Below are 57,671 nucleotides of genomic sequence, written 5' to 3'. Positions count from 1 at the left end.
TGACTCCGGCGTTCATGAAATTGAACTTCGAGTTGACGGGGGTGCTTGTGCTAACAATTTAATGATGCAATTCCAATCTGATATTTTCGGATTTAATGTAATTAGACCTAAAACATTGGAAACAACCGCTCTAGGTGCTGCTTATTTGGCTGGATTAGCTGTTGGTTATTGGAAAAGCATTGATGAACTTCAAGCTCAACGATCCGTAGACCGTGTATTTACACCTGAAATGGATAAAGATAAAGCCGAACATTATTTAAAAGGTTGGAAAAGAGCGGTAAGCAGAGTACTTAATTGGGTTGATGATGAAGACAAATAAAGTTTTCACACAAAGGCTTTCATTTACTATAAAATTATAAAAGCAATTAAAAGAAGTAATTAAATTAAATGCTTCTAAAAGTTCTTAGCGTTGGTTTTTGTGATTTTTTGTAAAACTAATTACAAATAGAAACAGTAACTAACAATATAGTTTCTATGGATTGATTAATCGTACCCATAGAATATAGATGGTTTTACTGATGCTAATTCTGAACCTAAATTTCAAATTTCTGGAGAATTCGGCATCTGTAAATCTATCTAAAAAATATATTATAAAATTTAGACAAGATAATTATCAGCTTTATAATAATCTCTAAAATATTTGTACTAAATATCCTATTTTTTTAATCTAATTGATACAAAAATTTAAATATATTTCCGAATAATTAGTAAGAAATTATTTATTCCGATAGAATATTTATATTTTTACATTCAAATTTCAATGCTGGTTTAAAATAAAAAAAAACTAAAATCCATTAATATGAAAAAAACTCTTATTTTACTTACAGTTCTTATTTCTTCTATTTCATTATATAGTCAAGAAATAGAAAGATTAGATTTCAATCTAAGTTTACGATCCAACCACTTTTGGAGAGGTATAACTGTTACAGACGGTGCTATGGCCGACGTTGACATTAATTATGCTTTAGACCATAAAAAATATCTCAAATTGGGAGTTTGGGGCGGTATAGGTCTCGGGGATACAAACGGACAACACTATCATGAAATTAATTATTATTTACACTATAGTACGGGAAAATGGGGTGTCGGTGTATGGGATGTATTCAATTCTACCGGAAGATTAAAAGATGCTAAGGATAATGACATTTGGAATTATGATCATAAAACATCCGGACATCGATTTGACTTCAGAGGATATTTTGTTTTCTGTGACAGCTTTCCTTTAAAACTAGATTATGGAACCTCTTTTTACGGGGCAGACAGAAATGAAAAAGGAGATCAAAGATGGTCTACCTATACCGGACTAAATTATCCTATTATAAAAGGGAAAGTGGTGGATCTAGATATATTCTGCGGTGCTGCTTTTGGTCTTGCAGGTAAATCTAACTTCTATGGTAATGAAAAACACGATTTCGACATTGTTAATGCCGGAATTACAGCTTCTAAAGATGTAACAGTTCTCGGATATAAATTACCTGTTTCTGCCACCGCCATGTGGAATCCTTCACGCAAAGAAGCAAGAGTCCAAATCGCCACTTCTTTATTCTAATAAATATTTTTAATTCAGATATAAAAAAAGTCGGTTTATAATAAATCGGCTTTTTTAGTTATTAAAATACTTTAAACCATTTTCGTATAAAAAATAATTTTATAAATTTACGATTTCAGTACAAGCTAAATATTTGGATTTTTTAATCAATTGAAGCAAAAAAGATTATTTCTATAAATGCAAACATCTATAAGAAGCAACTTAGTTCTATTATTTTTTCTCTTTTTTTCTCTACATCTTTTCTGTCAAATACACATTAGAATTGTAAATATTGAAACCAATCTACCTGTTGAAAAAGCTTTTATTTACAATGAATCAAATCGCCTGTTAGGGTTTACCAATGCAGAAGGAATGATTGCTTTAGATAGTAATATAAACAAAATAATCATTCGTGTTGATGGTTACTTGCCTAAAATAGAAATGATCGGCAAACTGGATAAAACTATTTATTTATTTAAAAAAATTAAAAAAAAGAATGATCCTAAGGCTGTATCTATACTAAAAAAAGTATGGGAAAACAGTAGTAAAAATAACGTTGATCATCTCAATGCGTATAAGTTTGATTCGTATGTAAAATTTACTTTAGACATGCCTTCTGATTCCGTTACTTATATTAATCATCCTAAAAGAAAACTGGATACTTTAAACAATAAATTAAAAGGATTTTTAGAAAAAAGCATGGTTTTCATTGGTGAAAGAACTATGCTTTATGAATATGATAAAAAATATGGTAAAAAAGCCATTGTAACAGCTTATAAAGCAGGAGGATTTAGTAATCCGCAATTTTTTAATTTTTCCATTGCAAAATCAATGGTCAATGATTATCCTGAAATGCTAAAGCCCAGGGAAACGCAGGGAACTATATCCCGATTGGTAGATAGTGTCTATATTAACAACAGAAAAACATATGTTATCTATACCTATTCTCATGGAAAAAGTGAAGCTCAATTTTACAAAAATCTAACTGTATTTGTAGATTCTGAATCGTATGCGCTCGTAAAATTAATTGGCAATAATTCGAAAATATCCAATATATACTACGAAATAACTTATGCTCCCTATGAAGGAATTTGGTATACAGAAGATGAATATATGAAGACGGAAATTTTAAGCAGTAATTTCATCAAAAAAATAAATAAACTACTGCCTAAGGGATTGCATTCTATAACTCGATTAACTACTACGGCAACCATAGATTCTCATGTAACTAATTTCACTAACGATGTTTCTTATACTGCTAATGACTTTAAAGGATATGAATATGTTATCTCAAAAGAAGTTTCCCACAATGCAGATGAAAAAATTTCAGCACTGCGAGATGATTCATTAACTCATCGTGAAGCTACAACTTATAATGAATTATATCGAATATCAAAAGAATACAAACTGGAACCTAAATTACGATTTTTAAGAAAACTTACTGAGGGGGATCTTGAACTGGGATTTTTTAATTTTGATGTATACAGTATATTCAGTCATAACCTGTATGAGTCTTTCCGTTATCAACTAGGAGGACATACTAACCATAAATTCAGTAAAAATACTCGTATTGGAGGGTATATAGCTAAAGGAACTCGAGATGAGGAAGTTAAAGGAGGAGCAGATGTAACATTTTTTGTTAATAAGCACCAAGGGGGAGAATTATCCATAAAAGCAGAAACCGATGTGCTGCCGGTGGGAAGAACCAAAAATAAATATTTAACTCCAAAAGATGAGCTTACGGCTAAAACCAATAATATTTACAACGGTGATTATTTTAGCTATAGGAAAGTAGAATTATCGTATCAACAAGATTTTTTAAAAAATATTGATATTACTTTTGCGGTTGATTTCCAAAGACAACGGGTGAATTTTCATTATAAATTTAAAGATTACGATGAAAGTACTTGGTTTAACTATGTAAATACGGCCATACGTTTACGATATGCTCCCAATGTAAAATATATCGAATCGAATAACGGAAAATATACATTACAAGATAAGCCTCCTTATTATTATTTTACTTACGCTAAATCTTGGAAATTATTTGAAAACAGTACAGGTATTCATCGTTTATACCTCTCGGCTTTATATACTTTTTTGTCCAAATTAGGTAAAACTGAAATTATCGGGAATATAGGAGCCACATTCGGAGATACTCCTATTATGAATTCTTTCGAGGGCAACGGGGTAGCGAAACACGGAAACAGTATTTGGGGTAGATTTGCTTTTAAAGGCTTTCAAAGTTTTGAAACTATGAGACCTTCCTCCTTTTTTTCAGATAGATTTATTTCTTTTCAATTTACCCACCATTTCCGTCCTTTACGCGTAAATGAATTTAAATCTCTACATTTTGCCGTATTATACAATGGTCTTATAGGATGGATGCCGAATAAAGACGTTCATTCGCTTTTTGAATTCGATGTTCCTAAAGATTATTACCAGGAAGTTGGTTTTGAAGCAAATAAGCTATTATTAGGTCTGGTAGGTGTTGGCGTATATGCTCGTTTAGGTGCTTATAAAGTTGGAAATTTAGATCAAAATATGTCTATCAAGTTAACTATGGAATTATAAATTTTCAAATAAATACATATTGATTTTACAAGCTCATACATTACTATAAATCAATATAATATTTTAATTATTTATATACTTCGGGATTAACGACGCAAGGTAATTTTTCTCCTTTTAAACCGGCAATAATATTTTTAGCACACAAAGCCGACATAGCATTTCGTGCTTCTATAGTTGCTGATCCGATATGAGGCGTAACCGCAACATTTTCCATACGTAATAAAGGGTTATCTGCTTTCATGGGTTCGGGATCTGTTACATCTATACCGGCTCCCCAGATTTGACCTTCTTGGATCGCCTGTATTAAATCTTTTTCATTAACCATGGGACCTCTGGCCGTATTTATTAAAATAGATGTTTTCTTCATTTTTTTAAATGCTGAGGCATTAAAAATACCTTTATTTTCATCTGTTAAAGGCGCATGTAAACTTATTACATCCGATTGTTCCAATAATTCTTCAAAAGAAACATAATGCGCTCCTAATTCTTTTTCGGCATCTTCTTGTTTATGCCGATTATTATAAAGTATATTCATCCCATATGCATTTTTACATTTTTGAGCCATTTTGATTCCTATACGTCCCATACCAAATATGCCTAAGGTCTTTCCATTTAATTCTTGCCCTAAATATTCTACTGATAAAAAACCGGGCTTCCAATTTCCTTCGATTATCCTTCGATAATTAAAAAAAGCTTTTCTGGAAACATTCAACAGTAACAAGAAAGCAATGTCTGCCGTTGCATTACTGAGAACATCCGGGGTATTTCCCACTGGTATGCCCAAACGTGTGGCTGCTTGGATATCGATATGATTATAACCAACTGAAAATGTGGAAATAACTTTCAAATTTGTAACTTCTTTAAAAAAACTTTCCGGCACAGGAGACATCACATTTATATATGCGTCGGATTGTTTACATTTATCTATTAATTCTGCAAGGGTAATAGGTTCCGAATTTGTCCACATTTCGACCTCATAACCTGCCTTTTTCAGCATGTCTACTCCTACTTCCGGTATTTTGCCGGATATAAATACTTTCATATATTTTAAATGTTAAAATAATAAAGTCCGGTACTATTAGCCGGACTTTATCTATGGGTTTATAATTTTAAGGATTGGTTGACCATAAAGATGCATTTGCCAACAAGGCTCGTTTATTTAACTTAAGAATATCAACCACTAATTCTGCAAAATCTTCCGGCTGTAAAACTTTTTCCGGATTTCCATCCGTAATTTTTAATAATTTTACAGACATGTCTGATGCAATGGTACTTGGTGTAAGAGTTGTAACTCTTATGTTGTGCTTCCTCATCTCATACATCAATGATTCCGACAAGGATATTAAACCGGCTTTTGAAACACTATAGGCTGAAGTGTTTGCGCCCCCTTTTAATCCAGCCGTGGATGAAACATTAATGATATCTCCTCCTTTTTTTTCAATCATTGCAGGCAAAACTGCTCTTGACATGAAATAAGGTCCGAAAAGATTGGTTTGTACAATATTTTGCCACTGATCAACAGGCATATCCAAAAAACTTTGAAATGCTGAAATTCCCGCATTGTTGATCAAAATATCAAAGGATCCGAAACTGTTTTGTAATTTTTCCATTTCCCTTTCAACTTCTTTTTGATTGGAAACATCAAAAATTGAATATGCAGCTTGTATTCCTTTTCCTTCTAATTCCTTTACAGTTTCCTTAACTGTTTTTTCATCTCTTCCTGTAATAGCTACATCTACTCCTTCAGCAGCCAGAGCTAAAGCCACTGCTTTTCCTAATCCTCTGTTTCCACCTGTAACTATTGCTTTTTTACCTGTCAGTTTTTCCATAATAATTCTTTATATGATTTTATAATTTTGCTAATTCCGAATCGATAAAATCCATTTGTTCTTTGCTGATTTTTACTTCAGCAGCTTTTGCATTTTGTTTTGCTTGTTCTGCATTTCTTGCTCCGGCCAAGGCTATGGTAATACCCGGTTGTTCAGCAGTCCATTTTAGTACTAACTGAGCCAGTGTTGCTCCTTGATCATCTGCAATATGTTTAATTTTAGCCAAGAAATCATCAATTCTTTTAATACTATCCGGTTGGTACATCTTCATATCCCTTCGGGCATCACCTTCTTCAAATTTATGATCCGGTTTAATTTTACCGGTTAATAATCCTCTTTCCATTGGACTATAAGCTAAGATAGACTTTTTATTTTTAATACAGTAAGGAACTATATCTTTTTCTATTTTACGATTTAACATGCTATAAGGAACCTGATCGGAAAGTATTTTGCATGCTTTATTTGCTGCTTCAATTTGTGAAGTGGAGCAATTACAAACGGATGCATGACGTACTTTACCTTGCTTGATTAATTTTGCAACTGCTTCAAACGTTTCTTCTATGGGTGTAACGGTTTCCGGCCAGTGCAGTTGATATAGATCTATATAATCGGTTCCTAAACGTTTTAAACTTTGTTCACATTCATAGATAACACTTTCCTTTCCAGCATATTTATATATATTGATATCTTTTCCTGAATTGTCTTTACTGTGCATGGCTAAATCTCCTTTAGCTAAATCCCAACGCATTCCAAATTTAGTTAAAATTTGAACTTTATCTCTAGGAATTCCTTTAATAGCTTCTCCTACTATAGATTCACTGGTTCCCTGTCCGTATATAGGAGCCGTATCGATAGATGTTATTCCTGCATCGTGAGCTGATTTGATTGCTTCAACGGCAACTTTTCTTTCTGTTCCTCCCCACATCCAACCTCCGGCAGCCCAAGCTCCAAAAGTTATTACCGATAAAGATAAATCTGAATCGCCTATTTTTCTATGTTCCATGTTTTTTAGGTTTTTGATTAATTTTAATTATTGTTGTTATTTTTATCTTTTTAATCTTATCTTTTATGAGATTTATTTAAAATTATTAATGAAAATATTATACCAACGCAAGATTTTATAAACAAAAATTTTACAATTATCCAGTTTTTGTAATTATTTTAAATATTCTATCTTTTTGAATTCTGTTTCTCACATTTTATTTCATATAAAAACCGTATTAAAATATTTTACCTACTATACAGAGAAAAATTTATCCATTCGTAACGTATTACAAGTTAACTATTTATTAATAAGTTATCTATTTTTTTTCTTAATAAAGCCCGATAAATAATAAATGAATATAAAATAATTTATTTTTTTTATACATTCTGCTTTTATGACATTCTCATATTAAAATACTTATTACTTGTTTATTTTATTTTATTTATTAAAATTGAAGTTTTTTTTTGATAATATGTTAAGAATTCAATGAGTGATTTATTAGAAAATTTCATTAATAATGTATAAAAAATGAGGGTCATTTGATTTATTTTAATATTATAATTATATTTACCCTCTAAAAAAAATACCTTTTATGTCAACATTACGTTTTTATGCTTTAAAAAGGCTTCCTTATTTACAGCCTAAACATATAGAAATTCCAAAAAAATTATCTGAACTATATTGTGAAAATGTCTTTTCAGAATCCACCATGCGTGAATATCTGACTAAAGAAGCTTATCAAAGCATTTTAGATGCGATAAAATATGGAAAGAAAATCACAAGAGAAATTGCAGATCAGGTTGCTGTTTCCATGAAAGAATGGGCTATGTCTAAAGGTGCTACCCATTATACTCATTGGTTTCAACCTTTAACGGGAGAGACAGCTGAAAAGCATGATTCTTTTTTTAATCCTATTGGAGAAGGTCGGGCCATTGAAAGATTCAGCGGTTCGTTATTAATTCAGCAAGAACCGGATGCTTCCAGCTTCCCTAATGGTGGAATACGTAATACATTCGAAGCAAGAGGTTATACCGCCTGGGATCCGACTTCACCTGCTTTCATTATTGATACAACCTTATGTATTCCTTCTATTTTTGTTTCTTATACCGGTGAGACTTTAGATTATAAAACTCCACTATTACGAGCATTACAATCGGTAGATGAAGCCGCTACTGAAGTGTGTCAAGCCTATTTTGATAAAAATGTTAGCAAAGTTTATTCTACTTTGGGTTGGGAACAAGAATATTTTTTAGTGGATTCTTCTCTTTTTCAAACCCGTCCGGATTTGGTTTTAACGGGAAGAACTCTTCTAGGTCACGCCCCTGCTAAAGGACAGCAACTCGAAGACCATTATTTCGGCTCTATTCCAACTCGCGTAAGAAATTTTATGAAAGAGTTGGAAATTGACTGTATGAGATTGGGTATACCTGTAACAACCAGACATAATGAAGTTGCTCCGAATCAATTTGAATTAGCTCCATTATTTGAAGAAGCTAACTTAGCGGTAGATCACAATTCATTATTAATGGATGTCATGAAAAAAGTAAGCCGCAGACACGGTTTAAGCATTTTATTTCATGAAAAGCCGTTTGATGGTGTTAACGGAAGCGGAAAACATAATAACTGGTCGCTTTCAACAGATACCGGAGAAAACTTATTGAGTCCCGGAAAGAATCCTAAGAAAAATCTCCAGTTCCTTACTTTTTTCATCAATACTATTAAGGCTGTTCATGACTATGGTGACTTATTACGTTCTTCGATTGCATCGGCAGGTAATGATCACAGGTTAGGTGCTAATGAAGCTCCTCCTGCTATTATTTCAATATTTATTGGATCTCAGTTAACCGCTGTTTTAGATGAATTGGAAAAAGTTACTAAAGGAAAACTTTCTCCGGATGAAAAGACTGATTTAAAATTAAATATTGTCGGAAAAATCCCTGAACTATTACTTGACAATACAGACCGTAACAGAACTTCTCCTTTTGCATTTACCGGAAATAAATTCGAATTCAGAGCTGTCGGATCTCAAGCTAATTGTGGTGAGCCTATGACCGTTTTAAACACTATAATGGCTTATCAATTACAAAAATTCAAAAAAGAGGTTGATGAATTGATTGCTAAAGGACTTAAAAAAGATGAAGCAATATTTAATATTCTTCGTGACTATATTACTGAATCAAGATCTATATTATTTGAAGGAGACGGTTATAGTGAAGATTGGGTTAAAGAAGCGGAAAAAAGAGGATTGGAAAATAAAAAAACTACTCCTGAGGCATTAAAATTTGAATTAAACAAAAAATATATTGAGCCATTTGAAAAGCTAAATATTTTATCTCATAAGGAAATTGAAGCCAGAAATGAAATCAAATTGGAAAAATATTCTAAAATGATCTCTATTGAAGCAAAGGTATTAGGAGATATGGCTCGTAATCACATTGTCCCTGTGGCTGTTGATTATCAAACTAAATTGATTGAAAATGCAAAAGGCTTAAAAGATATTTTTGGTGAAAATGAAATGAAGTCCATGTGTAAAGAGCAATTGGATCTTATTAAAAATATCTCTTCTCATATTACAGAAATTAAAAGCGGGGTTGATAAATTGTTTAAAGAAAGAGACAAGGCTATCGCTATTTCAGATCCTGCTAAACAAGCTGAAACTTTTTGTAATAAAGTTAAACCTTTATTTGATAAAATCAGAGAACATTCTGATGCGTTGGAAATGCTAATAGACAACGAAATGTGGCCATTAACAAAATATAGAGAATTACTTTTTACGTTAAGATAGGCGAAATTGATTTAATTTTCAATAGATATTTATTATAGAGAGGGTTGATGAATTATCAACCCTCTTTTTTTAATCTTTTTCTAAATATTTCTCTTATAAAATTGTAAATATAAACCTCTATTTAAAAAAACTTTTTTCCTTTATTTATAATGATTATAAATTTCATAATAGTCTTTAAAAGCGGTAAATATCATGTTTTATAAATCTATTAATATATAATTTTAGCGCTGTTAAATTTATAAAACTAGGCTTACTATATGGCAACACCGGATTTTAAGTATCAAGAAACTTTTGAACAAGGAAAAGATTTTACAGAATACTATTTATTAACTAAAGATTATATATCAACCTCTACATTTGAAGGAAAAGAAATTCTTAAAATTGAACCGGAAGGTTTAACTCTTCTGGCTCAACATGCATTTCATAATGTTGAATTTTTACTTCGTCCGGAACATCAAAAACAAGTAGCAAGTATACTATCAGATCCGAGCGCCAGTGAAAACGACAAGTTCGTAGCTCTTACTTTTTTACGAAATTCTGAAATCGCAGCTAAAGGAATTCTTCCTTTTTGTCAAGATACCGGAACAGCCATTATAATGGGAAAAAAGGGACAACAGGTATGGACCGGAGGAAATGATGAAGAAGCTTTATCTAAGGGAGTATATAATACTTTTACAACTGATAATCTGCGTTATTCTCAAAATGCTCCTTTAGACTTATATAAAGAGGTGAATACAGGAACCAATCTTCCCGCTCAAATAGATTTATATGCTGTAAACGGACAGGAATATAAATTTTTATTTGTTGCAAAGGGTGGAGGTTCAGCAAATAAAACTTATTTATATCAAGAGACTAAAGCATTATTAAATCCCGATAAATTATTTCCTTTTTTAGTAGAAAAAATGAAATCGTTGGGTACTGCTGCTTGTCCTCCTTATCATATTGCTTTTGTAATTGGAGGAACATCGGCTGAAACTAACTTGAAAACAGTTAAGCTTGCTTCAACTAAATATTATGATAACTTGGCAACATCAGGAAATGAAGGCGGACGTGCTTTTCGGGATCTTGAAATGGAAAAAAAACTATTGAATGCCGCTCGTGAATTAGGGTTAGGTGCACAATTCGGAGGTAAATTTTTTGCTCATGATATCAGGGTTATACGACTACCAAGACACGGAGCATCTTGTCCGGTTGGAATGGGTGTTTCTTGTTCTGCCGATCGAAATATTAAAGCAAAAATAAATAAAGACGGTATTTGGATTGAAAAATTGGAAGATAATCCTGCCCGATTAATTCCTGAACAATATCAAAAGGCAGGAGAAGCCGGAGGTGTTGCGATTGATTTAAATCGACCGATGAAAGAGATTCTTTCCGAATTGTCTCAATATCCTGTTTCTACTCGATTATCTTTAACCGGAACTATTATTGTAGGACGGGATATCGCTCATGCGAAACTGCAAGAAAAATTGGATAATGGAGAAGAGTTACCGCAATATATAAAAGATCATCCTATTTATTATGCCGGACCGGCTAAAACACCTGCCGGGTATGCTTCAGGATCTATGGGGCCTACTACTGCCGGAAGAATGGATTCTTATGTGGATTCTTTCCAATCCCATGGAGGCAGCTTAATTATGATTGCAAAAGGAAACAGAAGCCAACAGGTTACAGACGCTTGCCATAAATACGGCGGTTTTTATTTAGGAAGTATAGGGGGACCTGCTGCAATTCTTGCACAAACTAATATTAAACATTTAGAATGTTTGGAGTATCCCGAACTGGGAATGGAAGCTATTTGGAAAATAGAGGTTGAGAACTTTCCTGCTTTTATTCTCGTGGATGACAAGGGTAATGATTTTTTTCAACAGATAAAAAATACTTCGTGTAACTGCTAATTAATTTTATCTTTATATTTAAAAAGCAGCTTAATAATATAAGCTGCTTTTTATCTATATAGATATAAGATTAGTGTATGCTAATTGATTGTTTGATCTTCTATAAATGTGTTACTGTTTATCGATTTGTCCTGTTTGAATTTTTGAAATTCTTCTAAATCATATACCGGACATGCTCCTATGTGATTGGTTATAAACGCACCCAAAGCTATTGCTTCTTTCATAGCATCTAAATTTGAGAATCCTTGAGCTCGTTTAGCTAAAAATCCAGCCAGAAAAGAATCACCACTACCGACTGTATCTTTAATTTCAACTTGTATAGCTTCTGAATATATATATTGATATTGATCACAATATACTGCTCCCTTACTTCCTTTGGTTACAATTAGTCCATCTAAAGAGAATGTTTTACGAACATATTTAACGGCATCTTCTTCGGATGTATATTCTTTCCCCACCCATTCTAACAAAAGCCTTAATTCTGCCTTATTCATCTTTACTAAATCGGCTTTTTTCATAAAATCGATAATCGATTCTTGAGAAATATATGGGGGTCGTAGATTGATGTCAAAAACTTTATATGGCGCAACTTCAATTAATTTTGACAAAGTGTTTTTGGATAAATTATTTCTGCTTCCTAAACTTCCAAATACAAATCCTTGTGAATTCTTTACTAAATTTTCATATTCATCTTTCCACTCTATAAAGTCCCAAGCTACGGGTTCTACAATGGTATAATGAGCTTCGTTATTTTTATCTATTTCTGCTATTACAGTCCCTGTGTTGTATTTATCGCTTATCTGGCATTCTTCTGTCGGAATCGCTGCTTCTTGTACTTTGTTAAGCAATTCTCTGCCTAATTCATCATTTCCAACACAACTAATCATTCTTCCATCAACACCCATTTTATTAAGATGATATGCAACATTAAATGGAGCTCCTCCTATTTTCTTTCCTGATGGGAATATATCCCATAATATTTCTCCAAAACAAATGATGGGCTTCGTATTCATATTATTTTTCATTATATATCTTATTAAGAAGATTGTTTTATTATTAATTTGGAGTTGTACACTCTCGGTTTGAATTTTAAATTTTTATCTTCAATCATGCCGGTAATTATTTCTACAGCTTCTTTGGATATTTCATACAAAGGTTGTTTTATATGACTTACCGGTACTTTAAAAATGTCAAAGGCTTCTGATTCATCAAAAGTAATTAGTGCTAATTCGTCGGGTATTCTTATGTTTAACGTCATTAGTTTTTTAAGTCCTGCCAACGCTAATTTATTTGTTGCAAAAAATAAGGCATCAATGGGTTCTTCTTTTGAAAGTAATTCATCTATAGCATGGGAAACTTCTATATCTATTTCCGCTTCATTAATGTATTTTATATTTTCTGATTTAATAGTTAAACCTCTATCCAACACAGCTCTTTTATAACCATTTACTCTTTCATTTATATGAATTAATTCCGTTTGAAATGATAGTATGCCTATGTTCTTTTTTCCTTTTTTTATTAAATGTTCTGTGGCTTGATAGGATGCTCCGTAATTATTAGTAGTAATTACGGGTATTTCCATATTATTATTAAAATATCTGTCTATTAAAACTATCGGAGCATTGGTTTTAGCTAAATCCAATATATACTTTTCTGAGCCTTCTACCGGTAGAATTATAAAACCATCTACCTGTCTGGTAAGAAAAATATCTATTAATTGCTGCAATTTTTCTGCGTTTTCATCGGAACTTCCAATTAATATTACATATCCTTTGCTGCTTATCTCATCTTCAATAATCCTTGCTATTTGAGAAGCAAACGGGTTGGCAATATCTGCAACCAACAAGGCAATGGTATGAGTTTTTTTGGCTTTGAGACTTCGCGCTATGCTATTGGGTCGGTAATTCAGTTCTTTAGCTGCATTTTTTATTTTTTCTGCTGTTAGTTTACTTATTCTATCGGTATGACGACCGTTCAAAACATATGAAACCAACGCAGTCGAAACCCCTGCTTTTAAAGCAACATCTTTAATTGAAACTCTTTTCATAGTAATTGTATTTTATAGCTTAGTCAATAAGCCCTAATTCTTTTTCAATTTGTTCTAAAGATTTTCCTTTGGTTTCCGGAATCCAAAATTTAACAAAAATAAAGGCAATTACAGTAAATATTCCAAAAATTCCAAATAATGCACTGTCTCCTAAATTTGCTCGTATAATTGGTGCAAAATATACAGTTAAAAATGTACAACCCCAGCTAACAGCAGTTGAAAAAGACATTGCTAATCCTTTAATTCTATTAGGATAAATTTCGGATATAATTACCCACATTACCGGAGCAAAGGATGCAGCAAAAAAGGAGATATATCCTAATAAGGCTATTAAAACTCCCATACTATTTTTTTCAGGTTGTAAGAAAGCATATGTCAAATATCCTAAAGAAACAGCCATTCCAAAAGCTCCCCATAATAAAAGAGTTTTACGACCTTTAGAATCCACTAATTTCAAGGCAACTATAGTCATTAATACATTTACAATTCCCACGATCATGGATTGAAGTAAAGCTGTATCTCCACCTACTCCGGCAGAACGGAAAATATCCGGTGCAAATATTAATACAGCATTTATACCGGTAATCTGCTGGAATGCTGCTATAAGGGTTCCTATTGCAACTATTTTGCCAGTCTTTCCGTTAAATAATTCTTTACTGCTGGCTTTTTCTTTGTTCTTTTCAGCATTTATGGATTTTTCCATTTCAGGAAGTTCGTTTTTAACATAACTATCTCCTCCTATTTTATTAAGAATTTCTACGGCTTCGTCTTTTTTTCCCTTAGCTAAGAGCCAGCGCGGACTTTCCGGAAATGAGAATACTAAATATAGTAAAAAAATAATTCCGAACAGGGCTGGAACTCCCAACATAAACCTCCAACTTTCTTGACCTAAATTAATCAAGAAATAATCAAAAACATAGGCTAAAAAGATACCGATGGTTATTGCAAATTGATTGAATGATACCAACGTTCCTCTTTTATTGGCCGGAGAGATTTCTGAAATATACATGGGGCCTACTACTGAAGTAGCTCCTACAGCGAAACCGGAAAGAACCCTAAAAATAGTTAATCCTATAAAGCTGGTTGCAAAAGCACAACCTAAAGAAGAAATTATATATATAATTGCTGTAATGATCATAACATTTTTACGACCGTATTTTTCAGCTATACTACCGGTAAAAAAAGCTCCAATTAAACAACCAATCATTAAAAAACTGGCAACCGTACCTAATCCGCTATCGCTTAAACTGAAATCTTGCTTTATGAGATCATTGGCTCCGGCAATTCCTGCCATATTTAAACCAAATAATAGACCTCCGTTTACTGCAACGAAAGTAATCCAATATAGATATTTTGTATTCATATTACATTTATGTTTGTGGTTTCATGCAGTAAAATTATATCATTTAACCGATTAAATGATTTTATTTGAAATGAGTTATATCATATTAAAGAATGATAATATTTTTATAGGTGTGGAGATTGATAATACATAATTATACCTCTTATTTTTTCAAATGATTCAAAAATAATTTTATTAAATGTAAACGAAAATGAATTCTTAAATTTAAATATTGTTAGGTTGAAAAAATGATTCTTTAATTTTAAAAAGATATTTAGTTTAAAAAATATAAATCTTTTATCTTTCTGAATATATTGTTTAAACGTTTAAACATTTGCTATAGATTTAAATATGCTTTATAATTCTTATATGTTAAAAACATCATACAAACTTACTTAAGAAAGCTATATAATCTTAACCTAATAATTCTTTGTACTAATATCCTATATTAATATAGGGGTATATATCATTAAATTTAAACTAATTGTAATAGTTCGTTTTGCTTGGTTTGGATTTTGTAATTTTCTTAGGCGGATATTTCTTAAACAACAAATTAATTGATGAATTATAAAAGGAAGCTCTAGAAGCGGTAGAGGTATTAAAAGGTTTAGAATCTACAACTTTTGATGTCCAAACTAAATTCTTGGTTTTTGCATCATCAAAATCGATTTTAAACGAATAATCAACAATTTTATTATTATTATTATTATTTATGGGAATATCTACATTAGTACCTAATCCAAACCAACCACTTCCTCCTCCAATTCCTAAATTGACCGAACTGTTGGCAGGGTGTGTAAGTTGGGTATAAACTTCCACGGCTACATAAACATCGGGGTTATCAACATCTTTTATTAAACCTTTGGAAAGCAACACCGCATCCAGGTTTTTCATAAAATTTGTACTGTCTATTTTATTATTAAGTTTTACTTTATTATCTGCATAATAATTATAGGTTTTTACTGTAGAAAAATTATATCCTGAATCATAATCTACTGATAGATTATTGGTTTGACATGAAACCAATGTAATTAGTAAAATAAATAACAGCCAATGTGATTTCATATATTTATATAATTTACATTCAACATAAGTAACAAATTTACTAATATTTTAGTCATATTTTACTTGCCTATCTAAATTATGTACCTTTTATGTGATTGTTATCAGGTTTACGTTATTTTATCTCAAAACTCTACTTCCTTGTTATAATTTTACACCTGTTAATTAATACTTCTTTATGACTGATACTTCAATCGAAATAAAATTTGTAAGTGAAGTTATTTCTGATATTGCTATAAGCCTTATCATGAATGGTGCTAATACTTCGCGAACATTAAAAAATACGCAAAGAATAGCCGGGGCTCTTGGTTATGAAGCTGATTTATTTTTTTCGTTATCAGGCGTTGTACTTAGTGTGAGAGATAAGAAAACTCATGTTATGCATACTATAGTTCGTGCTATACCTCATATTGGAGTAAATTTTGAAATTGTTTCCGAGATCAGCATATTATCATGGAGAGTGATTCATGAACAAATGGATGTGAATGCCGTTAATGAACAATTTAATTCTATAAAGACAATTAATCATTACCCAAAACCCGCCATTTGGTTTTTTGTAGGTCTTGCCGGAGCTAGTTTATGCAGGATTCTTAATGGTAGTTGGATTGAGTTTTTTATAACTTTCCTTGCGACTGTTTTGGGAATCCTTTCCAGACAATTTTTAACTCAAAAAAAATTCAACATTTTTATAATTTTTACTATTGCTTCTTTTACTGCCGTATCTGTGGTGAATATTTTTAGATTAATCACCGGTCTTGATCTTAAAAGTGCTTTTGCTGCCAGTGTTTTATTTTTAATACCGGGTGTGCCTTTAATTAATTCTTTCATAGATATTTTAGAAGGATATGTTACACAAGGCATTGCCAGGGGAATACACGGATCAATGTTAATTTTTGTTATCGCTATGGGCCTATTTTTATCATTATTTTTATTTGGATATGGATTTAATTAATTTTTTTACCGTTTGTGAGAATGTAACTATTTGGGAAAAAGTATTTTGGTCTATGTGGGTATCCATAGGCTTTGCCGTTATATTTAGAACGCCTTACCGTTCGATGTGGGTGGTGGCTTTGTTAGGAGCTATGGGGTTTAGCTGCCGAGCTGTTTTATTACATTATTTTGAAAATCAAATTGTATTTTCAAGTTTTGCCGCTGCCAGCTTAGTAGGTATATCCGGCGTATATTTCGCTCATAGAGTACACACCCCTCCTATTGTATTTACGATTCCCGCTGTCATTAATATTATTCCCGGTAAAATGGGTTATGAGTTTATGATTTCTTTGATCGAGGTTATGACTTTAAAAGAAGGGGAACCTCTGCAATTTAATTATTTAGTAGAAATGCTTGAAAAAGCTACTCGTACAGGGTTTACTTTATTATCACTTGCATTTGGTGTTGTTTTTCCTTTGTTAATTTTTAAAACCAGATCAGTTAAACAAACTAATCTTAATCAATTATTATTTAATAAACTGGTTCATATTAAGAAGAAAAATGAATAAATGATATGTTAAGCAAATTGAAAGTCTTATGATATAATAAATTATTTAACTGATTATATTTGATTTATCTTCATATACTTTAATTGAGTTATAAACAAAGTGAAATTAAACATTTTAATTTTTTAATAAATAATTTTTCAATTCGTTTTTGTTAGTTTAATATTATTTAGTAAAAAACAATCATATAGTTTTATATGATTGTTTTTTATGAACTTTTATTTTATTTATTAATTACCTTTTTATATTTTGAAAAAATCATTTCAATTAATTTCAAAGGATTCATTATTAATTGAATAATTTTTAGCTTAGTTAAAAACAGACATATTAAAGTAATTGTTATAGTTGCTAATATATCTACTATAAGTGATATATGACTAAAATGTTTAGTAACTATCCCCCAATATACAGGATATACAATCATAATATGTAGTAAAAGGATACCCAAACTAGCGGAACCAAATTTATAGAATGTATCCGGAATGATATTAAAAAATGCTGCTGAACTAAATATGGCAAAAACAAGAAAAATAATCCTTTGAACTAATCCATCGGTAATGGTAGGAAATACACTATAGGAATATCCACCAAATGTTGTGAATGCATGATAGGTTGTACCATATAAACAAACCCAAATACCAAAAATTGTAAAAAATAATACGGAATATATTTTTTTAATATTTTTTATTCTAAACCATATATCCTGTGGAGCATAATATCCTACAAAAAAATGAGGTATAAAAACCAAGATTCTTAATGCAGAAACATAATCAGGATGTAAAATAGGATCTATCTTTATAAATCCAACCGATAACGAAATAGCAGTTGAAATTAGTAAGCTTGCCCATGCCGGTATATGAAACTTTTTTATTAGTATTATAAAATATCTCCAAAGTATTAATCCCGCAAGATACCAGAGCGGACCTATGGGTAATAGTATATATCGTACTATATTGAAATGTCCGGCAGCCATAGAGGGGATTGAATAAAAAAGCTGAAATAAATAATATACTAAAACAAAGCCTAAGAAGAATTTTTTAAACTTATCCCATGTTAAATTTTTTGAGAAATAACCTGAAATGATTATAAACAAGGGTATTGTAAAGGTTGAAGAAAAAATGTAAATCAAAAGTTTGATTTTAGATGTAAATAAATCATATTCACAAGTATGTGCTAATACAACAAAAAATATTAAAATGAACTTAGCGGAATCTAAAGATTTATTCCTTTCCATAAAAAAATAAAATTATTTAATAATAAACTATTTGTATAATAAATTTAATTTAAAATATAATGATCTGTTTATAAACATATAGATCCGACTGTTAATTATAAATTTAAATATTCTTAAAATTTATAAAAATCTCCAACTTCATATAGATAAATATTTACTTTATTTACCAGCATTTCCAAAGGTTAAAAGCTTCTATATTTTATAAAAATTGGTCAAATATACATATAAAATGTTAATGCAATTCATATAATATTTATGAGTGAAAAGTAATGATAAAAAACACTTAAACAAATAAAAATCTAAAAAATGTTTATTTTATATTAATAAAATATATATTTTTACATTAAATTTAAAACTAATCATACTATGAATTATATTTATTTTTATATAAGATCAACACCATTTGTTGTTTATTTTTTTTTATTTCTTTTTCCCTCAACTCCTATCTTTTCTCAAAAAATATAGTGGCAACAAAGTATTGGTGGAAAACAAGGTGATTATCTTTTTGACATAATATCAACGCCGGATCATGGTTTTTTATTAGCTGGTAGTTCTTTATCCAAATCATCTGATCTTACCGATTCTCATTTTAAAAATAAAAATTCCAGTTTAGATTACTTCCTCTGGAAAATGAACCGTTCCGGTATATTAGAATGGCAGAAAAAATTAGGGGGAGATCGCTCGGATTATTTATATAGTGTTAATCTAACTCGCGATGGAGGTTATATTTTAGGAGGCAGCTCTTATTCCTCATTTTTTAGAGATAAAAAAGATTCATGTCGTGGAGAAGACGATTATTGGATCATAAAATTAAACGCTTACGGTAATGAAGAATGGCAAAAAACATTAGGAGGGACAGGTTCTGATAAGCTTTTATCTATAGAACAGACATGGGATGGTGGTTATATAGTTGGGGGATCTTCCGATTCTCCCCCCTCCTATGAAAAATTGGAAGATTCCCGTGGGGCTATGGATTTTTGGATTTGTAAACTAGATTCCAAAGGTCAGATTGAATGGCAAAAAACATTAGGGGGGAGCGGATACGATCTTTTAAGAAGAATCAAAGCTACATCAGACGGATATATTCTAGCCGGTTATTCCAATTCTCCAAAAAGTGGAGAAAAATCTGAGAATACGATGGGGCAAGGAGATTTCTGGTTAGTTAAGTTAGATCATAATGGTTATAAACTTTGGGACAAGACAATAGGAGGACATTTAGATGATGAACTTATGGACTTAATTATAACGTCTGATGGAAATTATTTACTTGCAGGGAGCTCTAATTCACCTCAAGAAGGAAATAAAACTGCCTTACAGGGAAACGGTTCAGATATATGGTTGGTTAAAACAAATAGACAGGGCGAAATACTTTGGCAAAAAAGCTTTGATATCGGTAGGATTGACACTCCGAATAAAATAAAAGAAACCAAAAAAGGAAATATTTTAATTTCAGGAAATACTATTCAAAGTAATACTAACGGAGAGATACAAAGCGATTATCTCGTTATAAAAATAAGCGAATCCGGAGATGAAATCTGGAGAAAACAATTAGGAGGTCCCAAAAGAGATTGGCTGCAAAATACAGTTGAAACTACGGACGGATATTTACTTTTAGCCGGAACATCCGATTCCCCTAAGGGGAATGATAAAACTGTTGAAACCAATGGTCAGACAGATTTTTGGATAGTTAAATTACAAAATGAAGATGATCATTTCAAAACTTTTGAAATAAAAGAAATGGACGCTTATCCGAACCCTACAGAGCGATTTGTAAATGTGATTATTTATAAAGAACTTTCCGGAACAGAAACTATATATGTACATGACATTACCGGAAAATTACTTCAACAAAATAAAATTAAATCCGGCACTACTCCTATTGACTTAGGAGAGTATACCCCCGGGGTTTACATACTTTCTATTACACTTTCCAATGAAAGAACCCACACCCTAAAAATTTTAAAAATTTAAACTAATTTAATGTCTAAATACCATGAAAATAACTTTAGTACTAAGTTTCCTTTTTCTTTGTTTTATTATAAAGGGTCAGGATGTTGGCTATTCCTCGTTTGAAAGTTTGAACGTTAATAATATATTACAAGAAGATAAAATTTATACTACTCCAGAGGTAATGACTTTCCAAAAAATAAATTTTTTACCTGCTGATTTATATACCGGAAAAATCAAAGTTGAAATACCGTTATATGAAATAAAATCAGGCAATATTACCGTTCCCATAACACTATCTTATAATGCAGAAGGAATTAAAATTGATGATGAAGCAGCAAACGTCGGAATGAATTGGGTAATAAATGCCGGAGGCAATATCTTACGTATTGTTAAGGATTTAGATGACCATACGATGAAATTTAACATCGATTATAAATTTGATTGGTATGGAGAAGGAGATACTTATTTAAAGCCTATTGGTAACTACTTAACCCATAAAGGGTATTTAAAAGAATATTCTGACCTTAAACAAATAACTAATTTTATTTCCCCATTTAATAGGTATTATGCTTCCGAAGACGCTTTACCTGATTTATTTTTAGTTAATTCTCCTTCTTTATCTTCGAAATTTCATTTTGAAAAAGGTAATTCATATACAAAATATAAGCCTAAAGTAATTGATGGAAGCGGAATTAAAATTGAAAATGTTAACTATAATGAATTTTCTTATGAAAATGTTAAAAATTATATCGGGTTTGATGGAGAAACTGTTTTCGGTTTAAATTCTCGTGAACGAAATGATGAGATGACCAATTATACTAAAAATGAAAGTTGGAAATATAACAAGCCTAAGGATTATACTGATTTTAAAATTACTGATAATAAGGGATTAGTTCATCATTTTAATGACTATGACTTAATTGAGACTATACCCTTGTATATCGGAGCTGAAGAAATGCCCAATCCATATATTACATTCTTCAATACAGCAAAAGACTTTGCTCGTTTTAATCATTCTTTAAAAAAATCTGTATGGCATTTAAATTCAATATATGATCCTTCCACCAATAAGCAAATTAGTTTTACTTATAATACTCTAGTATCCAATGAGGTTTATTCCAAGTATATGTATAAATTTAAAAGTAGAATACATCAAAATTCTTTGAGTTCTTTAAATATGGAACTTGGTAGTGCCCAAAATCATATTATACAAACAGAAGACATATCACCGGATTTTGAAGCCGTTTACAAATGGATAGAATGCCCGGAAGTTATTTTTAATAAATTAATTCAACAAAAAAAAATAAAAGAAATAAGTTGGGATAAAGGCAAAGTTAAATTTTTATACAATAAAAAGCGGTTAGATAAAAAGGATGAAAATGCTTTAACCGATATAATTATTAGTGATCTGAAAGGAAATCGTATCAAACATTATCAATTTGAATATTCGTATTTCGTCTCTAAAGAATTATGCAATACACCAAAATGTAAACGATTAAAACTTATTGGCTTAAACTTATTAAATGTAAATACTTCCAAAATTGAGCAAAAATATACTTTTGAATATGATGAATCTGAACCTCTTCCTAAAGTTGAATCTTTAGAAAAGGATTATTTAGGTTTTTATAACAAAAATGGGGCTAAAATAATTACCATTAAAGATAATTGGGGAATTGAACATAATTATCCTTCTAAATCAACTATGTATTTTTGCCCGGGAAAATATCAATATTCAATTTTACCCTTTTCTCTGCCTAACAGTTCTTGTTTGCAAATTAAAGGAGATCAATCATTAGCTGCTAATTCGTACTCATTATTGGGTATGTTAAAAAAAATAACCTATCCTACCGGAGGCAGCGTAGAATTTGAATATGAAAATCACAAATTTAATTTACTAGGAAATGAAATTATAGCAGGAGGAGCAAGAATTAAAAAGCAAAAGATAAAAGACGATAAGGGAAAGTATAGAATCTTTTCTTATGAATATAAAAATCAAAATAATATTTCTTCCGGTTATATAAATAATATTCCAAAATATGGAGATATCCGAAGTTATTTAAATTCGGAAGCCTGGTGTGATGAATGTTATGAATATGATCCAATGGACGGATGCACAGAAAAATGCTATCCGGCACAAAAAGAATTGTTTTTTTATTTTTATGACAGAAGCAAATCTGAAATTGAACTAACAAAAGGTAGTTTTGTTGGATATTCCAAAATTATTGAAAGAGAAGAAGGTAACGGATTTAAAGAATATTATTACTCTTCTCCCTCAAATTATCCCAATGAGAAAGAAAAACTGCTGAATAAAACAAATGAAATCTTAGCCAGGAATAGTCAATATCCGGGTATTGCCTATACTGATAACGATATAAGAAGAGGAAAACTATTAAAAGAAATTACTTACAATCAAAAGAATCAGATTTTACAAAAAAATGAATATACTTACACTTATAAATTATTTGATGAAAATTCTTTTGATTTTCGTAAATCATTTATTATGTCGAAACAACCCACTCAGAGCAGCGTTGGAAGTTTAGAAGATATTTTTAGGATAACTCTTAGAAACGAACGTAATTTAGTCACTAAAAAAGAAAGCAAAGAATATGTTGATCATGGATTAATACAATCTACTATTGAATATGAATATGACAAACGCTATCCTTTATTAAAAAAAGAAATTAAAAAAGATCCAATAAATGAAGTTATTTCTTATTATAAATATCCTTTCGATTTTACTGACTCTAATTCAATAATGGCCCAATTAACTTGGGAAAACCGTATTTCTACTCCAGTAATTACTAAAGTGTTTCGTAAAGAAGATGGAAAGGAAAGGCCTGTATTTCAAACCCGTACGGAGTATACCCAAGATAAGAGCACCCAAAAATTGATTCTTCCTAAATACGTATATTCTGCCAAAGGAGGCTATTCTGAAGAAAAAAAGATTACTTATGACCGATATGATAAATCGGGTAATCTTATACAATATACACCGGAAAATGGTCTTCCAGTATCCATTATCTGGGGATATAACGATCAATATCCATTAGCTAAAATTGAAGGAGTCGGGTATGGATCCCTTATATCCGGAAACGCTGCCATTAAGGACATCATAACCACTTTACAAAGTAAGAGTACCCAGTATCCTGAAGATCAAAATACCATTATAAGTCTGCTGGAACAGCTAAGAATTAATGAAGCAATGAAAGATGCCATGGTCACCACTTATACGCATAAACCTTTAATAGGCATGACTTCCATGGGATTACCCAACGGGCTTAGAGAGTATTATACTTATGATGCCATGGGCCGACTTAAAGAAATTAGAGATCAAGATGGTAAGCTTCTTAAAAGCTATGAATATCATTTTAGAAAAAATTAAAAATGTGTGGAAGATTCGTATGAAGTAAAAAAATAAAAAAACTATGAAAAATCAAATTGATCTTTTATCAAACCAAAAAAAAGTACATGAACTTTTTTCGATTTTGTCTTTATTAGTAGGATTTTCCATTTCTTTACCGATACAGGCACAAACTGTAGGAGAAAATTATATTAAAAACACAGAATATTTATCAGAAAAAGGAGAATCGGGAGCTAAGAAAACCGTTATTGTTTATTATGATGGGTTAGGAAGAGAAAAACAAACGGTTCAGGTAGGAGCCTCTCCTTTAGGTAAAGATATTATCGTACATTACGAATACGATGAATTCGGAAGAAGCGTTAAGGATTTTCTTCCTGTACCCACTTCGGGTTCTTCGGGAAACTTAGTTGCAGACCCTCTAAGCGTGTATAATTCTTATTATGGCAATCCAAATAGCTACCATACACATTATTATTATTCGGAAAAGGAATTGGAAAAATCTCCTTTAAATCGGGTGTTAAAACAGGCGGCTCCGGGAGATGTCTGGAAGATGGGAAGCGGCCATGAAATCAAATTTAAATATCAAACCAACCGTGCTAATGAAGTAAAATTTTTCCGAACTCAATTGGATGCTCAATTAATCCCTTCTTTACATATGAATGGCTACTATCCTGCCGGATCTTTATATAAGACGGTTATTCAAGATGAAAACTGGAAACCGGCTGACGGGCAAAATCATACAACCGAAGAGTTCAAAGATAAGGAAGGAAAATTGATAGTAAAGAGAACGTACAATAAATCCCAAAATCACGATACATATTATATATATGATCTTTATGGCAATCTTTCCTATGTGCTTCCTCCCCTTCTTTCAGATCACGATATAATACACCAAGAAGCTCTCAATGAGCTGGGATATCAATATCGATACGATGAAAGAAATCGACAGGTGGAAAAAAAATTACCGGGTAAAGGCTGGGAATACCTTGTATATGACAAGCAAGATAGGTTAGTAGCCGTGCAAGATTCCGAACAACGAAAGAACGGTCAATGGCTGTATACCAAATGCGATAAATTTGGCAGAGTGGTTTATACCGGATATTATTATGCTGCAGGTTATACACGGGTTCAATTACAAAATCTGGTTTACAGCTTCAAAGAGAATAATGAAGAAAGAGACCTTAAAAATACTAAATACTTAGGTTACAGCAATCATGCTTTTCCTATCCTAAGAAACCCAGGGGAAGAAATTTTAACTGTAAATTACTACGACAGTTATGAAGGAATTTCAGCACCCCACACTACTATGGTGGAAGGCCAACCCATTTTAACAGATGATGCCAATAAAAGACTTAAGGGATGCATAACTGCTTCATATTCGAAAATATTGAAAGCCCAATCATGGAATAAAAATTACACATTTTACGACCGTAAAAACCGAGTGGTGCGCTTATTATCTAAAAATTACTTGGGTGGATACACTCAAAAGGATTATAAATTAGATCCATTCCGCGGATTAATCCAATATAGTATAACCACGCATAAGGATAGCAGCAGTAATGATCCGGATATAAGTATAAAAGAAGAATATAGTTATGATGCTCAGGAAAGATTATTGACTCATACCCATCAAATCAATAGAGGAGATAAAGAATTCTTAGCTCAAAATTCTTATGATGAATTGGGACAATTAATAACCAAAAAAGTAGGAAACAACGATAAAGTAAATCCTTTACAAAAAATAAATTATTCCTATAATATTCGAGGTTGGTTAACTGATATTAATAATGTCAATAATCTTAATTCCTATGGAAACAACAGCTTGTTTGCCCTAAAAAATAATTATGAACATTTATTTAGTAATATATATAACCAGATTAAGCCCATGTATAACGGTTCTATTGCAGAAACTTACTGGCGAACATCTACAGATAATATTTTGAGGGAATATTCTTATGTTTATGATGACATGAACCGATTAACGGATGCCTTTTACAATAAACCGGAGAGTACCGTTCCTTTTCCCGGAAACTATAATACCCGATTTATAACGTACGACAAGAACGGAAATATACAGCGAATTAAAAGATATGGGGATAACGACCTGAATCTTGTGCTTATCGATCAAATCTTCTTTACCTACCAAGCAGGAAGCAATAAATTGCTTTCGGTCCGAGATGATTCCTCACATCCCGGAGGTTTTACGGACAGAAACAACCGGGGAAATGATTATACTTACGATTCTAACGGGAATTTAACTTCGGATAAAAATAAAGGTATTATTTCCATAAGTTATAATCATTTAAATTTGCCCGAAAAAATTATAACTAATACTGGAGAAATTGAGTATCTTTACGATGCCGGAGGGATAAAAATGCAAAAAAGAGTAACTACTCCTTCTAATTGCAGTACTTTTGAAATCACTGATTATCTGAACGGTTTCCAATACAATGAAAAACATAATTCTTGTTCACGTTTTCCAACGAACAGACGATTATTATTTTTCTCCCATGCGGAAGGCTATGTTTTGAATACAGAAAAAAACAAACGAAGAACATATTCGTATGTATATAATTATACGGATCATTTAGGGAATGTGAGGATCAGCTATACAAAAAATATAAGTACAGGAAAGCCACAAATTTTGGAAGAAAGCAATTATTATCCTTTCGGTCTTAAGCACAGGGGTTATAACAGTAGAAATGACCAAAGGGAATATAAATTTAAATATAACGGAAGGGAGCTGCAAGATGAAATGGACATAAATGTATACGATTACGGCGCGCGTAATTACGACCCGGCGATCGGAAGATGGTCTACCCCGGATCCGATGGCCGAGAAATTTTATGAATCTTCATTATATTGCTATGCTTTGAATAATCCTATAACCTTTATTGATCCGAATGGTATGGAGGCGGCTAAATTTGACGATCCCCCACCTAATGCTGATGATAAAATTTTAGATTCGGGCAATTGGACTGATGCTATGGGTTCTTGGAATTGGATCCCCGGAGATAATGGCGGAGGCTATTGGCAAGGGGTAAACGGTACCAATTATGATGTGGATTATGGAGGAAACCAAATTAATTATAACGACCTTGAACCTATTGAAGTGGTGGGTAATAATTCTTTTTTACCGGATTATATATCCGGTGCATACAACCATGCAGTAGCAAGTGGTCAATATGGAAGATATAGCCCTTATAAGCCGGATGCATTTAGCTTCAGCTATGGCTTTTCTTTTCAAGGAATCTTTGGAGAAGCAAGCTTCAGTATTGGAATTGCGGTGGCCAACGGCGATGCGGCTTTAGTTGTGGGAACAGGAGGTAGCCTGGGAATAAAACCGAGCATACCGGGGGTAAAAACCGGGGCTCAATTTGCTTTTCATGATAACTATGGGGATAATAAAGATGTTTTAAAAGGTATTGCCGGAACGGATGTTAGCTGGGAAGGCTCCTTTTTGGTGGGAGGTATGTATTCAACGTCTGCAACAGACTCTTTAACACCTGCTAAATCAGGTGTAAAAACAATGGGAATAAATGCCGGATTGGGGTTTGGAGCGGGTGTTGCGGTTTCTAAATCCGAAACTTTTAGATTAAGCAATGGTATTCGCCAGTTAAGTAATTGGTTTAACAATAAATAAAAAGATAATGAAAAAGATAATTATTTTATTATTGGGAATTAGTCTATTAAGTTCTTGCTTAAGCCCTGACTGTGAAAAATTGGCAAATTATGACAGAAAAAAAGAATGTTTATTGATTATTAAAAAAATGCCGGTTTTCGATACTAGATATCTTAATGCAGAAGGTATACATTTGAAAACTGGAGAATATTGTAAATGTAGAGATGATGATAATTGGTGGACACAATATAGCGATTATATGTCTGTGGGAGATACTATAATTAAACGAAAAGGGGAATTAGTTTTTTATATTCATAAAAAAGATACTATTTTAAGTTTTCCTTGGGAATGTGAGGGTAAAGTGTATCAATAAATTTTATTGCTTCTATTTTAAAAGGGTTTTTTATGCGCTTTTTATGATGAATTAAAAATGATTTTAAACAAATTTATAGTATTAATTTGTATTTTCTTACTATTTAATTGTACAAAAGAAAAGAATATATTAGTAATTAATAAGGATAATAAACAGATTCAGTATTTTGATAATAAAGGAAATGTTTATAAAATAGAAAATTATAAAAATGATTCTGTTGATTTTACTACTTATTTATTAAATAAAAAAGATAGTACTATTTTTAAAGATGACCCTTTTATATCTGTACTTGAGGATAAAGGAAATCATATTTTTTTATCTAAATTTTATAATAAGAACAATCTTAGTTTACATTCCATGGGAACTTTATTAGATTTAGGAAAAAAAAGAAAAAGTGAGGATTTTTTACCAATTGATACCTGGATTATTTTTGATAAAGGTAAATTATCTCAATTCTATTATTTTTATTTGACCACTTCCGGTAGTTTGTTACTTACGCAAATTATAAGCTATAAACATGACGAAAGTATTGATTTATCTCAAAGTAATTATATAAAAATATCAAAAGAAGCGGGTAAAATTTATTTAAACCTACATTCTTGTTGCTATGATGCAAGATATTTATTTATTGGTGAAAATAAAGTTACATCGATTTCTAAGAATAAATGGTTCATCGATCCTAAATACTATAATAATAGTAGTATTGAAGGGTATATTTTGTTAAATCCTAAAAAAGGATCTCCTATCTTAAGATCAACAGCCATAGGGCAAGTTCCTAGTCTTAAGCAAAGCGATACTTTATATTTTTATGAAAAAATAAAGTGATAGTAATTATTGTTTAATGAAAAAGATAATTATTTTATTATTGGGAATTAGTCTATTAAGTTCTTGCTTAAGCCCTGACTGTGAAAAATTGGCAAATTATGACAGAAAAAAAGAATGTTTATTGATTATTAAAAAAATGCCGTTTTTCGATACTAGATATCTTAATGCAGAAGGTATTCATTTGAAAACTGGAGAATATTGTAAATGTAGAGATGATGATAATTGGTGGACACAATATAGCGATTAAATGTCTGTGGGAGATACTATAATTAAACGAAAATGGGAATTAGTTTTTTATATTCACAAGAAAGATACTATTTTAAGTTTTCCTTGGGAATGTGAAGGTAAAGTTTATAAATGATGAAATATTTAAGTCTAATATATTTATTGTTTTTGGTTACTTCATGTACATTTGTCCATACTAATAATAATATGGATAAAAAGGAAGCAGAAAAAATATTAAAAGTATATTTTTATAACCTTGCTTACGAATCTGTTACATCTAATGACAGCTTATATAGTATTGATTTTTATACAAAAATTTCGAAAGATAAACTGCATAAAATCCACAACTCATTGAAAAATAAATTGGGAAATTTGATTGATTATAAATTAGATAAATGGGAAACCAGAGTTGTAAGCGGAACCCAATCTTATTCAGAGTATGGATTTGTTTATACGGTAATATATGAGAAAGATTCAGCAACTGAAATTTTTAAATTAAAAAAAGATGATAAAGGGAGAATAAAAATATATTATCATGATATATCTTCTTTAGCATTATTAAATGATTAAAATTTCATTAATAATAAAAAAATCCTCATTAAGAAGTAAAAATTTTTTATGTTTTTTGCATCCTATATTCTTTGTCCTACAGATTTAACGACTCAATTTCTTCGTTGTGGAATAGACTATAGTCATAGGATATCCAAAGAGTAACTATAATAACAAATTTATGGGAAGTAAATAATTCTATTTAAAATAAAGGAAAATTTACTATAATGGGATTTTATTTACAGAGCTTATTTAGATTTCAATAATGAATGAAAATAAAGGATAATAGGAATGTCTCTTATATAAAAAACCCTCATAATTCTATATGAGGGTTATAATTTTGTAGCGAGGAGCAGACTTGAACTGCCGACCTTTGGGTTATGAATCCAACGCTCTAACCACCTGAGCTACCTCGCCAATTAATTGGAGGTGCAAATATAACGGGATTTCATTAATTTACAAAATTATTTAATAGTAAAAGCCGATTTTTAACTTTCTGCTTTAGGTAAAAATATTTCTGCTAACATACATCGTACGCCACCGCCGCCGTATTTTTCAATTGTGGGAATATCAAATACCAATATTTGACTGTATTTATTTATGGCATTTATTTGACCTGGATTCAAGGATTGATAGGCTGTATTGGACATTACTAAAAATCTTTCTTTTTTATCGTTTTCCAGTTGTAAGGTATTTCCTAAAAAATGATTCATTTGTTCTTCTGAAATGATAATTACCTCCTTTTTCGTAGTTTGTAAAAAGTCTATTACTAGTTTTCTTTCTTTTACATCTTGGATGGATTCTTTACAAATTATGGCGAAATCTTCTGCTACGCTCATCATTACATTGGTATGATACACCGGGTATCTTTTACCATTTTTTTCTTGTGTAGAATGAAAAACTACAGGTGAGAATTCCAAATCTTCACAAAACTCTATAAAAAGTTCTTCGTTGGTTCTTTCTGAAATGGCAGCATAGGCGATTTCATTAGTACGATCCAATACCATGCTTCCGGTTCCTTCTAAAAAAATATCTTCCTCTTCAGCCCGGCTGTAATCTATTATTTCATTAATTATAAATCCTTCCTTCTCTATACTATTTAATATATCTTCTCTTCTTTCTACTCTTCTATTTTCAGCATACATAGGATAAAGCACTACTTTACCGTCTGAATGGAAAGAAATCCAGTTATTTGGAAAAATGGAATCCGGTGTATGCGGTTGCTCCGTATCTTTAACAACCAAAACATTTATTCCGAATTTTCTAAGTTTATCAACCATATTTCTGAATTCTTCCTTTGCTTTTTCTTGAATAGATTCTACAGAAACCGAATCATTTTGTTGGAAGAAATTATTTTTTGCTGTTTGATAATTATACCCAAAGGAAACGGGTTCTATCATCAATACGGTATTTGTTATCTGCTTATTACTCATTTGTACGTATTAAAGGTAAAGTGGAACATCTTAGAAGGCCTCCCATTTTTGATATTTCATGGTATGGAACTTTTTCTACTTTTATATTCCATTCGTTTTCCAGAAAATTATTAAGCCTTTCAAATTTATTTTCCGAAATAACCACTTCCGGTGAAATGGAAAATACATTAGTATTCATGTAATACAATTCTTCGTCAGTTACTTCAAAGACATTATTTGTGCCAAAAAAATCAAGTAAGAAATGATAGTCTTTTTCATTTGCAAAACCTCCTTTGTAAAGAATAGCTTTATCTTTTCCAACAGGCATAAAGGTGCAATCGAGATGTAAAATTCCGTTTCTCGGATTTTTATCATCTTTTTTTAACGGTAAATTTATAAAGGTTTTATTAGGAAATAAATCTTTTAAGTAATCTATAGCATATTGGTTTGTTCTCGCTGTTTTAATATTCGCAAAGTCTTTTCCTTCATAAGCTCCGCAAAAAACAACATCGTTGTGAGGTATAATATCCCCTCCTTCAACTTTTGCTTTTTTAGGAAGATTATAAATATTCTGAAAATATATGGATTTGAATATTTCTTTATAAGCATAGAGTTCTTCTGCTCGATCTGCAATCATATTAGATATAATGATCTTATCTTCTATAACAAAGGCTACATCTCTTGCAAATACTTGGTTATAATCTTTTAAAATTTCGGGAGATAAAACCGTAACATCATATTTTTGAAGGGCTTTTTTAAATTCCTTCATTTCATGTATTACGTCTTCTTCTATAGGGTAACTGTTGTTTTTTACGTTTTCATAAGACTTTGCATCATAAGTTTCATTTAGTTCCGGTGTTTTTCCCATAGAACAGGGTTGACCCAGAACAACCACTTTCAGCTTTGATGTTTCATTTTTTATGTTGAGCTGCATAATATTTCATCTAGTTAATTGATTAAAAAAAATCAAAGTTAGTTCAAATTTACAGAAAATTTATTTTTAAGGAGTTTTACTTTATGTTAACGGGCTTTATTCGCCTAAGTTAGTTTTTATTAGCTTCGAAAATTTTTTCATATTGGTAAATGATCTTATCTTTTGAAAATCTATTTTTTATGGAATTTTTTATACGATTTTTATCGTATTTTTTACTTAATGTTATTTTTATCTCCTCTGCAAAATTTTTATGATCTTCAATGGAAATAATTCTTCCGTTGACATTTTCTTCAATTATTTCATTAATTCCTCCTTTACAATTATTTGCTAATGAAAATGTTCCGGTAGCTCCTGCTTCTAACAATACATTGGGAAAACCTTCATATCTGGAAGAGAGGATAAATAAATCTGCATTTTTTAAATATGGATAGGGATTAGTTATTTTTCCTAAAAATTTTACATTCTTAATTTGTAAAGAATCTTTTAATTCTATCAATTTTTCTTTATCGTCACCCTCTCCTATGATATATAAAAATATATTTTCATTTTTTAGGTATGAAAAAACTTTTAATAGATTGTCAAAGCCTTTACGATAAGAAAGATTGCCGATAGCCACTACATTTTTATAGCCTTCGAAAAATGGAAAATTCATAAGTTCGAGTGATTTTGCTTCAACTGCATCTACATCCACCGGATTATTGATTTTTATAATCTTTTTCTCACGTATTTTTAGGTTGTTTATGAGATCATTTTTCATATCATCACTCTGTGCAATGATTGTATCAAAATTATTATAAAAACGATAAAAAAATCTTATTTCCGGTCGGGTTACATGTTGAGAAACTATATTGGTTTCTCTTGCTATAAAACGTATTTTAGGAAAAAAGGGTATTATGGGGGCTAAATAGGCCGATACTTCACCCCAACCGCCAAAAACAATATCGGGTTTTAATGTTCTAAGTACTTTAATTATGGGAAAAAATGCATTTCTTATTCGAGATGTTTTTATATCTATAATTTCAATATTTTTATCTAAAAGCTCAAGATAATATCCTTCTTTTCTCATTAAAAGGAGCTTTGGAGTAAATTTATTTTTATCCAAATTATTTATAAGCAAAGTAATTATTCTTTCCGCCCCGCCCATATTTAAATCCGGAAGTATAAATAGTATGGTTTTCATTTATGATTTAATCGAATATAATTATCCTATATATCTCTTTGTAAGGATTTTAATAATATTTTACTATGAAATTTTAAATAATTTTAGGTGAAATGTTTTATTGATAATTTATTCCTTTTATAATTAATTTAAATAATATTGTCTTATTTATAAATTATCTAAACTATTGCTTAAATGATTAACAGCATTTATAAGCATAAAGGGCAAATCATTATTGTTCATTTCTTCGATATATTTACTGGTAATATTTGAATTTGTTAAGAATTCTTTCATTCCTTTGTAAATACCTTCTTCAGAATTTTCAACGATTTTCCCTAATTTTCCATTTTCTAATATTTCATTAACACCGGAAACATCGGTAGCTATTATAGGCTTTTTTAAGGTTAGCGCTTCAAATAAAACGGTTGGATATCCCTCATAACGGGATGATAAGATAAAATAATCTGAATTTTTAAAAAAAGGATACGGGTTTTCTTGATAACCGACTAAAGTTACAGTTTCTTCAACTTTCAAAGATTTAATGAGGCTTATTAAATCTTTAAAGTATCCATCTCCAACTATATAAATTTTATGTTTAAAACCTTCATTAAGAATTTTTTTATGCACTTTAATAAGCCTGTCAAAGCCTTTTTGTGGAGTTACCGTTCCTACGGCAACAAATATTTTTTCTCCTTCTTCTTTTTTGAAATTATAGTTAATTTGTTCTTTTGATTTATTTATAATTTCTTCTGCGTCTATGGGATTATAAATTTTATTTATTTTATCAAGATCTTCTTTTGTTGAAGCTAATTTTTCAAATCCAGACTTTATTTTATCTGATATTACCCAAATTTCATTTGCTTTGAAAAAGTTTTTTAATCGTTTCGGTGTATAATCAGATATACTAAATAAATCATTATGAACCCAGACAACTTTTTTAGAAGATTTAATAGGACTTTTCAGAACTTCTTCTAAAAGTCTATGATTGGCTATTAATTCAATATCATAATCTTGTTTTTTTAAAATGAATTTATAAAGAAGTTTTGGAAATAACTTTAATATTTCTTCATAAGATCTTCTATAAGCTTTTATGGGTATTTCCCAAGGCTTATTAGTAATTATCATTTCTCCTTTATGTAGATGGTATATGGGAATCCATGAAGGGACATCTTTTAAATATTTTCCTGATTTAAGATTTAAAAGCAGATCTATATCATATTTATCTTTGGGTAAATTTTTTAAAAAGGTTACTAAAACTTTTTCAGCTCCACCATGTCTTAATGAACCTATTCTTATGAGTATTTTCTTTTTTTTATTTACTTGTTTAACAATTTTTCCCATAAGTTTAAAATATTATCTTTTTTCCATTTTTGAGATTCTTGATACGAAGAAATATTTAATTTTTTTAATAAATTTTCATTATCTATTAATAATTGCAACTTTTCCGTAAAATCTTTTTTATCATGTGGTTTAATTAAAAATCCATTATTTTCATTAATTATGGAGGCCGGACCAAATTCACAGTCATATGAAATTAAAGCATTACTACAAAACATAGATTCAACTAATACTAAACCAAATGCCTCAGTCTCCGATGCTAATATTTGTATTTTACTATTTTTCATATACTCGCAAACTTCATCTTTTGTTTTGTTTCCTGTAATCTCTATATTACAATTAGGATGGTCTTTTATATAATTTTCTAAAAATTTTTTTTCAACTCCTTCTCCTACTATTACTAATTTCCATGAACCTGAATGAGATAAATTTGAATATATTTCAACTATTTGCTTTATATTTTTTTCAGGATGTAATCTGCCTACAAATAAAATTGAATTGTCTTTTTTCTCTAAACTAACATAAGGCATACTTTCATACGGTTCTCCTATAATATTAGTTATCAATATACTATTAGGATTTATTTTTTTATAATGTTCTTTTGATTCCTTATTTATATAAACTATGCCTTTTAAATTTTTATAATAAGGACGCATGATTGTAAACCAAAAAAAACCGCCTATTTTATAATTTATATGTTCCCAAGCTAGTGTTTTATTATTTATACCTTTCATGGTTGACAGCATGCTCGAAAGGGTATATCTGCATGTTATTATAGTATCATAATTCTGTTGATTGTTTTTCAACCATTTTTTAAGTAAACAGTAAACGCCATATTGATAAATGTAATTTTTAAAGTTTTCTTTTTTTGGAAGCCAAGAAAAGTATTTGTCCATAAATACCATTGCTCGAAACGATTTAATATTTCCGAAAGAATTTAAAACTACTGATTTAATCTTTGGATCTAAATGAAAAATAAATTTTTCATTACCGTCAAGACATAAGACAGTTATATCAAATCTAATACACAATTCGTTCATTAAATTAGTTAAAACAGATTGAACGCCTCCCTTCTTACCTAGCGAATATGTTATAAATAATAATCTTTTCATAATTAACTTTTATCCGCTTTTTTTATTAAGTAATAAATATAACTAATTGGTAGTGTAAATATACTAATTGATTTAATTAATGGATTTTTTAAAGTTGACAGATTTGAAGTTACTGATCTTTTATTTAAAAAGGAATAAAATTGAAATCCGATTAAATTTCTAAGCAAAGTTTTAGGATATGAAAGTAACTGATAGCTATAATTGTTTAGCATGGCTTTATATCCCTCTCTTAATCCGAAAATATTTTTACCCTTCCAACGAGTATTGGAAACCGATTCTGAATCGCTATCGTCTTTATGATAAGTACGAATTATCTTATTAATGAATTTTGTTTTTAACCCTTTTGCATCGTAAATGCTAAAGAAAACACTTTGAGGAATATAGCCTTTATTTTCATAAATTAAATAATCAAATTTATCCAATTCTCTTTGATAACTCTTTGTTATAAAAATACCATTTTTATCTCCCTTTACTTTGTACTTATACCTCATTTCTAAAATAGAACCTATAAATCCGTTTTCGGGGAAATAACTTCCTACTAAATTTCCTTCCGTATCTGCTGAATGTCCAATTACTCCAATATATTGATCTTGGTTTTTAATGCTGCAAACTTCATCATACAATATTTCAAATGAATTTTCAGGCCAACTATCATCTGAATCAATAATTACAAAATAAGGCGTTTTTACCTTCTTAATTCCTTCAAATACGGTAATAAATTTATGACGATTTTTTCCTTTATAGTATTCAATAGGAATACTATTTTCATCTATATATTTTTGCACCAACTGACTGGTCGAATCCGTAGAACCATCATCCATAATTATCCACACAAATTGTTTAAATGATTGTTTTTTTAGTGATTCATAGACTCTATCGAGCGTATGAGCCCTATTATAAGTGGGTGTTATTACTGTTATTACGGAATTTTTTTCCATTCATTGATTTTTTTACTTTGTTAACAGCTTTTCTATTTCTTTATATATAGTAACTGGTGAAAAAATTTCTTTACATTTTTTATTATTTTCGATAAAGAATTGCACTTTTTTTGGGTCAGACAACAAGGTTTTTATTGCTTCATATAGGGCATGTTCATTCTTACTTGGAATGAATATACCGTTTTCTTGGTCAACCATCATTTCTCTAATTCCTCCAACATCGGTGGTTATAATCGGCTTTTCCAATATAAGGCTTTCCGCAATAACTAAAGGATACGCTTCTGAAAAGGAAGGAAGGATAAAATAATCTGCTTCTTTAATCAACGGGTAGGGATTATTATGTTCTCCCAAAAATATAAATGTTTCTTCTATACGATATTCTTTTACTTTTTTTAGTAATTCTTCTTTATATTCTCCCTCTCCAACGAGATATATTTTATGATATAATCCATCATCAATAAGCTTTTTATGAGCTTCAATTAAAAGTTGATGACCTTTGCCCGGTTTTATTCTTCCAACTGATATAAATGATTGTATTGAATCATTTTTGTGTGAACTGATTTTTATATTTGGTTTCAGCTTGGATTTAGCTATGATATCATCAACCTCTATTGGATTATAAATAATTTTAGCATTTGCAGCTATCTGATCATTAAAACTTTTTGCACTTTCCATAGTTTGTTGTGAAACATAAACCATGGTATTAAATCTCAAAAATTTAGCTACAAATTTCTCTTTATTTCCATTTATGGTAATATTTTTTATATCACCATGCATCCAACCTATTTTTTTGGATTTTCGATTAGGACTGTTTAAAACATCATCGTAATTATAATGGAAAAAAGCTATTTCAACATCTTGATCATAGAGTTTTAGGTTTTTATATAATAATCGAGGAAATTTTGAATACAATTTTAATTTTGCAGCCCTAGTGATTAATTGAAATTTTTTTATAAAAGAATTTGAATTCATAAATTCTCTTCCTTTTCCTATATATTGAACTTTAATGGATTCCGGTATTTCTTTAATTAGTTCTCCTTGATATAGATTCAACAATAAAGTAACATCAAAAATATTCTTATCTAAATGATTTAAAATATTTAGTAAGACTTTTTGAACACCTCCGGTTTCCATGGATCGGATTCTAAAAAGAATTTTAATTTTCTTTACTTCTTCCATTTATATAAGTAAAATATAATATATAGTTAAATCTATTTTTAATATTTTTTAATTATTTATTTTAATCGCTATATCAAATTAATAGTAATAAATTTTAAATTCATTATTTATAAATAGTACCATCTTTCCTTCTAAAATTGATTTTAAAAATAAATGTAATACTAAGCTATATTTTTAAGTAAATCTAAAAAAAACTTACCAATTCTTTCTATTTTATTATTACTTATATAAATTACATGTTTTTAATATATTTGCTATTATGAAATTTTGTAAAAAATACTTATTATTTTTTATTTTACTAATAGGAAATTTATTTTTCGGTATAAATAGAGATTCAACTTTTATATCAATTCAGGATTCTATAAATCGTAGACCCAAAGTAGGTTTAGTTCTTAGTGGCGGAGGTGCTAAAGGGTTCGCACATGTTGAAGTTATCGAGGCTATTGAAAAAGCAGGAATTAAAATTGACTACATAAGCGGAACCAGTATGGGTGCCATAGTAGGATCATTATATGCTGCAGGGTATTCTCCTAAAGAAATGAGAAATATCATTAAAAGCATTGATTTTAACGAACTCTTTTTACAGGACAGAAATCGAAATTTTATTCCTTTTTTTGATAAATCTTACAGAGAAAAATATATTTTAACTTTACCTATTTCCAATTTTAAAGTAGTTTTTCCATCAGCTTTAAGTAAGGGACAAGGACCTTTAATGCTTTTAACTAATTTATTGTACAATGTTCATGATATTCATGATTATTCTAAACTACCGATACCTTTCTTATGCATAGCAACTAATTTAGAAACCGGTGACGAAGAACAAATGGAAAAAGGTTTTCTTCCTCTCAGTGTTTTGGCCAGTGGTGCTTATCCTTCTCTTATAGAACCGGTTAAAATTGATGATAAAACCTTAATTGACGGTGGAATTGTTAATAATTTTCCTTCCCGAGCGTTACGAGATAAAGGAATGGATATCATCATTGGAGTTGATTTAGGTAATGGTTTACAAAAAGCGAATGAAATTAAATCTATATTAAATATTATTAGTCAAATTATAAGCTATCGTATCAATATTAAAACGGATTTCGAACGAAGTTATGTAGATTTATTAATTCGACCTGATGTAAAGGATTATGAGGTAACCGATTTTGATAAAAAGGATTCCATTTTGTATAAAGGAAAACTAGCCGGAGAAAAGGCGTTTCCTGAACTATTAAAAATTGCAAAATTACAAGGGTTTGATACTATCAATAGACCGAGAATACAGGAACTACCTTCCGAAAGAAATTTATTTATTACCAAACTTTCCATTATTGGCAATTCTTCTAAAGATTCTGTTTATATAAAGAGAAAATTAGGTTTGAAATTACCTCAAAATACCTCTATTACCAAATTAGATAAAGGAATTTCTGCTTTATATTCTACGGGAAATTATAATCGGGTTTTTTATGAGCTTTCTTCCGAAAATTTTGATGAAAATCAACAAGTTAACCTATATCTAGATAAAAAAGATAACAATTCTATAAAATTTGGAATCCATTACGATGATGTGTATAAAACTTCTCTTTTAGCTAATGTTACTTTAAATAAACTTATATTAAATAATTCCAATTTATCCATTGATGTAATTTTTGGAAATAATTTCAGAACTAATATAAATTATTATATAGACAATGGAATATTACCAAGTATTGGATCTAATACGACTTTTAATTCTTTTAATTTTAATTATTCCGATATAAAAAGAAGTGAATATTCATTTAATCGCATTCGATACTTTAATCAACAACTTTATCTACAGTCTACCTTAAATGAAAAATATGCCGTTGGTACCGGTATAGAATATAGTTATATGCGCATCTCACCCTTTTCCTACGATCGAATTAACGATGTAGATCACAAAAATTTTAATAAGGACGAGAGTTTTTTTTATAATCCTTATTTTTATATAAAGGCCGATACGAGAGATAACTCTAACTTTCCTTTTAAAGGTTTTAAACTAGATGCCTCTGCTAAATATATATTTTATTCTAATGCTCCTAATTTTGAAAAATTTTCCACAATTAAAACACAATTAAGTTATTCAATCCCTTTCGGACATCGATTAGCTTTAGAAAATCAACATTTTTTAGGAGTATCTTTTAATACGCCTTCTTTACAATACAAATATTTTAACGGTGGTTATTTTGAACAAGATTTTTTAAATTTCAGTAAATTTTTAGGATTACCATTTGCCTATAAATCCGGGGATCAACTATTCTCATTATATTCTTCTTTAAACTATAAAATCTTAAAAAATCATTATGTGAAAATTTATGCAGACATGGCTAATGTTGAAGATGAATTTAACGATATAAGATATTTTAAATACAAATATTTTAGTTATGGAGTTGGATATGGATATGACAGTCCTTTTGGACCTATTAACTTATTATACACATTTTCTACCAATCAAAACAAAGGTGTATTTAGTGTTGGTTTAGGATATTGGTTTTAACAAAATAGCTACCTATCATTTTTTTCAATCCTATTTATGTAAAATTACTTTATTCAAAGAATTTTTATTCATTATAAACATTTTCTCTTAATTTATACAGAAAGTATACTTGGTATTAAATGTAAAAGTTATTATAAAATTTAATAGTATTAGTAAATAGTATGAAGAATTTTATTATATTAAAATTTCAGAATTTAAATATTAATTTAGCTAAGTAGAAATTAACAAAAAATGATAAATTATTTTTCAAATAATGATTTTATTTTAAAAAATAAATTAAAAAGAAAAAAATGGTTAAAAGAAGTTATTCAACAAGAAGCCTGCCGTGTAGGAGATATAAATTATATTTTTTGCTCTGATGAACAATTATTAGAGATTAATATTCAATATTTAAATCATGATTATTACACGGATATAATTACGTTTGATTATAAAGAAAACCAATTAATTTCGGGTGATATATTCATTTCCACAGACAGAGTTAAAGATAATGCAGTAATTAATAATGAAGATTTTGATCATGAATTAAACCGTGTTTTAGTTCATGGAGTTCTGCATATCATCGGGTACAAAGATAAATTGGAAAAGGATATTGAACTTATGAGAAAAAAGGAAAACACTTATATAGACTTATATAAAAATTATTAAAAATTAATTATAAAAAAATTTTGTTTCACGTGAAACATCTGTTAAAATGATATTAGAAAAATACGATGTTATTGTTGTAGGTGGTGGACATGCAGGTTCAGAAGCTGCCGCTGCTGCTGCCAATTTAGGTTCAAAAACACTACTAATTACCATGAATCTTCAGACTATTGGTCAAATGTCTTGCAATCCGGCTATGGGAGGTATTGCAAAAGGACAAATAGTTAGAGAAATCGATGCTTTGGGCGGATTATCAGGTATCGTTACTGATAAAACTATGATTCAATTTAAGATGCTTAATTTATCTAAAGGACCAGCCATGTGGAGTCCAAGAGCACAATCCGATCGAATGAGATTTTCGGAAGAATGGCGATTACAATTAGAAAGCATCCCAAATCTTGATTTCTTTCAAGACATGGTTGTTGAGTTATTAACAGAGAATGATCAAATTATTGGTGTTAAAACCTATATTGGAGCTGTTATTTATTCAAAAGCTGTAATATTAACTAATGGAACATTTCTAAATGGTTTAATCCATATTGGAAACAAACAGTTCGGCGGAGGTAGAATGGGTGAAAAAGCAGCATTTGGAATCACTGAAAATCTAGTTAAATTAGGATTTGAGGCCGGTAGAATGAAAACAGGAACACCTCCCAGGGTAGATGGTAGAAGCATAGATTTCTCAAAAATGGAAGAACAAAAAGGAGATAGTAATCCACAAAAATTTTCCTATACTAATACACCTAAACTCGACAAACAAAGAAGTTGTTATATTACCTATACTAATGTAAAAGTTCATGAAGTTTTACGTGAAGGATTTGAAAGATCTCCTTTATTTAATGGAACAATTAAAAGTACAGGTCCAAGATATTGTCCTTCGATTGAAGACAAAATTAACAGATTTGCAGATAGAGAAAGACATCAAATATTTGCTGAACCGGAAGGTTGGCAAACTGTTGAATTTTACATCAACGGATTTAGTACATCTTTACCGGATGATATTCAAATTAAAGCTTTACAACTAATCCCCGGATTTGAAAAAGCTAAATTTTTCAGACCGGGTTACGCTATTGAATATGATTACTTCCCTCCTACTCAATTAAAAAATACATTAGAAACAAAAAATATTAATCATTTATATTTTGCGGGACAAATTAATGGTACAACGGGTTATGAAGAGGCAGCAGCTCAAGGATTGATGGCCGGTATTAATGCTTCACTTAAAATTCAAAATAAAGAGCCGTTGGTTCTTAAGAGAAATGAAGCGTATATTGGAGTATTAATTGATGATCTTATTACCAAAGGAACCGAAGAACCTTATCGAATGTTTACCTCACGTGCAGAATATAGAATGAGTTTAAGACAGGATAATGCCGATGAACGATTAACGCCGTTAAGTTTTACACTTGGTTTAGCATCATCTGAAAGAATGCAAAATTTAGAAAAGAAAATCAAGCAAACGAATAATTGTATAGATTTTATAAAATCTACCTCCATAACCAAAGAAGAAACTAATCCAATTTTACTACAAAAAAATTCAACACCTATTTCTCAAACTGTAAAAGCTGACAGTATATTGGTTAGACCTAATATATACTTAAAAGACTTGGAAAACATATCCTCTATAAATGATTATATCAAATCAAATCATTTTTCGGATGAGGTTCTTGAACAAGTAGAAATTAAAATTAAATATAAAGGTTACATTGATAAAGAACTTGAAAATGTTGAAAAATTAAATAGATTAGAAAATATAAAAATTCCTTCAAATTTTGACTACTCAAAATTAAATAGTATTTCTACTGAAGCTAAACAAAAATTAATGAAATTCAAACCTGAGACTATAGGTCAAGCCAGTAGAATAAGTGGCGTATCTCCATCCGATATAAATGTTTTATTAATTTACATGGGTAGGTAATATAAAGTTATAAATAAATGTTCCACGTGGAACATTTATTTATAATCCTAAATATTTTACTATATGATATTATATATATACAAAATTGAAAATGAAAATTAAAGATCACTTCTTATCTAATGAAATTTTTGAAATTCAAAAATCTGAATATACCGATATTTTAAAAACTACCCAAATACCTAGAGATCTTTCAAAATATTATGAAAGTGAAAAATATTTATCTCATTCAAAAGATCAGTCCTTAAAATCAAAAATATATTTATTAATTCAAAAACTGAATGAAAAATATAAATTAAAGATTATTAATAAATACAAAACGTCCGGAACATTATTAGATTATGGTTGTGGAGATGGAACGTTCCTAAAATTCATAAAAGATAAAAACTTCTCAATAATAGGTTTCGAACCAAATATAAAAGCTGCAGAAACTGCTAAATCTAAAATTGGTGAGAATCGTATAACAACTTCACTAGATTCTGTTGAAAATAATTCTTTAGATGTCATTACACTTTGGCATGTATTAGAACACATCCCTAATCCGGAAGAAATCCTGTCAAAACTAAGATTAAAATTAAAAAATAATGGATATATAGTAATAGCAGTTCCAAACTACAAATCTTTTGATGCTAAATTTTATAGAGAATATTGGGCAGCCTGGGATGTACCTAGACATATATTTCATTATTCTAAAAAAGGTGCCATCGATTTTTTTAACAATCAAAAGTTTGAAGTAATTCACACGTATCCCCTACCCTTTGATAGTTTTTATATTTCTTTGATCAGTGAAAATTATATGAATAATCCTTTAGGAATTTTTAGATTTCCATTCATTGCTGCCTTATCAAACTTAAAAGGAATGAATGATGGTAATTATTCATCTGTTATTTACATTTTAAAAAAATAAAATTTTCACAAAATTTTTATTTTCAAATCAATAAGTAAGAAAATTTAAAAGAGGATAATTTGTAATAGTAGATGTTTAAAACTTTAAATATTTATTAAATAAATCTATAAAAATAATATTTTTGATATAAAATAATGTATATTATATTTTATATTACCAAAGATATAAATTTATTTATACAAAATATATAGTTTTTTTTTTATTTTATTAGAACAATAAATATAATTAAAGTTACTTTGAATAGTTATTAACATATAAAAAAAGAAGCTTGAAATATCAAGCTTCTTTTTTTATATTGTATAATGCTAGATTTTAATATTAATCATTTAAAATAGCTGCTACTCCGGGTAATTCTCTACCTTCTAATGATTCAAGCATTGCTCCTCCCCCGGTTGAAACGTAACTAACTTTGTCAGTATAATTATTTTGTTTAACAAATGCTACACTGTCACCTCCTCCAACTAAGGAGAAAGCTCCATTCTTAGTGGCTTCACCAATAGCATCTCCAATAGCTTTGGTACCAACGGCAAAATTTGGCATTTCAAATACTCCTAAAGGTCCGTTCCATAATATGGTTTTTGAAGCTAAAATAACATCAGAAAATGTTTTAATAGTTTTAGGTCCAACATCCAAACCTTCCCATCCGTCAGGAATATCATTAGTATCGACTACTTTTCTATTTGCATCATTTGAAAAGTCATCACCTATAACAGAATCTTCCGGAAGATATACTTTTACACCTTTTTCTTTTGCTTTTTTAAGTATATCTAGTGCTAATTCTTGTTTATCATCTTCACAGATAGAGTTTCCAATCTTACCTCCTTGAGCTTTAATAAAAGTATAGGTCATTCCTCCTCCGATTATTAAGTTATCAACCACCGGAAGGATGTTTTCTATAATAGTAATTTTAGAAGAAACTTTAGAACCTCCTAATATAGCCGTAACAGGTTTTTCGCCGGTTTTAAGGACTTTTTGAATAGCATCAAGCTCTTTGGCCATCAAAAGACCAAAACATTTGTTAGAAGGGAAGAATTTAGCAATAATAGCAGTAGATGCATGAGCGCGATGTGCAGTTCCGAATGCATCGTTTACATAAATATCACCTAACTTAGCTAATTCTTTAGCAAATCCTTCATCTCCTTTCTCCTCTTCATTGTGAAAACGTAAATTTTCTAACAATAAAACTTCACCGGGTTTTAAATCTGTTGCAGCTTTTTCGGCTTTAGGCCCTACACATTCATCAACGAACTTAACAGGAACACCTAAAACTTTGGATACCTCATCAACAATGTGTTTTAAAGAATATTTATCTGTAACCTGACCTTTAGGTCTGCCTAAATGCGTCATTAATATTACAGAACCTCCATCTTTCAATATTTTATCTATAGTTGGCTTAGCAGAAACAATTCTTGTATTATCAGTAACCTTAAGATTTTCATCTTGAGGAACATTAAAATCAACTCTAATTAATGCTTTTTTTCCATTGAAATTGAAATCATTAACTGTCTTCATAATTTTTACTTATTTTTCTTACAAATATACCTTCATAAAAACGAAAAGAGAAATTTTGAAACCTGAATTTTTTCAACAATTAATTATTATTTATATATCTTTTTTTAATTAATTAAATAAAATTTAAAGTAATAGTAATAATAGACCTGTTAATATGTTAATAACTTTGAAATAGTGAGTTATTAATATTTCTAAATATGATATTAACAAAATTTATTGAAAATAAATAAGTATAAATCAATAAACTAAATCACTTATCAACAATTTTTAGAAGTTATTAATAAAGTGACTGTTTAAAAAGTAACTGTTATTAAACTTATCAAAAGGAAGGTAAAATTCATTTTTAAAAAGTTTTATAAATATTTGGAAAAATCTTAAATCTTTATAAATGGAAATTGTAACTCTTGAAGCAAAATTTTTTGTTTAAAAATGTTAACAATAATTTATTTAAATTGTTAATATTGTTTTAACTTATTGAAAATTTATGAGTTAATAAAAATAATTTTTAATAATAATTATATAATTTTATTGATTTACAGTCAATTATATAATTGAAGGAATTTTTGAAATAAATTAAGTTATTAACATATTTATTAATTAATTCATAATTAATTACATATATATGTATTATTTTGTAAAATATTGATAGTTAATATATTATATTAGGTTAAAATTTATAGGTATAGTTTAGAAGTTTAAAAGATTTCTGTACTTACAAAAACATATTTTAAAATTATAAAGTATAACTATCTATAACATTAATTATATTTATTTATTTAAATAAAATCAAAATATAAATTTTTACATTACTAATGCATAATTATGCATACAATTAATTATTATTTTATGATAATAAGATATAACTATTCTAATTTTAATTTATTGTATTTTTTAATTTATGAACAGTTATCTATTGGGATAATTATTATAAAAGAAAACATAGAAAAAGCCTTTAAATAAGCTTGTAGATAGGCTCAATATTAGTAAAGGATGGAAGAATGTGAAATGATCCAAGTATAGAAATAAAAAAAGGTAAATAATAGCTATTTACCTTTTTAAAATAGTAGATTAAATTTTTATAAAAAGTTCAACATTAGTAAGGTGTTGAAAATCTAAGTATAGAGTACTTTAATAAAAGCAATTAGTAATCTTGTTTCAATTGAATAGTTATAAACTTGTTAACAATTGTTTATTTTTCTTCCTTTTGGTTTTTTTTGTCCATAGAATCTAACTCCTCTAATACCGGATTAATAGTACTATCCGGAATATCACTTATTCTAATATACATCAATCCGTCAATGGCATCATTAAACTTAGGATCGACGTTAAAAGCAATAACACGTGCGTTTTGTTTTAAATATTTTTTGATCAATACGGGAAGTCTTAAATCGGGTTCAAGTTCATCTATTAACTTGTCAAATTTATTAAGATCATTATCCGCAGCATCAAAGAATAAATCTTTTTCATTGGATTTCAGATGAACTTTAAATTCATTTTTTGAATGTACATATTGAGCAACATAAGAATCAAAATAATGAGAACGCATAAATTCAACCATTATCGATTTTGAAAAGTTGGAAAATTGATTGCTTATACTTACACCTCCCACCAGGTATTTATAATGGGGATTTCTTAAGCAAACATGTACAATCCCTCTCCATAAAAGTAATAAAGGCATAGGTTTTTTTTGATATTCACTGGAAATAAATGCCCTACCCATTTCAATGATTTTTTTAAAGAAAGGATGTACTTCCGAATCATATTCGAAAAGAGAAGCAGTATAAAAACCTTTAATTCCGTATTTTTCATAAATCTCTTTTCCCATTCCCATTCGATAAGCACCCGCGATAAGTTTATTTTCTTTATCCCATAAAAATAAGTGATGATAAATTTGGTCAAATTCATCCAGATCAAAAGGTTCATTGGTTCCCTCTCCCACTTCGCGAAAACAAATTTCTCTTAATCGGCCAATTTCACGTAAGATATTAGGTATTTTTTCAGGTTTAGCTAAATAGACTTCATATTGAGAATTGGAAAATAGTTCACAATCAATTTCTTTTAAAAGCTCAACTTCTTTTAAGATTAATTCATGAGGTGTCTCTTTAATAATAGGCTTAACTTCATTGGAATTAGCAGACTTAGTCATTGCTGATACTGAAAGGAACTTTATATTTTTAAATGGATTCTTAACCGTAGTATAGAATGATTTAAGCATATATACCTTATTCCTTAAAAAATTACCGTAAGACTTGATATCTGTATATTCATCTTGCTGTTTAACTGAAATAGGTTTACCGATTCGTATTTTAATAGGCGCTTTTCTTTTTCTAACCAATTCTCTAGGCAGCATCGCAGTCTGTAAATCCGGATGAATATTAGACATTTTATAAAACAACTTACTGTTTCTCGCATGAAAATATACAGGAATTACGGGTACTTTAGCTTTTTTCAAAAGTTTTAAGGCACTTTCTACCCATTCTCTGTCTTGATATTCTTTGGTATCCGGGTAATAATGAGAAACTTCACCGGCCGGGAAAATGATAACACAATGATTATCTTTCAAGATACGCAAGGTTTCAATAAAACCTTTTTTACTGTCAAAAGTATCTTTTCTGGTTTCAAAAGGATTAACAGGAATAATAACTTTTTTTAAAGGTTCAATTTTTTGCAATAAAAAATTAGTCATTATTTTAAAATCCGGACGAATTTCTGAAACAATTTTCATTAAAATTATGCCATCTAATCCTCCTAGAGGGTGATTGGAAACGATTATAAAAGGTCCTTTTTCAGGAATTCTTTTTAAATCTTCTTCATGAATTTCGTAGTTAATTTTTAAATGTTTTAAAACTGCAGTAAGAAATTCATTGGTAGGTAAATCTTTATTTTCAGTACAGAATTTATTTATATGACCAAGTTTTGAAACATTCATAAGGGTCCATGCTATACCCTTTCCAATAAAACCAAATTTCTTTAGGTTTAAAGTATTTTGTATATCCTCTAAGGTGACTAAACTCATATTGTTATTCTTTTACAATTGCTTGGTAAGTTTGTTTTACCAATTGTTCTAATAAAACTGTTTTTCCTTTTTTAAAATTATTTCGTATTTTTTGTGAACTATTCGTTATCGTAAATAGACGCACATTTTCTTCTAATGTTACATTAAAAGAATTTGCGAGTATATTCAGTAAAATGTTAATTGAATTAAATTTGTCTTCAATAACCAGTGAAACTGAACAAGCAGAAACCTTGATCATGTTAGTTTTAATATTCAGTTCAGTAAGTTGTTTAAAGAGTATACAAAGAGTATCTTCCAGATTATAAGTAAAATAAATGGAAGAAATAGTAAGCAAATGTACATTTAATTTTCGTATGAAACAAGAGACGCTGGGATCTCCCTTAACTCCTTTCGTAATATAAGTTCCATGATTTTCAAGTTCTAAAAAAGAACGAATGTTCAATGGAATCTCACCTTTATACAAAGGAAAAATGGTTTTCGGATGAAGGATGGATGCTCCAAAAAATGACATATCCATAGCCTCTTCATAGGAAAGAGATTTTAATAATTGAGCATTTTCATAGTAGTCAGGATCTCCGGTCATAATTCCCGGAACATCTTTCCAAATGGTAACACCTTCTGCATGTAAACAATAGGCAATTATGGCAGCAGAATAATCTGAACCTTCCCTCCCCAGAGTTACAGTAAAATTGTCGGAATTCGAAGCTATAAAACCTTGAGAAACATAAGTTTGAGAAGTATCAAAATTTTCAAATTGTTTTTGCGTACGTTCCCAATCTATAGTCCCTTCTCTATAATTATTATCAGTTTTTAAATAATTTCTACTATCAATCCAAGTATTGGTAATTCCTGAATAATTTAAAAAAGAGCTTAAAATTCTGGATGAAATAATTTCACCAAAACTTACCGTTTGATCGTATAAGAAATTAAAATTATCAGATGTATTGTTAATTAGTAAAGATCGCAAATTTTTAAAAATATTCTTAATATCGTTATAAACTTCCGTATAATTAGAAAATAATTTTTTAACTATTTCTAAATGCCCCTCCTCTATTCTGTCTATTAATATTTTATAAGTATCATTGTTTTGAAAGTATGCTTGAATAACATCTTCTAATGCGTTAGTCGTTTTACCCATGGCCGAGACAACAATAATGGTTGATTTGTATCCGGTTTGGTTTAAAACTTTTAAAATAGCACGTACATTTTTTTCATTTTGTACTGAAGCACCTCCAAATTTATAAACTTTCATAAATGATAGTTATATATTTTCAATATATAAAAAACACATTTTCCCATAAATAAATCTTGTGAAAAAAGAATTTTTACACATCGGGAATTCACGTATTAATAGACTTAAAATTTATATTATAATGATAAACAGTACAATAAGTATTTTAAATATTAAAAGACCTTCAGCAAATATATGACAAATCTGCATATTACTTATAAAGTACAACCAAAAATCAATATATTTGGAACATTCAAAAAACTAAATATATAAAATATGAAATCGAAGAGCTCACAGACTTTAGGCGAATTTATAATTGATAAACAGGCAGATTTTAAATATTCTTCAGGAGAGTTGTCACGCCTTTTAGGAGCAATAAGATTAGCCAGTAAAGTTGTTAATCAGCAAGTTAATAAAGCTGGGCTCGTTGATATTATTGGAGCAATTGGAAATCAGAATATACAAGGTGAAGAGCAACAAAAATTAGATGTGTTTGCCAATGATGTATTTATAGGAGCCTTAAAAAATAGAGAGGTAGTTTGTGGAATTGCTTCCGAAGAAAATGAAGACTTCATCAGTATAAATTCTAAAGATAATTCACATAACAGTAAATATGTGGTATTAATTGATCCATTAGACGGATCTTCCAATATCGATGTAAATGTTAATGTAGGAACTATTTTTTCTATTTATAGAAGAATATCGGAAGATGGACCGGTAACATTGGAAGATTTTTTACAACCGGGAAATAAACAGGTAGCAGCCGGATATATAGTGTACGGTTCATCAACAATGTTAGTATATACAACAGGTAACGGTGTAAATGGTTTTACTTTAGATCCGGCTTTGGGAGTGTTTTATCTTTCACATCCTAATATTAAAATACCTGAAGATGGGAAAATATATTCCGTAAATGAAGGAAATTATCTTAAATTTCCTCAAGGAATTAAGAATTATATAAAATACTGTCAAGAAGAAAAAGAAAATAGACCGTATACTTCCCGTTATATCGGATCTTTAGTTTCCGATTTTCATAGAAATATGTTGAAAGGAGGCATTTACCTATATCCTTCCTATTCACAAGCCCCTAAAGGCAAATTACGATTGTTATATGAATGTAATCCTATGGCATTCCTTGCGGAACAAGCAGGAGGAAGTGCCAGTGATGGTTTTACACGAATATTGGATTTAAATCCTGTTGAATTGCATGAAAGAACACCATTTGTTTGTGGATCAAAAAAAATGGTTGAAAAAGTAGAAAAATTTATGAAAGATGCCCAAGAGTAGCACTCATCCCTATGATTATGTTTTAAAAAAATTTAATCAACTTACTTTAGACGAATTGTATAACTTATTACGATTAAGAAATGAAGTATTTATAGTCGAGCAAAAATGTTCATACCAGGATTTGGACTATAAAGATTATAAAGCGCATCATTTATTACTGTATAAAGGGGAACAATTAGTTGCTTATTCCAGGATTTTTCCTGAAAAAATTTCCTTTAATGAAGCTTCCATTGGAAGAATTATAGTTTGTAAGGAATATCGTTCTACCGGTTTAGGAAAAATTTTAATGGAAAAATCCATAGAGTCTTTATTTACACTTCATGGTAAACAACCGATAAGAATCGGTGCTCAATATTATGCAGTTCCATTTTATAAAAAATTTGGTTTTGAAACTGAAGGAGAAATTTATTTTGAAGATCATATTGAGCATATTGAGATGGTAAAGAAAGAAGACTAATATTCATATAAAAAAAGTAAAAATTAAAGGCTGATAATATTTAAATTATCAGCCTTTATTGATTTATATAAAATTGAGTATTTATTTTAACGGACCGGAAGGTAACAATTTGTTAGAATTTGAATTAGTATCATCTTCAATAATTGTATTTTCCTTTTTAATATTACGGTTTTTATCAAAACTGTAAGATAGTTTAATGTAGAACAATTGATCGCTGTCTCTACTATAATAATTGGTTCTTAAATTAAAGTTATTAATATCAGAATTAAACTTAGTAGGACCCAATATATTTTGAATACCTAAAGAAGCCTTAATAGTTTTGTTACTAAAGGATCTTGAAAGTTCTATATTAGAATAACGGAAAGGTTTATAGGATTTGTAAATTTCAAAATATCCCTTATCTGTACTAGATAAAAAGAAAGTGGTTAATTTAAAATCTTTTGGAAGGATTAATTGAGCATATATTACATAAAACCACATAGGTTTTACTTTATCTAAATATGGATAATCGTTTACTTTGTAGTAATTATACATCCCGTAAAGGTAAATGAAATTCATTTTATCCATATTCATAGGCTCGTCAAAGAATTTTTTACCCATGGTAACCAATTTAAATGGAATAGGAATACCAACCCATACGTTATAGTTTTTCATGCCGTGAAATGTACGAGTAGTTTGATTTACGGTTAATGAATTGTCTTCAGTCTCGTAATACAGCATATTTATATTTTTAGAATACGTATAGTTGAAAGAGATTTTCAAATATCTCCATGCACTTAAAGAAACTTCATAGTTATCGTAATAATCCGGTTTAAGATGTAAGTTTCCTTCCGAAGTATTGAATTCGTCAAAATAGTTGGTTAAATTCGGATCCATATTAGAATAGGAAGGAGGCATCATACTCTTTCTATAGGTAGCATTAAAATCCAGCGTAGGATTAAATTTATATAGTAAACTAAAAGATGGGAAAAACTTTTCAAACGTATATTTAATACTTTGATCCGTAGTTTTTACTTTATTTTTAAATTCTAAATTTTCATAACGAACCCCTGCAGTCAAATCCAACTTTTCAAATTTTTTGCTTAATTCTCCATATAAAGCATATTGATTTTCATCGTATATAAAATCCCTGAATGAATTATAATCCGGATTTTCCAGTATAGAAGAAGAAGTGTTTAAAAGATTATATTTTCCGTTACTGGTATATTTAGTATGAGAATACTTTCCACCGGTATTCATTTTTATTCCTACCTTATTAAAAGAAAATTCAAAATTAGGATTCACTTGAAAATAATCGGATTTATAATCAATATCGTTTACAGAATATTTATAAACACCCTCATTATTTTGAATACTGTTATTTGTTGAATTTTTGTTAAAGTGTTTATAAGATGCCGTTATATCAAACAAGTTTCCTAACGTATCTAATTTAACCTTATACTTTGTAGTTAATTCATGATTGGTGTTATCTTCCGAATATTTTGAATTATTTAAAAGATTAATTGGTTCAATATCGTTAGAGCTTAAAGATTCACCTGTATAATGATTACTGTTATCAGTATAACTTAAGTTATAATTGATCAATAAATTACTTTTTTTGTTAAGGCGAATATTTGAAGAAGGTCTAAAATAATAAAAACGATTATATTTATTTTCAATATTCTTTTGATCAAAAATAATGGAAGGAGTGAAAGAAGTAAATTCCCTTTTATAATAGGTAGTTTTATCGTTTTCCCTATAATTATAACCACTATTTAATTGTAAGGATACACTTTTTAAACGACTATTTAAACTAATAGAAGGAGATACGCGGTTGTTTTTGTTAAATTGGTAATTTAAAGAAGCAGACCCGTTTATTCCTCGCAATGCACGACCATTAGTAATAATATTTATAATACCACCCCCTGTTTTAGCATCGTAAGAAGCTCCCGGGTTAGATATAATTTCAATTTTTTCAATAGCATTTGATGGTAAACTTTGTAATAAATTTTCTAAGTCTCCACCCGATAGACCTGTCGGGATATCATCAATATAAATAGTCATGGACTTACCATTTACGGTAAGATTTCCACCATATCCCTTGATTACCCCCGGAAGTTTTGTTAAAGTTTCTTGTGCACTTCCGCCGGAAAGTAAATCATTATCCTTTATCGTATAAGTTGTCTTGTTAGCTTCTAATTTAATAAATTTCTTACGTGCTCCGGTCACTGTTACCCCCTCAATTTCTTTTTCAACAGATTTGGAAGGTTTCTGAATTTCTTCACTAATTTCGGGATACATACGTGTTAGATAAACCTCACCTAAATATAGGGTATCTTTACTTTGTTTAGTAATAGTGAAATCAAGATATTGTGATTCATATTCAGGTACTGAAATATAAATTCGAAAATTACCAGAAATTTTAGTTATTGCATAACTATTAAAACACTTTGTAGAAACTAAACTTTTTAGGTCTTTATAACCGGAACTATTTTCATATTGGAATGTAAAATTTTTCTTTACGTTAACATCAACACAGGAATTTTTTTCTTTATCTATAACTTTAAAAGCTACAACAACTTTTGATTGAGCAACACCTAATAAAGGGAGCATTATTAAAGATAAACGAATAACAGATCTTATCATAAACTGAATTTGGCAGAATAATTTTTAAACATTAGTATCATTTGATATTAATTATGTTACGTTAAATACTGTAAAATATTTAATCATAATCAAAAAATTTGCCTAAATGTAATAACAAAATTCGTTATTTTAAATCAGTATATAGAGTATCATTAATATATTATGATTTAAATAATAATATTAATATTAGTTAATATTTATAAATTTAATAATTATTTAGGAAAAAAATAAATTAAATTGAAGAAATATCCAGGCGAGTATTATTGGAATTGCTAAAGATTAAATTTTAAAATTTTTTGAATTTTACTGTTTAAAAGGGACGCTAAGTCGATAAATTAGTACTTAAAGGAAAACATAAAAAAAAATCATCTAATAAATTCAATAACTTCTAAATTCTGTATAGTTTCCTGATTTATTTCAAATCGTAACATAGTCCTCACCTTATGAAATCCATAGATTCCTATAGCACCCGGATTCATATGAAGTAAATGAAGTTTTTTATCATTCATAACTTTTAAAATATGTGAATGACCACAAATAAAAAGTTTAGGAGGATTCAATTTTATTTCTTCGCGTATGATTGGTGCATATTTACCCGGATAACCGCCAATATGGGTCATCCATACATCCACTTTTTCACAAATAAAACGTAGATTAAGAGGGAATTCTTTACGAATTTCTGTTCCATCAATATTTCCATAGACCGCTTTAAATACCGGAACCGTTTTTTTTAAAGTTTCGGAAACCTTTATATCACCAATATCACCTGCATGCCAAACCTCGTCTGCTTGGGAAGCATATTCCAATATACGATCATCAATATAAGAATGGGTATCGGAAAGCAATAATATTTTTCTCACTATTTTTGTAGTAAATTTACAATAAAATTGCGTTATTTCATTCAATTTTCATACGATGGTACTCAATATTACGGGTATCAGAGACAGCCAAAACATATATCAGTACAAGAAAAATTAGAATCGGTATTAAGTCGATTACTTAGAAAAGAAATAAAAACAATAGGTGCAGGAAGAACCGATACGGGAGTTCATGCAGCTGAAATGTATGCTCATTTTGATTGGGAAGAAGAATTGCCGGATCAATTGGTTAGAAAATTAAATTCTTTATTGCCTTCGGATATTTCCATAAAAGCAATATTCCGAGTTAAAGACTCCGCACATGCACGTTTCGATGCAACGGAAAGAATTTATAAGTATAGAATTTCTACCCTGAAAAATCCTTTTAAACAGCAATTCCATGCTCAATTTCTTTTCTATCAGTTTGATGTAGATAAAATGAACAAAGCTGCGAAAGTATTATTTGAATATAAAGACTTTACCAGTTTTTCAAAACTACATTCGGATAATAAAACGAATGATTGCTATATTTACCAAGCAGAATGGAAACAATATGAAGATGAATTAGTATTTACCATCGCTGCTAATAGATTTTTGAGAAATATGGTTAGAGCAATTGCAGGAACTCTCATGGATGTTGGCAGAGGAAAAATTGACGAAAAGGAATTTAGAAACATAATTGAAAAAAAAGACCGTAAATTTGCTTCCACTTCAGCACCTGCTAAAGGTCTTACTTTAGTGAAAGTTAACTATCCTCAGGATATATATTATGAAACATAAAAAAGAAAAAAACGTAAAAGCAGGTCAAGCACTTTCTCGATTAATGGAATTGGGAAGTAAATATCCTGTATGGTTTTATTCTACAATTTTTATAGCATTGGCGTTAGCATATGTTTCCTCTTTCCGTCCGGTTGTAATTAGTCATGCAATAGATGTTGATATTATTAAAAATAAAAATTTTTCAAATTTATATCATTCCCTTTTGCTTATTTTTTTATTAATGTTGACTGAAGTTGTTTTACAATTTTTTTTAGTTTATGCTTCTAACTTTGTTGCCCAAAATGTAATTCGTAGCTTACGTATAAAATTATACAAAAAGCTCATTTATTTTAAATCTTCTTTTTTCGATAAAACGCCTTTAGGAGTGTTAGTCACTCGTTCTGTATCCGATATCGAAACTATTTCAACTATTTATACCGATGGAATTTTAATGGTTTTAGGAGATATTCTTCGTATAATTTTTGTGGTAGTAACGATGTATTGGATTAATTGGGAATTAGCAACCATAGCATTGTTCATCTTCCCGATAATGACTATTATAACCCGAATATTTCAAAAAGCCATAAAAAAAGCTTTTTCTGAAGAAAGAAATCAAACAGCCAATCAAAACAGCTTTGTTCAAGAAAGGCTGTCAGGAATGACCATCGTTCAAGTATTTAATCAACAGAAAAAAGAATATAAAAAGTTTTTTCAAATTAATCAAAAATTAGAAAAAGCCTATCTTAAAACAGTTTTCTATTTTTCACTTTTTTTTCCTGCTGTAGATATTATTACCGGTATTGCCATTGGTGTCATGATATGGTATGCAGGTTATAACGCATTAACGGCACACAATATATCACCGGGTGTAGTTATAGCTTTTACTACTTCCTATGTGAACATGCTGGTGAGGCCCATGAGGCAAATAGCAGATCGCTTTAATACCATTCAAAGAGGTATTGTTGGAGCGGAACGAGTTTTTACCGTTTTGGATTCCAATCATGAAATATCAAATAAAGGAACTGTAAAAAAAGACATCATTAAAGGAGATATTATTTTTGACCATGTGTCATTTTCATACGTTAAAGGAGAAAGTGTTCTTAAAGATCTATCATTTACGGTTTCCAGTGGAGAAAAAGTAGCAATTGTTGGAGCTACCGGAGCAGGAAAATCAACTATTATAAATTTATTAAGCCGTTTTTATGAAATTTCGGGAGGGCATATATATATAGACGGAACGGATATAAAATCGTATGAATTACACAATTTACGGTCGCACATCGCTGTAGTATTACAAGATGTATTTTTGTTTAATGATACCATTTTAGAAAATATCACTTTTGGAAATAAAGATATAACCTTAGAAGAAGTACGGAAAGCTGCAAAAGAAATTCAAATAGATGATTTTATAATGAGCCTTCCCAATGGTTACGGCTATGAAGTAAGTGAACGGGGAGCTTCCATCTCTTTAGGTCAACGACAATTGATTTCCTTTTTACGGGCTTATTTATATAACCCTTCTATTCTGGTGTTAGATGAAGCAACTTCTTCTATAGACACTAAATCAGAGGAATTAATACAAAAAGCTACCGATAAGATTACTAAAAATCGAACTTCCATTATTATTGCTCATCGTTTAGCTACCATACAGAATGCGGACAAAATTATCGTATTAGATCATGGAGAAATAGTTGAAATGGGAAACCATAATTCCTTGTTACAACAAAAAGGGTACTATAGAAAACTTTACGAAGCCCAATTTTCCCAAACTTAAAATTAATACCCATTATAAATTTTTAATATTTACCGGCTAATTATGTTTATACATTACTATTTGTTTTAATAAAAATGAATAAAAATTTATCTAATAATAAATTTTATTCTTATTATATTTCTAAAATATGTGTGTATACATGTAAATAAACGTAAAAAACAATTATAAAAATTGTTAAATTTGTTGTATAAACAAAAAATATGAAAGATTTACAACAAACTATTGAAAAAGTTTGGAATGACCGTGCATTATTATCGGATAAAGAATATCAAAAAGCAATTCGAGAAGTAATTGAATTGTTAGACTCAGGAAAATTAAGAGTAGCACAGCCGTTAGAAGATGGAAAATGGCAAGTAAATGAGTGGGTTAAAAAAGCGGTAGTATTATATTTCCCTATACAAAAAATGGAAACCTATGAAGTAGGTATTTTTGAGT

Annotated in this window: 43 protein-coding genes and 1 tRNA gene (2 of these 44 running past the window's edge); 23 read left to right on the top strand and 21 right to left on the bottom strand. The window is 29.6% G+C overall.

Annotation, left to right across the window (positions count from 1 at the left end; all coding sequences use genetic code 11):
- The 3 genes from glpK to GYM72_RS09700 all read left to right on the top strand — a co-directional run.
- Positions 1–319: the final stretch of a glycerol kinase GlpK gene (gene glpK / locus GYM72_RS09710; RefSeq protein WP_105296443.1), read on the top strand. The gene continues 1,187 nt to the left of window position 1, outside the view; the window shows 319 of its 1,506 coding nt (coding positions 1,188–1,506); its start codon lies off the left edge, out of view; the stop codon is at positions 317–319.
- A gap of 480 nt (positions 320–799) precedes the next feature.
- A complete protein-coding gene (locus GYM72_RS09705; protein WP_160566118.1) occupies positions 800–1,549 on the top strand; it encodes a hypothetical protein in 750 nt (249 codons plus the stop codon).
- A gap of 177 nt (positions 1,550–1,726) precedes the next feature.
- Complete coding sequence (locus tag GYM72_RS09700; RefSeq protein ID WP_220264258.1) at positions 1,727–4,102, top strand: hypothetical protein; 2,376 nt, start codon at positions 1,727–1,729, stop codon at positions 4,100–4,102.
- A 67-nt stretch (positions 4,103–4,169) separates the two neighbouring features.
- Here GYM72_RS09700 and GYM72_RS09695 read toward each other — a convergent pair whose 3' ends face one another.
- The 3 genes from GYM72_RS09695 to GYM72_RS09685 all read right to left on the bottom strand — a co-directional run bounded on the left by GYM72_RS09695 (position 4,170) and on the right by GYM72_RS09685 (position 6,934).
- Positions 4,170–5,144, bottom strand: a complete 975-nt coding sequence (locus GYM72_RS09695; protein ID WP_220264257.1) for a D-glycerate dehydrogenase — start codon at positions 5,142–5,144, stop codon at positions 4,170–4,172.
- 67 nt (positions 5,145–5,211) lie between these two features.
- The gene (locus tag GYM72_RS09690; protein ID WP_220264256.1) at positions 5,212–5,931 is read right to left on the bottom strand and encodes a 3-ketoacyl-ACP reductase; all 720 of its coding nucleotides are present in this window, start codon (positions 5,929–5,931) and stop codon (positions 5,212–5,214) included.
- A 19-nt stretch (positions 5,932–5,950) separates the two neighbouring features.
- Complete coding sequence (locus GYM72_RS09685) at positions 5,951–6,934, bottom strand: aldo/keto reductase (RefSeq protein WP_220264255.1); 984 nt, start codon at positions 6,932–6,934, stop codon at positions 5,951–5,953.
- Between the two features lie 574 nt (positions 6,935–7,508).
- Between GYM72_RS09685 and GYM72_RS09680 the strand changes: the two genes are divergently transcribed.
- Together GYM72_RS09680 and GYM72_RS09675 are read left to right on the top strand one after the other, a co-directional pair.
- The gene (locus tag GYM72_RS09680; protein ID WP_160542964.1) at positions 7,509–9,701 is read left to right on the top strand and encodes a glutamine synthetase III; all 2,193 of its coding nucleotides are present in this window, start codon (positions 7,509–7,511) and stop codon (positions 9,699–9,701) included.
- A 257-nt stretch (positions 9,702–9,958) separates the two neighbouring features.
- On the top strand, positions 9,959–11,596 hold the full coding sequence (locus tag GYM72_RS09675; RefSeq protein ID WP_220264254.1) for a fumarate hydratase: 1,638 nt from the start codon (positions 9,959–9,961) through the stop codon (positions 11,594–11,596).
- An 80-nt stretch (positions 11,597–11,676) separates the two neighbouring features.
- On the opposite strand, the gene GYM72_RS09670 is transcribed toward GYM72_RS09675, so the two are convergent.
- From GYM72_RS09670 to GYM72_RS09655, 4 genes are all read right to left on the bottom strand, one after another.
- Positions 11,677–12,621 (bottom strand): carbohydrate kinase, encoded by a 945-nt coding sequence (locus GYM72_RS09670; protein ID WP_160542962.1) that lies wholly within the window; start codon positions 12,619–12,621, stop codon positions 11,677–11,679.
- Positions 12,622–12,632: 11 nt separating this feature from the next.
- Positions 12,633–13,643 carry a LacI family DNA-binding transcriptional regulator gene (locus GYM72_RS09665; RefSeq protein ID WP_220264253.1) on the bottom strand — a complete coding sequence of 337 codons (1,011 nt, stop codon included), beginning with the start codon at positions 13,641–13,643 and terminating at the stop codon, positions 12,633–12,635.
- A gap of 19 nt (positions 13,644–13,662) precedes the next feature.
- A complete protein-coding gene (locus tag GYM72_RS09660; protein ID WP_220233719.1) occupies positions 13,663–15,006 on the bottom strand; it encodes a sugar porter family MFS transporter in 1,344 nt (447 codons plus the stop codon).
- Positions 15,007–15,465: 459 nt separating this feature from the next.
- On the bottom strand, positions 15,466–16,050 hold the full coding sequence (locus tag GYM72_RS09655; protein WP_220264252.1) for a DUF4136 domain-containing protein: 585 nt from the start codon (positions 16,048–16,050) through the stop codon (positions 15,466–15,468).
- A 175-nt stretch (positions 16,051–16,225) separates the two neighbouring features.
- Here GYM72_RS09655 and GYM72_RS09650 point away from each other — a divergent pair, with 175 nt between their 5' ends.
- Entirely contained in the window at positions 16,226–16,999 is a 774-nt protein-coding gene (locus GYM72_RS09650; protein ID WP_160566143.1) for a threonine/serine exporter ThrE family protein, read from the top strand.
- Entirely contained in the window at positions 16,986–17,546 is a 561-nt protein-coding gene (locus GYM72_RS09645; RefSeq protein ID WP_160557778.1) for a threonine/serine exporter family protein, read from the top strand. The genes GYM72_RS09650 and GYM72_RS09645 overlap by 14 nt, the downstream gene beginning before the upstream one ends.
- A gap of 220 nt (positions 17,547–17,766) precedes the next feature.
- Here GYM72_RS09645 and GYM72_RS09640 read toward each other — a convergent pair whose 3' ends face one another.
- Positions 17,767–18,777 carry an acyltransferase family protein gene (locus GYM72_RS09640; RefSeq protein WP_220264251.1) on the bottom strand — a complete coding sequence of 337 codons (1,011 nt, stop codon included), beginning with the start codon at positions 18,775–18,777 and terminating at the stop codon, positions 17,767–17,769.
- A gap of 630 nt (positions 18,778–19,407) precedes the next feature.
- On the opposite strand from GYM72_RS09640, the gene GYM72_RS09635 reads away from it, so the two are divergent.
- The 7 genes from GYM72_RS09635 to GYM72_RS09605 all read left to right on the top strand — a co-directional run bounded on the left by GYM72_RS09635 (position 19,408) and on the right by GYM72_RS09605 (position 29,703).
- Positions 19,408–20,748, top strand: coding sequence for a T9SS type A sorting domain-containing protein (locus GYM72_RS09635; RefSeq protein ID WP_220264250.1), 1,341 nt, complete (start codon positions 19,408–19,410; stop codon positions 20,746–20,748).
- 22 nt (positions 20,749–20,770) lie between these two features.
- A complete protein-coding gene (locus GYM72_RS09630; RefSeq protein ID WP_220264249.1) occupies positions 20,771–24,109 on the top strand; it encodes a hypothetical protein in 3,339 nt (1,112 codons plus the stop codon).
- A 43-nt stretch (positions 24,110–24,152) separates the two neighbouring features.
- Positions 24,153–27,731 (top strand): DUF6443 domain-containing protein, encoded by a 3,579-nt coding sequence (locus tag GYM72_RS09625; RefSeq protein ID WP_220264248.1) that lies wholly within the window; start codon positions 24,153–24,155, stop codon positions 27,729–27,731.
- A 7-nt stretch (positions 27,732–27,738) separates the two neighbouring features.
- Complete coding sequence (locus GYM72_RS09620) at positions 27,739–28,083, top strand: hypothetical protein (RefSeq protein WP_220264247.1); 345 nt, start codon at positions 27,739–27,741, stop codon at positions 28,081–28,083.
- A 57-nt stretch (positions 28,084–28,140) separates the two neighbouring features.
- Positions 28,141–28,908, top strand: coding sequence for a hypothetical protein (locus GYM72_RS09615; RefSeq protein WP_220264246.1), 768 nt, complete (start codon positions 28,141–28,143; stop codon positions 28,906–28,908).
- 16 nt (positions 28,909–28,924) lie between these two features.
- Positions 28,925–29,155 (top strand): hypothetical protein, encoded by a 231-nt coding sequence (locus GYM72_RS09610; RefSeq protein WP_220264245.1) that lies wholly within the window; start codon positions 28,925–28,927, stop codon positions 29,153–29,155.
- A 185-nt stretch (positions 29,156–29,340) separates the two neighbouring features.
- Positions 29,341–29,703: a hypothetical protein gene (locus GYM72_RS09605; protein WP_146105539.1), complete on the top strand. Its 363-nt coding sequence runs from the start codon at positions 29,341–29,343 to the stop codon at positions 29,701–29,703.
- A 322-nt stretch (positions 29,704–30,025) separates the two neighbouring features.
- Here the strand turns inward: GYM72_RS09605 and GYM72_RS09600 are convergent.
- The 8 genes from GYM72_RS09600 to GYM72_RS09565 all read right to left on the bottom strand — a co-directional run bounded on the left by GYM72_RS09600 (position 30,026) and on the right by GYM72_RS09565 (position 37,754).
- Positions 30,026–30,099: transfer RNA gene (locus GYM72_RS09600), tRNA-Met, on the bottom strand.
- Positions 30,100–30,170: 71 nt separating this feature from the next.
- Positions 30,171–31,115: a citrulline utilization hydrolase CtlX gene (gene ctlX / locus GYM72_RS09595; RefSeq protein ID WP_220264244.1), complete on the bottom strand. Its 945-nt coding sequence runs from the start codon at positions 31,113–31,115 to the stop codon at positions 30,171–30,173.
- Positions 31,108–32,028: a dimethylarginine dimethylaminohydrolase family protein gene (locus tag GYM72_RS09590; protein ID WP_160566149.1), complete on the bottom strand. Its 921-nt coding sequence runs from the start codon at positions 32,026–32,028 to the stop codon at positions 31,108–31,110. Before GYM72_RS09590 ends, ctlX begins: the two co-directional genes overlap by 8 nt.
- 109 nt (positions 32,029–32,137) lie before the next feature.
- Positions 32,138–33,208, bottom strand: coding sequence for a glycosyltransferase (locus tag GYM72_RS09585; RefSeq protein WP_220264243.1), 1,071 nt, complete (start codon positions 33,206–33,208; stop codon positions 32,138–32,140).
- A gap of 147 nt (positions 33,209–33,355) precedes the next feature.
- On the bottom strand, positions 33,356–34,528 hold the full coding sequence (locus tag GYM72_RS09580) for a glycosyltransferase (RefSeq protein ID WP_220264242.1): 1,173 nt from the start codon (positions 34,526–34,528) through the stop codon (positions 33,356–33,358).
- Positions 34,504–35,637 carry a glycosyltransferase gene (locus GYM72_RS09575; protein WP_220264241.1) on the bottom strand — a complete coding sequence of 378 codons (1,134 nt, stop codon included), beginning with the start codon at positions 35,635–35,637 and terminating at the stop codon, positions 34,504–34,506. The genes GYM72_RS09580 and GYM72_RS09575 overlap by 25 nt, the downstream gene beginning before the upstream one ends.
- Positions 35,638–35,639: 2 nt before the next feature.
- Positions 35,640–36,575 (bottom strand): glycosyltransferase family A protein, encoded by a 936-nt coding sequence (locus GYM72_RS09570; RefSeq protein WP_220264240.1) that lies wholly within the window; start codon positions 36,573–36,575, stop codon positions 35,640–35,642.
- A 12-nt stretch (positions 36,576–36,587) separates the two neighbouring features.
- Positions 36,588–37,754, bottom strand: coding sequence for a glycosyltransferase (locus GYM72_RS09565; protein WP_220264239.1), 1,167 nt, complete (start codon positions 37,752–37,754; stop codon positions 36,588–36,590).
- 259 nt (positions 37,755–38,013) lie between these two features.
- Between GYM72_RS09565 and GYM72_RS09560 the strand changes: the two genes are divergently transcribed.
- From GYM72_RS09560 to GYM72_RS09545, 4 genes are all read left to right on the top strand, one after another.
- The gene (locus GYM72_RS09560) at positions 38,014–40,251 is read left to right on the top strand and encodes a patatin-like phospholipase family protein (protein WP_220264238.1); all 2,238 of its coding nucleotides are present in this window, start codon (positions 38,014–38,016) and stop codon (positions 40,249–40,251) included.
- Between the two features lie 231 nt (positions 40,252–40,482).
- Positions 40,483–40,899 carry an rRNA maturation RNase YbeY gene (gene ybeY / locus GYM72_RS09555; protein WP_220264237.1) on the top strand — a complete coding sequence of 139 codons (417 nt, stop codon included), beginning with the start codon at positions 40,483–40,485 and terminating at the stop codon, positions 40,897–40,899.
- Between the two features lie 46 nt (positions 40,900–40,945).
- Entirely contained in the window at positions 40,946–42,814 is a 1,869-nt protein-coding gene (gene mnmG / locus GYM72_RS09550) for a tRNA uridine-5-carboxymethylaminomethyl(34) synthesis enzyme MnmG (RefSeq protein ID WP_220264236.1), read from the top strand.
- A 91-nt stretch (positions 42,815–42,905) separates the two neighbouring features.
- On the top strand, positions 42,906–43,718 hold the full coding sequence (locus GYM72_RS09545) for a class I SAM-dependent methyltransferase (RefSeq protein ID WP_220264235.1): 813 nt from the start codon (positions 42,906–42,908) through the stop codon (positions 43,716–43,718).
- 318 nt (positions 43,719–44,036) lie between these two features.
- On the opposite strand, the gene pgk is transcribed toward GYM72_RS09545, so the two are convergent.
- The 3 genes from pgk to GYM72_RS09530 form a co-directional block, all read right to left on the bottom strand.
- A complete protein-coding gene (gene pgk, locus GYM72_RS09540; RefSeq protein ID WP_220264234.1) occupies positions 44,037–45,230 on the bottom strand; it encodes a phosphoglycerate kinase in 1,194 nt (397 codons plus the stop codon).
- A gap of 1,189 nt (positions 45,231–46,419) precedes the next feature.
- The gene (locus GYM72_RS09535; RefSeq protein WP_220233702.1) at positions 46,420–48,246 is read right to left on the bottom strand and encodes a lysophospholipid acyltransferase family protein; all 1,827 of its coding nucleotides are present in this window, start codon (positions 48,244–48,246) and stop codon (positions 46,420–46,422) included.
- A gap of 4 nt (positions 48,247–48,250) precedes the next feature.
- A complete protein-coding gene (locus GYM72_RS09530) occupies positions 48,251–49,498 on the bottom strand; it encodes an aspartate kinase (RefSeq protein WP_220264233.1) in 1,248 nt (415 codons plus the stop codon).
- 255 nt (positions 49,499–49,753) lie between these two features.
- Here GYM72_RS09530 and fbp point away from each other — a divergent pair, with 255 nt between their 5' ends.
- Both fbp and GYM72_RS09520 read left to right on the top strand, forming a co-directional pair.
- Positions 49,754–50,764: a class 1 fructose-bisphosphatase gene (gene fbp, locus GYM72_RS09525; RefSeq protein ID WP_105296477.1), complete on the top strand. Its 1,011-nt coding sequence runs from the start codon at positions 49,754–49,756 to the stop codon at positions 50,762–50,764.
- Positions 50,751–51,221 carry a GNAT family N-acetyltransferase gene (locus GYM72_RS09520; RefSeq protein WP_220264232.1) on the top strand — a complete coding sequence of 157 codons (471 nt, stop codon included), beginning with the start codon at positions 50,751–50,753 and terminating at the stop codon, positions 51,219–51,221. The genes fbp and GYM72_RS09520 overlap by 14 nt, the downstream gene beginning before the upstream one ends.
- Before the next feature lie 81 nt (positions 51,222–51,302).
- Here GYM72_RS09520 and GYM72_RS09515 read toward each other — a convergent pair whose 3' ends face one another.
- Together GYM72_RS09515 and GYM72_RS09510 are read right to left on the bottom strand one after the other, a co-directional pair.
- On the bottom strand, positions 51,303–53,846 hold the full coding sequence (locus tag GYM72_RS09515) for a TonB-dependent receptor domain-containing protein (protein WP_220264231.1): 2,544 nt from the start codon (positions 53,844–53,846) through the stop codon (positions 51,303–51,305).
- A gap of 365 nt (positions 53,847–54,211) precedes the next feature.
- Positions 54,212–54,706 (bottom strand): metallophosphoesterase, encoded by a 495-nt coding sequence (locus tag GYM72_RS09510; RefSeq protein ID WP_220264230.1) that lies wholly within the window; start codon positions 54,704–54,706, stop codon positions 54,212–54,214.
- Positions 54,707–54,733: 27 nt separating this feature from the next.
- Here GYM72_RS09510 and truA point away from each other — a divergent pair, with 27 nt between their 5' ends.
- The 3 genes from truA to GYM72_RS09495 form a co-directional block, all read left to right on the top strand.
- On the top strand, positions 54,734–55,483 hold the full coding sequence (truA, locus tag GYM72_RS09505) for a tRNA pseudouridine(38-40) synthase TruA (protein ID WP_220264229.1): 750 nt from the start codon (positions 54,734–54,736) through the stop codon (positions 55,481–55,483).
- Positions 55,473–57,236 (top strand): ABC transporter ATP-binding protein, encoded by a 1,764-nt coding sequence (locus tag GYM72_RS09500; protein ID WP_220264228.1) that lies wholly within the window; start codon positions 55,473–55,475, stop codon positions 57,234–57,236. Before truA ends, GYM72_RS09500 begins: the two co-directional genes overlap by 11 nt.
- A 200-nt stretch (positions 57,237–57,436) precedes the next feature.
- A protein-coding gene (locus tag GYM72_RS09495) for a 2,3,4,5-tetrahydropyridine-2,6-dicarboxylate N-succinyltransferase (protein ID WP_160542934.1) crosses the window boundary here: on the top strand, positions 57,437–57,671 show its 5' end (the start). The gene runs 584 nt beyond the window's last position; only the first 235 of its 819 coding nucleotides appear in the window; its start codon is at positions 57,437–57,439; the stop codon falls past the right edge of the window.

This window comes from Apibacter sp. ESL0404, assembly GCF_019469245.1.
In the GTDB taxonomy this organism is placed as follows: domain Bacteria; phylum Bacteroidota; class Bacteroidia; order Flavobacteriales; family Weeksellaceae; genus Apibacter.
Note: the sequence above shows the minus strand (reverse complement) of the source record. Positions and strands in the feature narration are given on the sequence as shown.

Coding starts and splice junctions, on each gene's coding strand:
- GYM72_RS09705 (WP_160566118.1), top strand. CDS start 800: ATGAAAAAAACTCTTATTTTACTTACAGTTCTTATTTCTTCTATTTCA.
- GYM72_RS09700 (WP_220264258.1), top strand. CDS start 1,727: ATGCAAACATCTATAAGAAGCAACTTAGTTCTATTATTTTTTCTCTTT.
- GYM72_RS09695 (WP_220264257.1), bottom strand. CDS start 5,144: ATGAAAGTATTTATATCCGGCAAAATACCGGAAGTAGGAGTAGACATG.
- GYM72_RS09690 (WP_220264256.1), bottom strand. CDS start 5,931: ATGGAAAAACTGACAGGTAAAAAAGCAATAGTTACAGGTGGAAACAGA.
- GYM72_RS09685 (WP_220264255.1), bottom strand. CDS start 6,934: ATGGAACATAGAAAAATAGGCGATTCAGATTTATCTTTATCGGTAATA.
- GYM72_RS09680 (WP_160542964.1), top strand. CDS start 7,509: ATGTCAACATTACGTTTTTATGCTTTAAAAAGGCTTCCTTATTTACAG.
- GYM72_RS09675 (WP_220264254.1), top strand. CDS start 9,959: ATGGCAACACCGGATTTTAAGTATCAAGAAACTTTTGAACAAGGAAAA.
- GYM72_RS09670 (WP_160542962.1), bottom strand. CDS start 12,621: ATGAAAAATAATATGAATACGAAGCCCATCATTTGTTTTGGAGAAATA.
- GYM72_RS09665 (WP_220264253.1), bottom strand. CDS start 13,643: ATGAAAAGAGTTTCAATTAAAGATGTTGCTTTAAAAGCAGGGGTTTCG.
- GYM72_RS09660 (WP_220233719.1), bottom strand. CDS start 15,006: ATGAATACAAAATATCTATATTGGATTACTTTCGTTGCAGTAAACGGA.
- GYM72_RS09655 (WP_220264252.1), bottom strand. CDS start 16,050: ATGAAATCACATTGGCTGTTATTTATTTTACTAATTACATTGGTTTCA.
- GYM72_RS09650 (WP_160566143.1), top strand. CDS start 16,226: ATGACTGATACTTCAATCGAAATAAAATTTGTAAGTGAAGTTATTTCT.
- GYM72_RS09645 (WP_160557778.1), top strand. CDS start 16,986: ATGGATTTAATTAATTTTTTTACCGTTTGTGAGAATGTAACTATTTGG.
- GYM72_RS09640 (WP_220264251.1), bottom strand. CDS start 18,777: ATGGAAAGGAATAAATCTTTAGATTCCGCTAAGTTCATTTTAATATTT.
- GYM72_RS09635 (WP_220264250.1), top strand. CDS start 19,408: ATGAACCGTTCCGGTATATTAGAATGGCAGAAAAAATTAGGGGGAGAT.
- GYM72_RS09630 (WP_220264249.1), top strand. CDS start 20,771: ATGAAAATAACTTTAGTACTAAGTTTCCTTTTTCTTTGTTTTATTATA.
- GYM72_RS09625 (WP_220264248.1), top strand. CDS start 24,153: ATGAAAAATCAAATTGATCTTTTATCAAACCAAAAAAAAGTACATGAA.
- GYM72_RS09620 (WP_220264247.1), top strand. CDS start 27,739: ATGAAAAAGATAATTATTTTATTATTGGGAATTAGTCTATTAAGTTCT.
- GYM72_RS09615 (WP_220264246.1), top strand. CDS start 28,141: ATGATTTTAAACAAATTTATAGTATTAATTTGTATTTTCTTACTATTT.
- GYM72_RS09610 (WP_220264245.1), top strand. CDS start 28,925: ATGAAAAAGATAATTATTTTATTATTGGGAATTAGTCTATTAAGTTCT.
- GYM72_RS09605 (WP_146105539.1), top strand. CDS start 29,341: ATGGATAAAAAGGAAGCAGAAAAAATATTAAAAGTATATTTTTATAAC.
- ctlX (WP_220264244.1), bottom strand. CDS start 31,115: ATGAGTAATAAGCAGATAACAAATACCGTATTGATGATAGAACCCGTT.
- GYM72_RS09590 (WP_160566149.1), bottom strand. CDS start 32,028: ATGCAGCTCAACATAAAAAATGAAACATCAAAGCTGAAAGTGGTTGTT.
- GYM72_RS09585 (WP_220264243.1), bottom strand. CDS start 33,208: ATGAAAACCATACTATTTATACTTCCGGATTTAAATATGGGCGGGGCG.
- GYM72_RS09580 (WP_220264242.1), bottom strand. CDS start 34,528: ATGGGAAAAATTGTTAAACAAGTAAATAAAAAAAAGAAAATACTCATA.
- GYM72_RS09575 (WP_220264241.1), bottom strand. CDS start 35,637: ATGAAAAGATTATTATTTATAACATATTCGCTAGGTAAGAAGGGAGGC.
- GYM72_RS09570 (WP_220264240.1), bottom strand. CDS start 36,575: ATGGAAAAAAATTCCGTAATAACAGTAATAACACCCACTTATAATAGG.
- GYM72_RS09565 (WP_220264239.1), bottom strand. CDS start 37,754: ATGGAAGAAGTAAAGAAAATTAAAATTCTTTTTAGAATCCGATCCATG.
- GYM72_RS09560 (WP_220264238.1), top strand. CDS start 38,014: ATGAAATTTTGTAAAAAATACTTATTATTTTTTATTTTACTAATAGGA.
- ybeY (WP_220264237.1), top strand. CDS start 40,483: ATGATAAATTATTTTTCAAATAATGATTTTATTTTAAAAAATAAATTA.
- mnmG (WP_220264236.1), top strand. CDS start 40,946: ATGATATTAGAAAAATACGATGTTATTGTTGTAGGTGGTGGACATGCA.
- GYM72_RS09545 (WP_220264235.1), top strand. CDS start 42,906: ATGAAAATTAAAGATCACTTCTTATCTAATGAAATTTTTGAAATTCAA.
- pgk (WP_220264234.1), bottom strand. CDS start 45,230: ATGAAGACAGTTAATGATTTCAATTTCAATGGAAAAAAAGCATTAATT.
- GYM72_RS09535 (WP_220233702.1), bottom strand. CDS start 48,246: ATGAGTTTAGTCACCTTAGAGGATATACAAAATACTTTAAACCTAAAG.
- GYM72_RS09530 (WP_220264233.1), bottom strand. CDS start 49,498: ATGAAAGTTTATAAATTTGGAGGTGCTTCAGTACAAAATGAAAAAAAT.
- fbp (WP_105296477.1), top strand. CDS start 49,754: ATGAAATCGAAGAGCTCACAGACTTTAGGCGAATTTATAATTGATAAA.
- GYM72_RS09520 (WP_220264232.1), top strand. CDS start 50,751: ATGCCCAAGAGTAGCACTCATCCCTATGATTATGTTTTAAAAAAATTT.
- GYM72_RS09515 (WP_220264231.1), bottom strand. CDS start 53,846: ATGATAAGATCTGTTATTCGTTTATCTTTAATAATGCTCCCTTTATTA.
- GYM72_RS09500 (WP_220264228.1), top strand. CDS start 55,473: ATGAAACATAAAAAAGAAAAAAACGTAAAAGCAGGTCAAGCACTTTCT.